This is a genomic window from Microcoleus sp. BROC3 (genome assembly GCF_036702515.1).
Classification (GTDB): Bacteria; Cyanobacteriota; Cyanobacteriia; order Cyanobacteriales; family Microcoleaceae; genus Microcoleus.
The window spans coordinates 1-57,671 of record NZ_JAUBTQ010000036.1 but is presented as its reverse complement, the minus strand read 5'-3'; the positions used below and the strand labels follow the sequence as shown (position 1 = coordinate 57,671).

45 protein-coding genes and 2 pseudogenes (1 of these 47 running past the window's edge) are annotated in these 57,671 nt (G+C 44.8%); 22 read left to right on the top strand and 25 right to left on the bottom strand.

What is annotated here, in order from left to right:
- Positions 1-929, top strand: the final stretch of a protein-coding gene (locus QUB30_RS21990; RefSeq protein WP_333337429.1) for a Z1 domain-containing protein. It extends 1,129 nt beyond the left edge of the window; the window shows 929 of its 2,058 coding nt (coding positions 1,130-2,058); the start codon falls outside the window, past its left edge; it ends in the stop codon at positions 927-929.
- Here QUB30_RS21990 and QUB30_RS21985 read toward each other — a convergent pair.
- Positions 926-2,566 carry a hypothetical protein gene (locus QUB30_RS21985; RefSeq protein ID WP_333337425.1) on the bottom strand — a complete coding sequence of 547 codons (1,641 nt, stop codon included), beginning with the start codon at positions 2,564-2,566 and terminating at the stop codon, positions 926-928. The genes QUB30_RS21990 and QUB30_RS21985 overlap by 4 nt on opposite strands.
- Before the next feature lie 189 nt (positions 2,567-2,755).
- Between QUB30_RS21985 and QUB30_RS21980 the strand changes: the two genes are divergently transcribed.
- Positions 2,756-2,980: a hypothetical protein gene (locus tag QUB30_RS21980; RefSeq protein ID WP_333078121.1), complete on the top strand. Its 225-nt coding sequence runs from the start codon at positions 2,756-2,758 to the stop codon at positions 2,978-2,980.
- A 147-nt stretch (positions 2,981-3,127) separates the two neighbouring features.
- Here QUB30_RS21980 and QUB30_RS21975 read toward each other — a convergent pair whose 3' ends face one another.
- On the bottom strand, positions 3,128-3,751 hold the full coding sequence (locus QUB30_RS21975; RefSeq protein ID WP_333337423.1) for a siphovirus Gp157 family protein: 624 nt from the start codon (positions 3,749-3,751) through the stop codon (positions 3,128-3,130).
- A gap of 2 nt (positions 3,752-3,753) precedes the next feature.
- Positions 3,754-3,927 carry a hypothetical protein gene (locus QUB30_RS21970; RefSeq protein WP_333337422.1) on the bottom strand — a complete coding sequence of 58 codons (174 nt, stop codon included), beginning with the start codon at positions 3,925-3,927 and terminating at the stop codon, positions 3,754-3,756.
- A 65-nt stretch (positions 3,928-3,992) separates the two neighbouring features.
- On the opposite strand from QUB30_RS21970, the gene QUB30_RS21965 reads away from it, so the two are divergent.
- Both QUB30_RS21965 and QUB30_RS21960 read left to right on the top strand, forming a co-directional pair.
- Positions 3,993-5,066 (top strand): hypothetical protein, encoded by a 1,074-nt coding sequence (locus QUB30_RS21965; protein ID WP_333337420.1) that lies wholly within the window; start codon positions 3,993-3,995, stop codon positions 5,064-5,066.
- A gap of 74 nt (positions 5,067-5,140) precedes the next feature.
- A complete protein-coding gene (locus tag QUB30_RS21960) occupies positions 5,141-5,515 on the top strand; it encodes a hypothetical protein (protein WP_333337418.1) in 375 nt (124 codons plus the stop codon).
- Here QUB30_RS21960 and iscB read toward each other — a convergent pair.
- A complete protein-coding gene (iscB, locus tag QUB30_RS21955) occupies positions 5,512-6,786 on the bottom strand; it encodes an RNA-guided endonuclease IscB (protein ID WP_333337416.1) in 1,275 nt (424 codons plus the stop codon). The two genes, QUB30_RS21960 and iscB, sit on opposite strands and share 4 nt — an antisense overlap.
- Positions 6,787-7,059: 273 nt before the next feature.
- Here iscB and QUB30_RS21950 point away from each other — a divergent pair, with 273 nt between their 5' ends.
- Both QUB30_RS21950 and QUB30_RS21945 read left to right on the top strand, forming a co-directional pair.
- A complete protein-coding gene (locus QUB30_RS21950) occupies positions 7,060-7,569 on the top strand; it encodes a Fic family protein (protein WP_333337466.1) in 510 nt (169 codons plus the stop codon).
- On the top strand, positions 7,541-7,789 hold the full coding sequence (locus tag QUB30_RS21945; protein ID WP_333337414.1) for a hypothetical protein: 249 nt from the start codon (positions 7,541-7,543) through the stop codon (positions 7,787-7,789). The genes QUB30_RS21950 and QUB30_RS21945 overlap by 29 nt, the downstream gene beginning before the upstream one ends.
- Positions 7,790-8,377: 588 nt before the next feature.
- On the opposite strand, the gene QUB30_RS21940 is transcribed toward QUB30_RS21945, so the two are convergent.
- Complete coding sequence (locus tag QUB30_RS21940; RefSeq protein ID WP_333337412.1) at positions 8,378-8,707, bottom strand: hypothetical protein; 330 nt, start codon at positions 8,705-8,707, stop codon at positions 8,378-8,380.
- Positions 8,708-9,141: 434 nt separating this feature from the next.
- Here QUB30_RS21940 and QUB30_RS21935 point away from each other — a divergent pair, with 434 nt between their 5' ends.
- From QUB30_RS21935 to QUB30_RS21900, 8 genes and pseudogenes are all read left to right on the top strand, one after another.
- The gene (locus QUB30_RS21935) at positions 9,142-9,396 is read left to right on the top strand and encodes a hypothetical protein (RefSeq protein WP_333085313.1); all 255 of its coding nucleotides are present in this window, start codon (positions 9,142-9,144) and stop codon (positions 9,394-9,396) included.
- 57 nt (positions 9,397-9,453) lie between these two features.
- Positions 9,454-9,609 carry a hypothetical protein gene (locus QUB30_RS21930; protein ID WP_333337410.1) on the top strand — a complete coding sequence of 52 codons (156 nt, stop codon included), beginning with the start codon at positions 9,454-9,456 and terminating at the stop codon, positions 9,607-9,609.
- 552 nt (positions 9,610-10,161) lie between these two features.
- The gene (locus QUB30_RS21925; protein ID WP_333085311.1) at positions 10,162-10,443 is read left to right on the top strand and encodes a hypothetical protein; all 282 of its coding nucleotides are present in this window, start codon (positions 10,162-10,164) and stop codon (positions 10,441-10,443) included.
- The gene (locus tag QUB30_RS21920) at positions 10,440-11,432 is read left to right on the top strand and encodes a tyrosine-type recombinase/integrase (protein WP_333337408.1); all 993 of its coding nucleotides are present in this window, start codon (positions 10,440-10,442) and stop codon (positions 11,430-11,432) included. Before QUB30_RS21925 ends, QUB30_RS21920 begins: the two co-directional genes overlap by 4 nt.
- Positions 11,433-11,435: 3 nt before the next feature.
- Positions 11,436-11,612 (top strand): annotated as a pseudogene (locus tag QUB30_RS21915) (AAA-like domain-containing protein); the annotation flags it as partial.
- A 260-nt stretch (positions 11,613-11,872) separates the two neighbouring features.
- Positions 11,873-12,313 carry a hypothetical protein gene (locus tag QUB30_RS21910; protein ID WP_333337406.1) on the top strand — a complete coding sequence of 147 codons (441 nt, stop codon included), beginning with the start codon at positions 11,873-11,875 and terminating at the stop codon, positions 12,311-12,313.
- A gap of 190 nt (positions 12,314-12,503) precedes the next feature.
- On the top strand, positions 12,504-13,475 hold the full coding sequence (locus tag QUB30_RS21905) for a cupin-like domain-containing protein (protein ID WP_333337404.1): 972 nt from the start codon (positions 12,504-12,506) through the stop codon (positions 13,473-13,475).
- Between the two features lie 45 nt (positions 13,476-13,520).
- A pseudogene (locus tag QUB30_RS21900) lies at positions 13,521-13,625 on the top strand (DUF4277 domain-containing protein); the annotation flags it as partial.
- A 70-nt stretch (positions 13,626-13,695) separates the two neighbouring features.
- Here QUB30_RS21900 and QUB30_RS21895 read toward each other — a convergent pair.
- The 5 genes from QUB30_RS21895 to QUB30_RS21875 form a co-directional block, all read right to left on the bottom strand.
- Positions 13,696-14,064: a condensation domain-containing protein gene (locus QUB30_RS21895; RefSeq protein WP_333337402.1), complete on the bottom strand. Its 369-nt coding sequence runs from the start codon at positions 14,062-14,064 to the stop codon at positions 13,696-13,698.
- Between the two features lie 102 nt (positions 14,065-14,166).
- Complete coding sequence (locus tag QUB30_RS21890) at positions 14,167-15,903, bottom strand: choline/carnitine O-acyltransferase (RefSeq protein WP_333337400.1); 1,737 nt, start codon at positions 15,901-15,903, stop codon at positions 14,167-14,169.
- 148 nt (positions 15,904-16,051) lie between these two features.
- Positions 16,052-22,015, bottom strand: coding sequence for an amino acid adenylation domain-containing protein (locus tag QUB30_RS21885; RefSeq protein WP_333337399.1), 5,964 nt, complete (start codon positions 22,013-22,015; stop codon positions 16,052-16,054).
- Between the two features lie 42 nt (positions 22,016-22,057).
- Positions 22,058-34,021, bottom strand: a complete 11,964-nt coding sequence (locus QUB30_RS21880) for a non-ribosomal peptide synthetase/type I polyketide synthase (RefSeq protein WP_333337397.1) — start codon at positions 34,019-34,021, stop codon at positions 22,058-22,060.
- 114 nt (positions 34,022-34,135) lie between these two features.
- Positions 34,136-34,405 carry an AMP-binding protein gene (locus QUB30_RS21875; protein ID WP_333337395.1) on the bottom strand — a complete coding sequence of 90 codons (270 nt, stop codon included), beginning with the start codon at positions 34,403-34,405 and terminating at the stop codon, positions 34,136-34,138.
- A 207-nt stretch (positions 34,406-34,612) separates the two neighbouring features.
- Here QUB30_RS21875 and QUB30_RS21870 point away from each other — a divergent pair, with 207 nt between their 5' ends.
- The 3 genes from QUB30_RS21870 to QUB30_RS21860 all read left to right on the top strand — a co-directional run bounded on the left by QUB30_RS21870 (position 34,613) and on the right by QUB30_RS21860 (position 36,274).
- Positions 34,613-34,777: a hypothetical protein gene (locus QUB30_RS21870; RefSeq protein WP_333337393.1), complete on the top strand. Its 165-nt coding sequence runs from the start codon at positions 34,613-34,615 to the stop codon at positions 34,775-34,777.
- A gap of 526 nt (positions 34,778-35,303) precedes the next feature.
- Positions 35,304-35,480, top strand: a complete 177-nt coding sequence (locus tag QUB30_RS21865; protein WP_333337391.1) for a hypothetical protein — start codon at positions 35,304-35,306, stop codon at positions 35,478-35,480.
- Between the two features lie 539 nt (positions 35,481-36,019).
- A complete protein-coding gene (locus QUB30_RS21860; protein WP_333337389.1) occupies positions 36,020-36,274 on the top strand; it encodes a hypothetical protein in 255 nt (84 codons plus the stop codon).
- 615 nt (positions 36,275-36,889) lie between these two features.
- Here the strand turns inward: QUB30_RS21860 and QUB30_RS21855 are convergent.
- From QUB30_RS21855 to QUB30_RS21835, 5 genes are all read right to left on the bottom strand, one after another.
- Positions 36,890-37,750, bottom strand: a complete 861-nt coding sequence (locus tag QUB30_RS21855; protein WP_333337387.1) for a hypothetical protein — start codon at positions 37,748-37,750, stop codon at positions 36,890-36,892.
- Between the two features lie 12 nt (positions 37,751-37,762).
- The gene (locus QUB30_RS21850; RefSeq protein WP_333337385.1) at positions 37,763-38,482 is read right to left on the bottom strand and encodes a relaxase/mobilization nuclease domain-containing protein; all 720 of its coding nucleotides are present in this window, start codon (positions 38,480-38,482) and stop codon (positions 37,763-37,765) included.
- 65 nt (positions 38,483-38,547) lie between these two features.
- Positions 38,548-38,979 carry a plasmid mobilization protein gene (locus QUB30_RS21845; protein ID WP_333337383.1) on the bottom strand — a complete coding sequence of 144 codons (432 nt, stop codon included), beginning with the start codon at positions 38,977-38,979 and terminating at the stop codon, positions 38,548-38,550.
- Between the two features lie 380 nt (positions 38,980-39,359).
- Positions 39,360-39,569, bottom strand: coding sequence for a hypothetical protein (locus tag QUB30_RS21840; RefSeq protein WP_333337381.1), 210 nt, complete (start codon positions 39,567-39,569; stop codon positions 39,360-39,362).
- A gap of 563 nt (positions 39,570-40,132) precedes the next feature.
- A complete protein-coding gene (locus QUB30_RS21835; protein ID WP_333337379.1) occupies positions 40,133-40,687 on the bottom strand; it encodes a hypothetical protein in 555 nt (184 codons plus the stop codon).
- A gap of 519 nt (positions 40,688-41,206) precedes the next feature.
- On the opposite strand from QUB30_RS21835, the gene QUB30_RS21830 reads away from it, so the two are divergent.
- The 3 genes from QUB30_RS21830 (at position 41,207) to QUB30_RS21820 (ending at position 44,958) form a co-directional block, all read left to right on the top strand.
- Positions 41,207-42,310, top strand: a complete 1,104-nt coding sequence (locus QUB30_RS21830) for a leucine-rich repeat domain-containing protein (RefSeq protein WP_333337377.1) — start codon at positions 41,207-41,209, stop codon at positions 42,308-42,310.
- 164 nt (positions 42,311-42,474) lie between these two features.
- Entirely contained in the window at positions 42,475-43,527 is a 1,053-nt protein-coding gene (locus tag QUB30_RS21825) for a leucine-rich repeat domain-containing protein (protein ID WP_333337375.1), read from the top strand.
- A 459-nt stretch (positions 43,528-43,986) separates the two neighbouring features.
- Positions 43,987-44,958, top strand: a complete 972-nt coding sequence (locus QUB30_RS21820) for a leucine-rich repeat domain-containing protein (RefSeq protein ID WP_333337373.1) — start codon at positions 43,987-43,989, stop codon at positions 44,956-44,958.
- 281 nt (positions 44,959-45,239) lie between these two features.
- Here the strand turns inward: QUB30_RS21820 and QUB30_RS21815 are convergent, their stop codons facing one another.
- Positions 45,240-45,425 carry a hypothetical protein gene (locus QUB30_RS21815; RefSeq protein ID WP_333337371.1) on the bottom strand — a complete coding sequence of 62 codons (186 nt, stop codon included), beginning with the start codon at positions 45,423-45,425 and terminating at the stop codon, positions 45,240-45,242.
- A complete protein-coding gene (locus QUB30_RS21810) occupies positions 45,422-46,588 on the bottom strand; it encodes an IS4 family transposase (RefSeq protein ID WP_333337369.1) in 1,167 nt (388 codons plus the stop codon). The genes QUB30_RS21815 and QUB30_RS21810 overlap by 4 nt, the downstream gene beginning before the upstream one ends.
- A gap of 234 nt (positions 46,589-46,822) precedes the next feature.
- Between QUB30_RS21810 and QUB30_RS21805 the strand changes: the two genes are divergently transcribed.
- Positions 46,823-47,698 (top strand): ADP-ribosylation family protein, encoded by an 876-nt coding sequence (locus QUB30_RS21805; protein WP_333337366.1) that lies wholly within the window; start codon positions 46,823-46,825, stop codon positions 47,696-47,698.
- A gap of 290 nt (positions 47,699-47,988) precedes the next feature.
- Here the strand turns inward: QUB30_RS21805 and QUB30_RS21800 are convergent, their stop codons facing one another.
- Positions 47,989-48,345 carry a DUF2511 domain-containing protein gene (locus tag QUB30_RS21800; RefSeq protein WP_333337364.1) on the bottom strand — a complete coding sequence of 119 codons (357 nt, stop codon included), beginning with the start codon at positions 48,343-48,345 and terminating at the stop codon, positions 47,989-47,991.
- Positions 48,346-48,420: 75 nt separating this feature from the next.
- Here QUB30_RS21800 and QUB30_RS21795 point away from each other — a divergent pair, with 75 nt between their 5' ends.
- Positions 48,421-48,672, top strand: a complete 252-nt coding sequence (locus QUB30_RS21795) for a hypothetical protein (protein WP_333337362.1) — start codon at positions 48,421-48,423, stop codon at positions 48,670-48,672.
- 805 nt (positions 48,673-49,477) lie between these two features.
- Here the strand turns inward: QUB30_RS21795 and QUB30_RS33945 are convergent.
- The 7 genes from QUB30_RS33945 to QUB30_RS21765 form a co-directional block, all read right to left on the bottom strand.
- Entirely contained in the window at positions 49,478-49,651 is a 174-nt protein-coding gene (locus QUB30_RS33945; protein ID WP_445300530.1) for a transposase, read from the bottom strand.
- A gap of 47 nt (positions 49,652-49,698) precedes the next feature.
- Complete coding sequence (locus tag QUB30_RS33940) at positions 49,699-49,881, bottom strand: transposase (RefSeq protein ID WP_445300529.1); 183 nt, start codon at positions 49,879-49,881, stop codon at positions 49,699-49,701.
- A 776-nt stretch (positions 49,882-50,657) separates the two neighbouring features.
- The gene (locus QUB30_RS21785; RefSeq protein WP_333337358.1) at positions 50,658-51,116 is read right to left on the bottom strand and encodes a cation-translocating P-type ATPase C-terminal domain-containing protein; all 459 of its coding nucleotides are present in this window, start codon (positions 51,114-51,116) and stop codon (positions 50,658-50,660) included.
- Between the two features lie 7 nt (positions 51,117-51,123).
- Positions 51,124-51,309 (bottom strand): hypothetical protein, encoded by a 186-nt coding sequence (locus tag QUB30_RS21780; protein ID WP_333337356.1) that lies wholly within the window; start codon positions 51,307-51,309, stop codon positions 51,124-51,126.
- A 41-nt stretch (positions 51,310-51,350) separates the two neighbouring features.
- Positions 51,351-55,724 (bottom strand): nSTAND1 domain-containing NTPase, encoded by a 4,374-nt coding sequence (locus tag QUB30_RS21775; RefSeq protein WP_333337355.1) that lies wholly within the window; start codon positions 55,722-55,724, stop codon positions 51,351-51,353.
- Positions 55,725-55,978: 254 nt separating this feature from the next.
- Complete coding sequence (locus QUB30_RS21770; RefSeq protein WP_333337464.1) at positions 55,979-56,860, bottom strand: zinc-binding dehydrogenase; 882 nt, start codon at positions 56,858-56,860, stop codon at positions 55,979-55,981.
- Between the two features lie 9 nt (positions 56,861-56,869).
- The gene (locus tag QUB30_RS21765) at positions 56,870-57,406 is read right to left on the bottom strand and encodes a transposase (RefSeq protein WP_333337353.1); all 537 of its coding nucleotides are present in this window, start codon (positions 57,404-57,406) and stop codon (positions 56,870-56,872) included.
- Positions 57,407-57,671: the final 265 nt, after the last annotated feature.

Sequence of the window (57,671 nt, the reverse complement as noted above, 5' to 3'; positions counted from 1 at the left end):
TTATCGAAATCAATGCAAACACTGGTCAAGGAATCAGTACACATCCATCACGCAAGCATACTCTTTATATTGGAGGTACAAAAATAGGACGGGGCGTTACTGTTAAGAATCTTCTTGTAACTTACTATGGGAGGGACGCTAATCAACCTCAAATGGATACAGTTTTGCAACACGCTCGAATGTATGGATATCGCCAAAATGAAATCCCTGCTATTCGTATTTACTTGCCACAACATTTAGCCAAAAGATTTTTTTATATTCATACGAGTGATAACTTAGTGCGCGAACAATGCCAAAGTACACACCAAGCTATTGAGTCAATACCGTTACCCAGTGGAGGTCTGAGACCTACTCGCCGGAATGTCTTAAATGAGAACACAGTTACTCTAGTTACTTATCAGGGCGGGCGGCTGTATTTCCCATTACTGCCAATTTCACATCCTGAGCAATTAGGTAATCAAACTCAAATATTAGATGATTACTTATCTGAGGCTAAGTACCCTCAATCTCAATATCCTTATCAAGTTACAATTGATGAAATCCTAGAAATTCTTAGTTATCAATTTGCAACACCTAACTCAGACGGAGCATGGAAAGATGAATTAATTCGACAATCTGTGTCTGCCTTGAGAGATTTAGCCAAAAAATATGAAAAAAAATATGAAAACACGGGAACATTAGTTATTGCCAACCGAAGTTCAAATTTAAAAAAAGCATCTAGTAGGAACTATGCTGAACTTGGTAGTGTTCTCCCAGGCGGTGTAGCAAATCCGCCTTATGGTGTTTCTCGCAACCATCCTGCTTTGCTGATGTTTCGGCTAAGAGGTGAGATCGATCCGTCTGGAGGGGGATGGCATGGCGTACCTTTCTGGGTTCCTGCAGTCAGATTTCCAGATGGCAATTATGCGTTTTCAGTAAATAACAGTTAAATTTCACTTAAGTTTTTAGAACTGCCATAAATCGCTACGGCAATTTGCCGCAATTTGGTATACTTGCGATCGCCATCACTATCGGTAGCTTTATTGTAGTCAACTTTCTCTCGCTTCTCAACAGCATCGTACTCATTCTCTTGATTAGCGTGCCTGGTTTCAGAGGCGATATTCGGCATTCGGGAAGCAGGCGTAATCACTAATTGATCGCCATCAAAATCGCATTGGTGATGCTGCATGGCTTGGTCAGAGCGAATGAAAACGCACCCTTTGTATTGCGTTAATGCGCGATGGCTTTTGTGGTCTACTGTGTAGCGGCGGATGTTATCTTTACTGACAATTGGGTATCGGGTAACGATGACTTCTGTGCCGTGTCGCAAGTGGGGGGCAACAATTGTACCGGGTTGGAGGCTTTCACAAGGTTGAGCCATTGCTGAACCGTGATGAATTGCTCCCTTAATTGCTAAGTCTTTCCACTTTTTAGCCAGTTGTTCTTGCATGAAATCGACGACTTTGGGAAAGTCGAGGAGTTGACCGAGTTTGTCGTTCCTCAAAATTGAAATTAGCCGGGATTCGTTGCGCTGGGCTTTTTCATCTGTTTCGTCTTCTAATCCGCTGCTGTCTTCGTGAAGGCTAGATTGAAAAGCAGCTTTTTTGTCGTGTTGCTCTACTAAGTATTTGGCAAGTTGCAGCCGGTTGTTTTGCAAGTCAGCTAGCTTTTGGGCTTCAACTTTAGTCGGTGTGGCGATGTCAGCCCCAATAGCTGCTTCGGAATACCAAATCGAAAATTGCCAGGAATTTTCGTATTCAGTTACTTTGGCGTTGCCTCGATTTCCTAGTATAGCTTTAGGAAATTCGTAGTCGCCACAGGGGATAAGTTCAGCTAATTGCTCTTTAGCAACTCCTTTGATAGAGGAGCGATCCATAATGATATCATAACCCAAGTCTGAAGTTAAATTAGCATCAGGCAACAGCGTTCCTTTGGCAAGAAAGCTAATTTCTGGAGTGTGGCAGTCTTCTTGTCCCCATTCCTGCATCCAGGCAAATCTGAATTGAAAAGGTCGGTTGTAATTCCCTCCTAATTGTTGGGCTAGTGCCGGTGAAATTTTACCGTGACAGTCTCCGGTTTGCCACTTATGAGCTTTCGCTTTTTCACTTTGGTCATCGCTTTGAGCATCAACAATTTTGACTCGCAACGTTTCGCCGTCAAGGGAGCTATCTAACAATTTGGCTCCTTGGTTGCAACTGCTAACTAGCAGTGAGCCGTAGCGACAGGCGTGGTCGGGTTGAGTTTTGAATACGCTCAACAGTTTGGTTGAGAGTTCAATGTCTGCAAAGTAAACATTTTTGCCTGAGCTGAAAGCAACTCTTCTGGTAATACCATCTCCGAAATCGATGTTTTTGAGAGGGTCGAAGTTGCTATCATTTGGGTCGGGTTTAACGATGCTTAGGGATGCTAATTCTTCAGGTTCAAAAAGCAGTTCAAGCAGGGAGTTACGCAGCACTTCTGATTCAGCTTGGTACCGCCCCTTTGCTCTACCGTCAGTCAAGGACATATCAAAGACTGGGATTTTTAGTCCTTCCCCAGCTACCCATTCTGTGGAGCGAGGTTCTGGGGTAAGTTTTCTTCTGCTCATTGATTAGCTCCTGAATCCTAGTTTTTACATTTTTAGGACTTACGCACAGTAATAGTCCAGATTTTGACAATGTTGTTCCTTCACAAATTCCTGCTACTGAGTGATATTCACCCCCTCCAATTGGAGGGGTTTAGAAGAAAGAAGTAGCGTGTTACAATCAGAATGACAATCCCAATGTGGAGAAAAAAAGTGAAAGTAGTTCGCACAACTACGGCTATGGAAAGCCAACGGGATTATTTCTCTGATAGCGATAGCGATGCACTTGCTCGCGTTGCTATCAGAGAAGGTGAAAACAGTCAGCAGTTTGGAGGTTTGAGTTTTGATGCTGACGGGGTTATTAAAGATAGAGTGTCAAAATTGTTCAACGTCACCGAAGAACAAGTGGAGAACCCTCAATACTGGATTGATTTGTAAGATATCCCGACCCCAATTAAGTTGCGCTCTTACAAAACAAGTGTTTTCTACTCTAATTCGGAAATTTTTAATTCGGAGGTGTCTAATTCGGAGAGCTTTAACAATTCAGGTGTCAGACCAAGGTATTCCTGACACCTAAAAAGATGGCTAACGCCGTTTTTTGGACTGCGTTTTATCCGAAGAACGACTCTCAAGCGTCTGGTTGGCTTGAAGAGAGTGTAAATTGTTACCGGGAAGCAAGCTGTAAACCACTTTGCGCTTGCGGAAAACCTTAGTACCATCTACAGGCATTCCCTTTTTCCAAGCGTCTGCAATCGCCTTTTTGTCGGCAGAAATTACGATTTTTGTTTCGACTCGGCGATAGGGTTCTGGCAGTTGAGATGGGTCAATCAAAACTTCACAGGTAGGCGGATTTTCCTTGACAGCAATGCGGCGGTGTTTGCCAATAATTTCGGAAGTTAACACGCCGCACTCGTTGAAGTAGAGAACGGTTTGATCTAACCGCTCTCTCCACCCCTGGAGTTTGTGGAGAGCTCTTGAATGCAGCTCTATCAAATACTGCATTCGCGCTGTAATTGCTGCAATTTCGGCATCAATTTGGTCAGCTAAGTCGGCATGGGCATCAACAGCGAGTTCCTGGGTTTCTTGGGTTTGCCAAAGGGATTGCAGCAGTTGATCAATTTCTTCTGAGCTTTCTGCTGACTCTAGTTGATGCCAAAGTTGAGCCGCAGTTATTGAACTTTGAGCAAGTGTTGCTGTGGCTAAATTCATGCTTAGTATCCTCCGTTGATGCAGGTGTGATAATAATCGCGGCGTTCTTCGAGTTGAGTAAGCGCAGCCATTGTTGCCTCGTCGGATTTAAGAGAGATTTGTTTGTCCTTTTGAATTTTGCTACCTGATTGAGAATGAGTTAAATTTTGTGAGTTTGATTGGGTAATTTTTGGCATACAATTCAAAAAACTTTCTTAAAAATAGCGCGACCGCGCTCTTAAAAAAAGGAGTATTTGAAAATATGAATTATCCTATAGTTTTTTACCCAAAACTGGTAAGGCAGTTCTGCCATCAATATCCTTTGCCAGAGGCAAGTTCTAGTTGTGCCACCTCATCCCAACTTCAAGAAACTCAACAATTCGAGCAACCTGTTGTTTTGCTGACTCCGCCTCAACCACCTGTGGTGTTACCTGTCAAGTTGCTGTGGTTAATTTGGGTGTTTTGGCTCTATGGTGCGATCGCACTTGGGCTGTTAGCTATTTCCTGGGGTTGGCTGTGGTGGGAAGTGCTGTTGGTAGTAGCTGCTTATTCCTGTTTAATTGCGGCTGCTTATAGTTATGTGTTTGGTTGCCGTCAAAAACTGCTATCCAGGTATAAACAGCAAGTTCTTGAGTACAACCAACAAAATATATTATCCCATCAACATTTATACTCGAATAAACAGCAAGAGTTTTCTAGTTTTAAGGTGGAAAAAGAAGGGTTGCAGACAGGTTTAAAAAGCGCCAAACTTGAGTGGGATTCCAGAAATCGATCGCTCAAGGATTTGATGTCACTTCGGGTTAGTCCTAATGGCACATCTCAAGCTCGGCAAGGAGTGAGTGAACAACTCTTTTTGCAATATTTGCAGCAATATTTCGAGGAAGTTGTCCAAGCAGCAGAGTTTAAAATTCCGTCATCTCAGAGGAGCTATTCAGCAGATTTTACTGTAATTCACACTCCATCTGGACTCGGAATTGATGTCGAGATTGATGAACCTTATGCTGGCAAATCTAAGAAGCCCACTCACTGCTGCGATGCTGACAGCGATATGCGCCGCAATCAATTATTCTTAGAGTGGAATTGGATTGTGGTTAGGTTTACTGAAAAGCAGGTGGTTCAGGCTCCTTTGAGCTGTTGCAAGTTCTTGGCGATTGCGATCGCCTTTGTAACGGGCGATCGCTCTTATTTAAAGCAACTGGAAACTGAACCCGATTTGCTGAGCGTCAAACCTTGGACAACTAGAGAGGCAAGGGCTATGGCTAAAAGCAACTATCGCCTTACTTATTTATCTGAATTTGGCGTCGGTTCTGCTTGCAATCGGGTTTCAAAGTTTTGATGCGAGCGCACGCAATATCCGAGTTATTGACTGCAATAAATGTTTATGATTAATACAAAGGAGATAAAATAGATATGCTGTCATTTGAATCGGGGTTCATTGAAACTCAACAGCTCAACCAAAGACTTCTGCAAACAATTCGTTTGTTTGGAGAGTACAAGGGAAAGCAGGAGTTATTCAAGCAACAAGCCCCGCAAGTTTTAAGCACTTTGCGCCAAGCTGCGGTTATTCAGAGCAGCGAATCTTCTAACCGCATTGAAGGCATTACTGTGCCACTAGAACGGATTAAGAAATTAGTAACAGAAAAAACAACGCCGCGCGATCGTTCAGAACAAGAAATTGCGGGTTATCGGGACGTGCTAACTACAATTCACCAGAAAACGAGCGAGAAGCCCCTGGCTTTAGACATGGGGAGGAAAGCGGCTGCGACTTCAGTCGCCTTGAATTAAAATCCATAGGAATAGCCATCTTTTTTGTGAATAGATTTGCAATATTTATGACTAATTCCTGCTACTCTTCCCGTCGTTGTGGCGATGTCGAACGAACCGGATGCGCGGCAAAGAATTCGTCCCACATAGGTGCCGACCTTCTTGCCTGCTGTGACGGTAGCGCTGACAATATCGCCAGTTTGAAAACCGAAATGGGTTTGCTTTCTCGACTTGTGACGAATTGGGAAGCCAAACTTATCTGTGCCGCACATTTGTCGAGTACCGTGTCCTGCTGCCTTAATTAGCAGCGGTTGAGAAGTCAGCACTTTTAATTCTTCGACTTTGCCTACACAAGCAGCATCTAACCAGTGAGTTTTAGCTAAATTTAATCGAGTGCGGTTGAACTTTGTTAGACCACCACTGCCTGTAGAAACAAGCAAGCCATTCATACGAAGTCGGTTAAATAACGCCCAGCGAGTTGAATTGACTGCCGCTGCGTCTTTTAAAGACCGTTTTGCTTGAGATAGAATTCGCTTCAAAATTTCTGGCTTTTTGGAGAGGAATTGCTCAATATCTTGAGTTCCCTTCCGAGTATTACAATTTTCGCAAGCAAGGCAAAGATTAGAAATACGATTAGATCCGCCTTTGGCTTTGGGATGAATGTGTTCGACTTGTAGCGGTGTATCCGTAACTCCACAATACGCGCACTTCCTATCCCATTTATTCAACAAGTATTCGCGGATTTCGTAACCACATAAAACGCCTTGCTGGTACTCCAGTCCACTAATTTCTGGATTTTCTAGTCGTTGTAAGTCGAATCGCACAAGTTCTTGAGCAATAGAACTAATGGGAGCCACTTTCATTAATCTAGTTACCCATGTCAGGATTGTTTCGACACGATGTTGCAAGCTTGGAGCCAGCCATCCTTTAGGGCAAGTTCTATTTAGAAATCTAGCCTTTCGATAACGAGTATGGCGATTTCTCCTGCCTCTACGCAGTGAACGGCGAGACTCCAAACAGGCTTTAATTGATTGACCTCGGTGAGTTAGTTCTGCACCAAAGATTACGTTTTCTCCTTCGACTAATGCAATGCCCGTGGTTTTGGAGCCAGGATCTATTTTAAGAGTGATGGGTTGTTGGGATACCGTTACCTCTACTTTGAGAATTAGCGTGAATGGATACCTTTTGAAAACAGCAGCTTTGCCAGTGGTTAGCAATTTACGAGCCATTCCTGGGCGGATTGGATTGAGCGGTCGTTTTTGGGTATCAAGTACAAAAACGAAATTAGACATAAAGTCCTCCATTGCTGGGTAAAGTTCGCTTCGAGAATGTTTTATGAGCTTGTTGTGTCAAAAGCACTGGTTTAACCCCGTTAAGCCTGTTTAACTTTTGGCGATAGAGCGGAAAACTAGCGTCGCATTCTCCGGTATCATGACTCAAAAAACGGAGGTCTAATCCTGTCTCTGGTAAGGTTCGAGCTTTCTTCTTGAACCGCTCGGAACGAGCCGGACTTCCCAAAAGCCCCCGCTTTTAAGCGTGGGGTTCCTTACACCAATTATAACCACATTCCTTTTAGTACAGGGGTTATTTTACAACTGCACCGCGACCTTTACCAATTTGCTGTTAATACAGGCGGGCGCTGGAAAACAGTGGATAATGAAATTAGCGCTACTTATCCTGATGGGACTAAGGTGGTGAGGTTTCGGCCTACTCCCGCTTATGTTACTCCCGCGGCAATGGAACGCCTGCAAGAACGGTTTAATCGTCTCTGGGAATCGGGCGAGATAGAACCTTTATTGTTGATTCCAACTTATATTTTAGATTTCTTGTGCATTCATCCATTTTTAGATGGAAACGGGCGGATGGCAAGGTTGCTCACTTTGCTGCTATACAAAGCCGGTTATGAGGTGGGGCGATTTATTAGTTTGGAACGGATTGTGGAGAGAACTAAGGAAAGCTATTATGATACGCTTTACCAATCTTCTCAAGGATGGCATGAAGAGCAGCACAACCTATTACCAGGCGTGGGAGTATTTCTTGGGAGTCATGCTGCTATCAGCTTATCGGGAGCTTGAACAGCGGGTGGGATATGTTACATCCGCAAAAGGAACTAAAACGGCGATCGTATTGGATGCAATTAACAATTTGCCTCAAGAATTCTCGATTAGGGAATTGCAGGAACGGTGTCCAACAGTGGGAATTGATTTGATTTGCCGTCTATTGCGCCGGGAAAGGGATACTGGGCGTTTGGAATGTTGGGGACGAGGGGTTGAGGCACATTGGCGAAAGCAATAGATACAGGAATTAGGCACAAGCAACTGGAGGTTGACTTGAAGTACAAAACCTAACACCCAGTTCTAACTATTTATGCAAGCTAATGAAAGCGGTGTAGACCGGGAAATTAGCTTCTTGGTAATGGAAAAAAGGTAATCGGTCAATCGGTCAATCGGTCAATTGTATCTGACAATGTTTGAAAACTCTTATATTTCCTCCTATTGGAATTGCATTTCCTACAAAAAAGCTGATTTGTCCTTTCAATTTTTGCACAGAGGGCAAAAACGTTTGTGGTTTTTTTGCCTTTTGATTCTCCTCTCAAAACTTTTGTCTGCAACCCAGCATTCTGCCAAGACAAAGTTTATTCCGCGTTCTCGGGCAGCGGCGCAAAATTTAGCACCTCTGCCTTTTTTATGTTTCCAAAGCCTTTCGTCCAAATATGAGTGTCCAGCCGACGTAGTGTTGCGCCGGACGACTCGAACATATCGGCTTGCTCTTAGTGCAGGAGATACACATATCCTGCCATGAAAGTTTGCCATTTTTGAATGTGGTTTTAATGTTTGCTATTGGCTGCCGGAGAAACAAACTTGTCTCTCCGGCATAATTGAATTACCAGTCGATTTTTAGCTCGCAGTTTTGATTGCTGCTACCATTGCTGCTACCATTGTTGGTGTCGTTGTTGCTACGGTTGCTGCTTTCGAGAGGGAATTGGAAGTTTAAGGCCAGCAGCTCTTGCTCGATAATTGACTTTCTGTCTAGGACTTTTTTGTCTCTCAAAAGTCGCAGAGCGTGGATTATTTTGTCGATTTTTTGATAGCTTGTTTGTTGAAAATTCAGTACAAGAGTTGTTTCCCTACCCATGATGTAGAGTTGGTTTTCTGTTTGGTGGACGCAGGTTAAATTATTGAAGTAATAGATGTTGGTCTGTGATAGTTCCATTTTTTATCTCCGATACTTTATTTTTTGGCGCGACAGCGCTCATTTTTTTTGTACTAATTTTTAGAAAAAAACGTATAAATAATTTATTTTTTTTAAGGTCGGCTCACAAAAAAAATGAGCAAGCGCCGTCTCAATTTACTTAGCAAACCAGTAAAATTATTTGATAAATTTATTCACAAAAGTGTAATAGTTAGTGGCAGCACTATCAGTAATTTAGGTCGAAATTTAAAAATTTGTTAATGAGCGTTTTTATTAAACACAATACTTGCTTTTTTAGGGAAGTCTAAGTCATTTAATTTAATGTTTTGGACGCGCTGTTTATAAGATGGGTTATTTTGTTGAATATCAAATAGCCAGTTACTAATTTTTAGTGCTGCTTTAGTGATGGTCTACGGTGGTTTTGTTTGTGTCACATATTTGGAGTATTTTGATCCATGAGTAGCAAAAATCAGGTGATTGTTTCGGGATTGTTAGGTTTAGGATTGATAGGTTTGGCGGGTGCAACTGCCTTGCCCTTCAACGACCGAATCGAGTTCAAAATTGGCAACAAAATCGAATCTCGCCCAGCTTGGTTAGTTCCCGCAAAAGCTGAATTCAAAGGGATTGAGCGCGGTGCAAGGTGGCATCAAAATCTTGCTGGCTCTGTTGGCAATTGGTGGCATGGTAACAGTGATGCTTATCGCTCGTAAAGAGGGGAAGAGCCAATCAGATAGCGAATCAAAGAGTATAAGAATAAGTCTTACGAGTTGGATTTTGCTGCTGCTGAATCTGCCTATTTAATGGCACAAACTCAGCAGCGGTACAAGAAGCTTAAAGAGGCGGGCGAGGTGGCGTTTGAGGGTGAAATCCAAACAGCTTATCTCGAATCTTTGGCTATCGATAGGAGCAACAACCCGCTTTGACGGGAACGGCGACGCTCGACACCACAACCAACCCCAGCGACAAAGTAGAGCAACAGGCAAACACCAAGGGCTATCGAACCAGAACAGGTAGATGGGTCCCTCATGCCTATCCTCACCAACTACCCCAGCGTGCTAATCTATGGCGCTCCCGGCAGTGGAAAAACTACCTTTGCCGAGCAAGAAGTCAAGCGCCGATTGGAGTGTGGGTATCAAGTTATCGTTTGTGACCCGCACGCGGCGTTTGGAGCGTAGCAGGGATGTGAGGTTGTCGGTGGCGGGATGAACTACGACGCGATCGTTCGCTCGAATGGTTTGCGTCAGAAGTTCGTCGCCGATACAAAATTATTGAGTCGCAACCTAACCCCAGCTTTCAACCTATGACTCTGGTATGTGACGAGTTCACAAACTGGGCGGGCCGATGCAGCGCGGCGGGTGAATTTTTTCAAAGCGCTCTGTCCAACATCAGGAAAGCCAAAATGTTCGGATTAATCCTGTCCCATACTAGGACAATGGCGGGTCTAGCAAATGCGGCGGGTATGGCAAAGCTGAGGCATGAAGCTCTGTGAGAAGTCGAGCTACTGGGTCAGCAATGCCCAAAAACGGGCGATGCCGTGCCGGGCGTGCTCAGCGGTGGTCAAGCTGCCGGGTCTGCCGCTAAACAAGAGATTTATCTTGCAGGTTCCAAGGCTATCCGACCCGAACAGCCACCAACCAACCCCAGCGGATAGTGCTTATTTAGACCCCATCGCCCGACTTCAAAATAGTGTTCCTCGCGCTCCGGCTTCCAGTTCCGACGAGCCATCGGGAACGTCACTTTTCAAAGGCATAAAATGAATAAACCAGAACTGTCGATAGCCCGCCTGGAAGCTTCCCTCGATGCCAAAATTTCGAGACATTTCGACACTTTAGACACTGACCCTGACGTGCTCAAACAACTTTTAGCTGACAAACGCTCTGAAAATACACGACGCGCCTATGAGAGGGATGTCAATGATTTTTTAAAAACTATGACGGGAAAGTCCGCCTGTCCTGATAACGTTTTGGAGTTTTTGCATCTTGAGGAACGTCAAGCGGTGTCGGTGGTGTTGAAGTACAAAGCTAAGCTGATCGACAAGGGACTCAAGGAAGCGACTGTTAATCGGCGGCTGGCGGCTGTTAAATCGTTGGTGGAAATGGGTCGCAAGCTCGGCGTGTGTCATTACAGTTTGGAGGATATCAAGGGGGAGAAAATTGTCGGCTACCGAGATACGACGGGCGTTGATACTAAGACTTTTGAGCGGATTTTGCAGCAGTGCGATCTGGCAACGAAAGCTGGGAAGCGGGACTATGCTTTGTTGCGCCTGCTGTGGGGTAATGCTTTGAGACGAAATGAGATCAGTCAGTTGAGTGTTTGTGACTTTGACGCGGCCGGTAAGAGTTTGCGAATTCTTGGTAAGGGACGCGGTACGCAAGCTGAGATGATCGATTTGGGTTCTGCGACTGTTCAGGCGATCGCCGATTGGTTAGAAGCAAGGGGAAGTTGCGCGCCCGATAGTCCGCTTTTTATAGCACTTGACTCCGCCCACAGCGGACACAGACTTAGTGGCGACGGTATCTGCAAGATGGTTGTCCGCCACAGCGAAAAAGCTGGTATTAAAAAGCAGATGTCGCCTCATCGCATCAGGCACAGCGCTATCACAGCGGCACTGGACGCAACAGACGGGGATGTGCGGAAAGTTCAGAAACTCAGCAGGCACAGGAATTTAAACACGCTCATGATATATGACGATAACCGGGGACGCGACCAGCAAGACGTTACCGAAATGCTTGACTCTATGTTTTGAATGTTTTTACGAGCTTGCTATAACAAACGTGCTGACAGCCCAGAGTACCAGCGTCTTACTTTCGTCCTGCTGGGAGTTGCTACTCCCTCTCAATTAATTCAAGACAAAAACCGTACACCCTTTAATATCGGTCAGGCGATTCAACTGAATGGCTTTCAATTGCATGAAGCCCAACCTTTACCATTGGTGACAAATTAAGACTTAATTGCATTTGTCAATCAGTAATATTACTCAAAAAAACTGCTTTTTTAGGAGTGGAAAATTCACGATTTGAGAGGGAGTAGGTATAAATATCACCCTCGGCACGATCGCACGATCGCCCAAATCTCAGTTTTATGCCCAAAATCCGAGTAAATGTTGAGCATAATTGCTGATTGACAAATGCTTTCTTAGCTTAACTTGTTACCAATGAACCTTTACTGCAAGGATTAGCCTCACAAGTGAGCCACCCTCAAAGTGTACTCAAAGAAGTGATAAACTGGACAGGTGGTCAGCCTTTTCTGACCCAAAAGCTCTGTAAACTCATCCGCAATTCTTCATCTCCTATTCCCACCAACGGTGAAGCTGAGTGGGTTGAGAAGTTGGTGCGAAAGCGGGTAATAGAGAATTGGGAATCCCAAGATGAGCCAGAGCATTTGAGGACTATTCGCGATTATCTTCTAAAGGAGAAATGGTATGCTGCTGAGTTATTAAGACTCTATCGACAAATTTTGCATCAAGGGGATGTTGTCGCCGTTGAGAGTCCAGAACAAAGGGAATTGCTTATGTCCGGGTTAGTGGTTAAGTGGGAGGGTTCTCTCCGAGTCAGTAACCGTGTTTATGAATTGGTCTTCGACGAGTGTTGGGTGAAGAAGATGTTGGTTTGTTTGTCAAAAATGTGATAAAGGAGTTATGCCGAATTCAGATTTTTGAACCCACATTCCGCACCCACACTTAGATGCCAGTTCATTTTGACAACTGCCATACAGCCTTAACTTGTTACCAATGACCACTGGCATCTGTGATGTCGGTTTTATAGGCTTTTCGGGTCGTCAGTGAGGTTTAACGCTAACACATAATATGAACACAAGAATGGAAACTAACTCAAGAAAAAACTTTGAATTGGGATTGGACAACATAGTAAATCCAATACAACGTGTAGACATATCAACCTTAACACCAGGAACATTTTTTGAACAATTCCAAAAAATCGGTACCCCAGTTATCATTACTGGATTACTTAAACAACTCGACTGGAATCTAGACTATCTCAGTGAAAAATTAGGTAATCAGAAGTTTCTATTAAATTTTTACGGACAAGAAAGATACAAACAGGACAAACGCCAATGGACAAACATAGGTAGTGGAGTTGAAACGCAAAGTATGCTCTTCACTGAATATGCAGATATGTTGCGTAATCATCAAGCTCATGAAAAAGATGTTTACTTGGCAAGATGTTCTCTCCAAAACACGACCCTAGCTAATACGGATTGTCTAACAAATATTGGAGAGCAGCTTGGTTTAAATAAACCCGTTAGCGATCTCAACATTTGGGTTGGACCAGGAGGTCATGTAGAATGTTTGCATTATGATACGAACGATGGAACACTCATGCAACTTCATGGGTCTAAAAAAGTCGTACTTTTTCCACCTTCTCAAACAAACAATCTTTATCCATTTCCATTTTATATCCATTTGCGATCTGGTATGAAGTTGCGTTCTTGGTTTAGTCAGGTATATCCAGAGCGCCCAGATTTTAAGGCTTTTCCTAAATTAAACCAGGCACTTCAGCATAAATGTGAATTGATACTGAATCCGGGTGAAATTCTTTATATTCCGGCAGGATGGTGGCATGAAGTCACGGCATTGGGGGATGAGATGGTGTGTTCAGTCAATCGATTTTGGAGCATATCTCCTATATCACGAATTTTATTTTCTTGGAGCATATGGCGTGTAAACTTGGGACTTCTATGTGCTTTACCCCATACTTTATTAAGTTTGGTGAGCGCACTATTTAGTAGAGAAAGAAAGCAAAAAATCGCCAAGATTTTAAAAATGTTCTAACCCACATTCCGCAGGTACGATCGCAAAATCCGGTATTTTAAAAGGATGGGAAATTTTAGAGCATCAGATATCAGAGTACAGGATATTGACCACTGTGGAATTATTGCAGGGATCTGCGATGAGATGGAATTAGTCGAACAGATCGATCGACCCCACATTCCGCACCCTGAACTGTCACACTAGGAATTTTCGGAGTTTGGCGAAATTGAACTGGCGATCGCTAGTCCAATTTCCCACTTGTGTGTATAAAAAGTGACCATTTTGGTTCACAAAATTCCGCAAAAACCGATTGTGACAGTGGAGGGTGCGGAAAGTGGGTTTCAGGTGAAGCTAGCTGCCAGAAAGAAGATGCGTCTAGTGAGCCAATAATCTCTTTCTCCAAAACGACAAATTCCTTGTATACGTTGGCAGCCGAGACTACTGTTATTTCTTCTCCTTTCTTGAGAGCCGAATAGATTTCGTACAGTTCGTTGAGAAATTTAAGATTGCCCCAACCATCTGTAACTGCATGATAAATTGACATCAAGAATTCAAATTTATTCTCGGCTTTCTGAAAAATCCTGAGTAGAGCATATCCAGATAAATGCACAGGGAGTAGCTCACGAAATATTATAGAGCTTTTGTTGGATTATACTGTTCCTACCCGGACACGGCTTCAGCCGACAACTATGGGTTCACTGGCATTTTGCTATTATATTAACAATTTTCCTATTTCTGAAAGACACTGCTTGAGAATATCGATGAATTTTTCTGGCTGTAGATGTTTACTCGTTAGAGTAAAGGCAATGTTGTTGCGATCAATTACATAGCCGATTCCATAGTCGCGACATGGAGTGGAGCAGAGTATCTCTACACCCATTTTATTACTTAGAGTAGAAGCGGAGAAGCTTGGGTCTAAGATAACCTTTTCAAAGGTTTTATCTTGAAAAATATCGGGAACACCGCTACCTTTATGGCGAGCTAAGCTATAGAGTGCATAAAGGTGCATGACCACTCCCTGCCCTTTTTTAGCGTCAAACACTCGCGAGAAACGAGCGTTAACAGCATGTTTTAGGGTCTCATATCGCACTTCGTCTGAAGCTCCCTCAGTAAAAGCTTGAATTAGTTCTACAGATTCGGGTGTAACTACCAATGGATAGTCGCACCGACCGTACCGGAAGCCTCTAGTGTGTGCAGCTTGGCAAGCGCCAGCAGGAATCTTATTATGCAGGCGAGCGTAAGCAATCTGTAGCGACAGGAGAAACACAGCATCAGCACTTAAACCATGTTGCTGCTGGATAAAGTCTGACCCGAATTCGTTGAAAATTCCTATCCCCATCTGAATTTGTTCGCTCAGACGCTCTGAATCTGTTAATGCCTGCTCTACTTCTTCTAGGAGTATTTGGTCTAACTTCCACCACAGTCGCTGTGGGGGTTCGAGTTCGACTGAACTGGACGATGTTAAAGATTTTTCAACGGGTTCAAGCTCCCGGTTGACCTCGTTTATCAACCGCGCTACCGGATAGCCATCGACATTACTGTGTTCAATTGCTACAGCGAACTGACCCTCAGAGTTGAAAACGAGCCGGATAGGTTTATCGAACCAGCGGTTTCGCCCACCATCTCCTGTGAAGGCAGTTCTTGCTAGGGTTTCCAAATCCGGAGGTGTTATTTCGTCTAAACAGACAACAAACAGGGCGCTATCCAATAGTTCTAGAGAGTGAGCGTTCTGGGCATCTAGGTTCGTGAGGTAGGAGCGAACTGTTGCCCACCGAGCTCTGTTGAGAGCTGTCAGCACTCCCACAGGAGGTTCGCCTTTATGAGTATTTTCCAGAATCCAATCAATTTGCTGTGCTAGAGCTTCTACAGTTGGCAACTTATCCCCTGGGAGCAAGTTTAAGGCGTAAAACGTATCCCGTCGGATGACCACAATATGCTCAGAATTTTTCGCCCTTTGAAAGCTGTCGCAACTGATTCCAGGAATTCGCGCAGTGCCAAACAAATTGTCATACTGAGCCATACAAAGGGGAGGTTTGGCTCCTCGAAAGACGTCCCGATCTGGCTCTAGTTCCCGATATTTGATTTTCAGGTGGAATTGGAGGGTATTAAAAATTATGATGGCGACAATGCGGGTGAACGAATATTTCGAGGTTGTCAAGACGGGCGACGCCACCGCTGCAGTTCTTCTATTTAGTTGTGAGAACCGCTCTTCTAAATATATTTCCTCGTTAAATTGTTGTAAATAGTTAGCATTAGTTGAGCGGTCAATCATCTCCAATTGCTTCTGTAGTTCGACTCCGCTCCCTTGTTGAAATTCCCTTACGGCTGCTAAAGTTTGCTCTAATTGTGTTTCACTCAACAGTGGTGTCACCATCTCGATATAACGATCGCAGGTGTCTGAGAGTTTTGGCAACGGCAGTTTGGGAAGATACTCTTGGAATTGATACATCTACTTACATTTATAGTTAGTGACTGAGTGAGCTTGATTGACTTATTGGCTAGGGACTCGCACAACAGTTGTTTGGCAATAGCTTGCCTGTCTGGACTAAGCAGTATACCCGTAAAAACAGAAATAACAGGTTTTTTATTTTCTCCCTCTACATAACTGTACGACTCATATTAAACATTTCAATGTAATTCTGAATCATTGAACGAATCTCTTGGCCGCTGAAATACATTTTATCATATTCCACACTTAGGTTTACATTTCCTGATGATGGCTCCATTGACACGGCATAATTTAAAGGAAAGTTGAACTTGTCATGGAATTTTCTAGCCTTCACCTTCAAGCCAGTGTCAGCCTTGATATTTTTGGCATTATGGAAATTCACGAAATTAAACGTAGCGAAAAATAACTCGGGTTTTTGTTGACCTGCCAAAATTTCCAGAAGTGGATACCTAACATAGGACTCGATATCAATTAGAGATTGCTGGACATTTTTAATTTGTACGCCTTTATCTTCTTGAGTTGGTTGACAAAACGGAACAATATTCCAGAACAAGCCCAAAGCTCCAAACGGGTCAGATAATCTTTCTGTCCTACCATTTGAGACAACTCCTACACAAACCCTGTTTGATTTCATCACAGTACCAATGAGGTCAAGGTAGGTACTCAAGAAAAGTGCTTTTGGTGAAACTCTCAATTTTCGACACAACTCACGTAAATCAGCAATGATTTCCTCTTCAAACTTGTATTTTTCAGTAACAGCTTCCACTTGCTCCACTGAAGTGGTTAATGGTTTCAAGGGTTTATATGTATGGTCTTTCAGGTGAAGCTTCCAGAAATCCGCTGCATCTTGTGAGCTAAGAATCTCTTTCTCCAAAGCGACAAATTCTTTGTATACGTTGGCAGCCGGGACTACTGTTATTTCTTCTCCTTTCTTGAGAGTTGAATAGATTTCGTACAGTTCGTTGAGAAATTTTAGATTGCCCCAACCATCAGTAATTGCATGATGAATTGACATTAAGAATTCAAATTTATTCTCGGCTTTCTGAAAAATCCTGAAACGAAAAAGTGGTTCATTGGGATTTTCAATGTCAAACAAGTTATGCCTGTCTTGCTTCATCACTGCATCAATATAATTTGACTGCTCTTCCGATTTGATGTGGCTGATGTCTTGTTCATTGATGAAAAATCTCAGTTTCTTTTTGACCACCTGAACCGTTGGTTTACCGTTAGAAGTGATAAATACGGTTCTCAAAGCCGAATGTTTTTGCACGAGAATTAAGAGAGCCTTCTTAAAAGCATTCAAATCGAGGCTTTCATCGTATATATCGTAGGAAAGCTGACAATGGTAAACCCCCATTTTTTGAGGGTCATTCACGTAATGATGCAGCATAAATTCTTGCATTTTGGCAATCGGATATGCCGATTCTGTATCGTCAGGAAGTAACTCAGAGATTCCTGGAGAAAGTTCTAATAAATGTAGGGGAAGAGGAACGTTATTGTCCTGACGCCGGTCATTGTTTATTGGTTGATGAACTTCGCGATGAATCGTCTGATTTTCAAATACATCAAGTGTATAGTTCCTTGCATCAGCAGATAAACAATGAGCGATTAACGTTCGCAACCTTGCTGCAAAATCTCGGGCTAGACTTTCTATTGTCCCCGAGGAGTGAAAGTTTTCGCTGTACGTCCATTCCAGTTGTAACTGGTTCTCTACTACGAGTCCGTTAATCTCTAGCAGATGACTGCGGTGTCCTAGCTGGCTGTGTTCAGAACCAACTGATTCCGGGGCTAATTTAATGAAAGAATCGGATTGCATTCCCCAATTGAATTGCCCCAGGTAGTTGAAACTTACTTCAGCTTGTGGTAATGAAGAGAGTTGAGACGTAATTTCAGCATCCCCGCTCAAATAGCGCAGCAAACCGCAGCCGATGCCTCGGTTGGGTACGGCACGAAGTTGTTCTTTGATAGACTCGATCGCATCTGGTAAATTTTCTGTTGCTTTTAGTTCTAAAAGCACTGGGAAGATAGTGGTAAACCAACCGACTGTGCGGGATAAGTCTACATCGGGTAAGATTTCTTCTCGTCCGTGACCTTCTAAGTCAATTATTACTGATTCTGACCCGCTCCAAGTCGCTAAGACCTGCACTAAAGCTGTTAGCAATATGTCGTTGATTTGGGTACGGTAGGCTTTATGAATTTCTTGAAGTAGGGCGCGAGTTTCGTCAGAGGTAAGGGATACTTTTACACTACGGGCTGAGGCTTTTGTGTTAGCTCCCCCCCTAGAGTCTACTGGAAGATGAGTGATTTTTGAGGTGGAAATGTTTGACCAATACGTTAATTCTTTTTTAGCGGCTGGCGAGAAGGCGTATTCGGTGAGTTTTTCTGCCCAGTGTTTGAAAGAGGTGGTTTTTGGAGGAAGTTGAATGGCTTTACCTGATTCGAGTTGTTGGTAAGCTGTTTGTAAATCTTCAAGTAAAATTCGCCAGGAAACTCCATCGACAGCTAAGTGGTGGATGACTAGCAACAAGCGAGAAGGTTTTTGAGTTCCTAGATGGAAAAGTGCAACTCGCAGGAGTGGGCCAGAGTTGAGGTTTAAGGTGGCTTGCAGTTGGGAAGATGTAGATTCAATTGTTTGGGAGAGTGCTTCTTCTTGTAATGTGGATAAATCTATGAGGGAAAAAGGTACAGTCTCATCGGGTAGGGCGTTAAATTGCTGCCAACAAGCTTCTGATTGATTAAAGCGCAAGCGTAGGGCGTCGTGATGGACTATTAATTGTTGCAAAGCTTGCTGTAGCAGGTCGGGGTTGAGAGTTGGTGGAACTTCTAGTAGAAAGGCTTGGTTGAAGTGGTGAGGATTGGGGAGATTTTGTGCTTTGAACCAGTGCTGGATGGGTGTGAGTGGTAATGGCCCTGCTACTAAACCTTGTTCGGCTTTGCTAGTTTCTGTTGTTGTTGCAACGGCGGCTAAGTCGGCAATTGTTTGATGTTGGAAGATTTGTTTGACAGTAAGGTGAAGACCTGCACTATTCGCTTTAGAAATAATCTGAATGCTGAGAATAGAATCTCCGCCTACTTCAAAGAAGTTGTCGTGGATGCTAATAAACTCTCGATGGAAAACCTCGCGCCAGATTTGGGCTAGTGTTTCTTCAGATATTGTGCGAGGTGCTACCCGATCTACTTGTAATTCCTGACGTGCTGTATCGGGTGTTGGTAGTGCTTTTCGGTCTACTTTGCCGTTGGGGGTTAGTGGCAGGGCATCCAAGTGAACGAACGCTCCTGGTATCATGTAATCGGGTAGTTTCTCTTTGAGAAAAACGCGCAGGTCGCTGCTAGCGATCACCGAGTCGTGGTTAGGGACAATGTAAGCTACCAGATATTTGCGGTCTGGAACATCTTCTCGCGCCATAACCACAGTTTCTCGCACGCCAGGGTACTGCGCGATCGCTGCCTCAATTTCGCCTAATTCGATGCGGAAGCCGCGAATCTTGACCTGGTTGTCAAGGCGACCTAGAAACTCAATGTTGCCGTCCGGGAGGTAACGAGCCTTATCGCCAGTTTTATACAGGCGTGACCCAGGTTCATTGCTATATGGGTTGGGAATGAATTTGTCTAGAGTTAACTCTGGCTGGTTAAGGTATCCACGGGCAACACCAGCACCGCCAATATGCACTTCTCCTGGAACACCGATAGGTACTGATTGGAGATGGCGGTCTAAAATATAGATTGACGTGTTGGCTATGGGACGACCAATTGGTACTATTTGTTGATTCAGCCCACGTTTGCAAGTCCAATATGCGGCATCAATGCAAGTTTCTGTAGGACCATAAAGATTATGCAATTCTGCATTGAGATGGGCTTTGAAGCGTTCTTGCAATTCGACAGTTAAAGGTTCTCCACCACAAAATACATTTTTCAGAGATTGGCGGATGCCAATTTGATCATTTTCCAAAAGCATTCGCAACAAGGTAGGCACAAGTTGTAAAGTCGTAATTTTTTGCTCGACTATTGTTTGAATCAGATAATCGCTGTCTCGATGTCCTCCCGGTCGAGTCATGACCAATTGCGCTCCAACTAACAAGGGTGCGTAAAATTCCCAAACTGAAGCATCAAAGCTAAAGGGAGTTTTTTGCAGCACTTTATCTGTTTCGCTTAAAGGGAAGTCTGTTTGCATCCAGAGCATATGATTACAAATTGCTCGGTGCGGTATCATCACTCCTTTTGGTTTGCCTGTAGAGCCAGATGTATAAATTACATAAGCCAAGTTATTAGCAGTGGCACCACTAACAGGAGCGACTGTACTCTCAGCGCCAATTGACTGCCAGTCTGAGTCTAAACAAATCACTTGTGCCCAGTGAGACGGTAATTCCTCAACTAACCGCTCTTGGGTTAATAACACCGAGGGTTGAGCATCTTCTATCATCAACGACAGGCGCTCGAAGGGATACGCTGGGTCAAGCGGCACGTAAGCCCCACCCGCTTTGAGGATGCCAAGCAATCCCACCATCATCTCTAGGGAGCGCTCTACACAAATCCCCACTAAAACTTCTGGTTCCACACCGAGAGTTTTCAAGTAATGTGCTATTCTGTTCGCCCGTTGGTTAAGCTCTCGGTAGGTCAATTGTTCCTCTTCAAAGACTACCGCAATAGCATCGGGCGATCGCTCCACCTGTTCCTCAAACAACTGATGGATACACTTATCTTGAAGGTACTCTTGTTTGGTGTTGTTCCACTCTACTAATAACTGATGACTCTCTGCTGGTGTGAGCAGCGGTAAATCCTTCAATTTCTGCGACTCAGTAGCGACCATTCCCTCTAACAAAGTCAGTAAATGACCCCCCATCCTGGCAATCGTGTCCGCATCGAAGCGCTCATAATCGTAGCTAATTTGTATCGACAATTCCCGCTCGATCGTCACTGCCAATGTCAAGGGATAATTTGTGCGTTCAATGGCTTGCAGATTATCAATTTGTAAGCCGTCAGGAGGCGACAATAAAGAATCACCTAGCGGGTAGTTCTCAAACACTACAATACTTTCAAACAAAGAGCTTCCCCCAGGTACTTCACTTGTGCGCTGAATCTCAGAGAGTGCACTGTATGAATACTGGTCCCGCTCCACCTGCTGCTGTTGCAACTGCATCAGCCAAGGCAACAGTTCGCTTTCACTCTCCACTTGCACCCGTACTGGTAAGGTATTAATGAACAGCCCCACCATAGATTCCACACCGGATAAAGCGGGAGGACGACCGCTGACTGTTACCCCAAATACCACGTCTTGTTCACCACTGTATCGCGACAGTAGCAGCGCCCACGCTCCCTGTACAAAAGTGGAAACAGTTATACGATGTTTCTGTGCTAATGATTTGAGGGTAGCGGTTGTTGTTGCCGATAACTGTAGGTGATGCTCAAGGTATGTCTTTTTTTGTTGGGAATTAGGCGCAATAGTTCGGTCTACTACTAGGGGAGTGGGGGCAGTAAAACCAGAAAGGGCATCTTGCCAATAAGCGATTGCAATACTCTTATCTTGCTGCTGCAACCAAGCAATATAGTCAGAGTAAGGACGGGTAGCAGATAAATGTAAATCAAATCCTTTTTTGCTGGCTTCGTAAAATGCCAAAACTTCTTTAAAGATAATGGGTGTACACCAGCCATCCATCAGCAGGTGATGAAAACTCCAAACAAATTTGTAAGTCTCAGACGTTAGCTTAATTAAGGCACATCGCATCAGCGGTGCTTTGTCAAATTCAAAGCTTTTATTTGTATCGGCTTGCAAGAAGACTTCTAGCTGATGTTCCTGTTCGATGGGAGATAGCTCACGCCAGTCTAAGTTAGTCCAAGGCAAATTTACCGATTTACGCACCACTTGAAGTGGCTTTTTGCGGTTCTTCCAAACAACAGAGGTACGCAAAACCGGATGCCGCTCTACCACTTGACGCCAAGCCAGCTCAAAAGCTGAAATATCTAGATTCCCGTGTACAGTAAAGCTAAACTGCTCGAAGTAAACCCCGGATTCTGGTTCGTAAAGGCTATGGAAGAGCATCCCCTCTTGCATTGGAGAAAGGGGGTAGATGGATTCAATATTTTTGCTTTTGTTTGGTTGGTCAGCGAATACCATTGCTTTAATTTCAAGAAACTTTGCTGTGGTGGATTAATTAACTCAATCGATTTCACTGAGCAGCTCATCAAGCTCTTGTTGACCCAAGTCAGCCAACGGAAAATCTGTTGGCGTATATCCTCCTGAATCAGGAGACTGACAGTGGGCAATCAGCGCTTTCAGCGCCGAGTTATACTCGGTAGCCAGACGTTCGATAGTTGAGCGTCGATGAATGTTCTCGCTGTAAATCCAAATCATTTGCAGCTTGCCTTCGACCACTTGCCCGATCGCATCTAGTAGATGGCTACGATGAGCTAAAGGACTATAAACCCGTCCTGGGTTTTCTTGTGCAAACCCAAGGGATATAGGTTCTGCCCGAACTTGGTCGAATTGTCCCAGGTAGTTGAAACATAAGGAAGGTGTGGTGAGTCCACACAGTTGCTTGCCAATATCTGCATTTTGATTCAGATATCGCAGGATACCATAACCAATACCCCGATTAGGAATACGCCGCAGTTGCTCTTTAATCGACTTGAGGGCAACTCCAGGGGAGTCGGCTTCCCCAAGTTGCAATAAAACAGGGAATATAGTGGTAAACCACCCGACAGTACGCGATAGGTCTACATCATCAAACAGTTCTTCCCGTCCGTGACCTTCTAGTGCAATCAACAGATTATCAGAACCTGTCCACCGTGCAAAAGTCTGTACCAATGCAGTCAGCAGCACATCATTAATTTGAGTATTATAAACTGACGGCACTTCCTGCAACAAAGTCCGAGTTTCTTCTGCACTAAGAAAAACTGATATTTCGGCAGTGCTGCCTTCTGTATTGGCTTCAATTCCGTCGGGAAAGTCTACGGGAAGAGGGGTAGTATCGGTTGAAGACTGAGCTTGCCAGTAGTCAAGCTCTAGCTCTAGGACAGGCTCTAGCCCATAATCTCGCTGTTTGATAGCCCAATCTTTGAAGGAAGTGGTTTTGGGCGGCAGTTGAATGGCTTCTTGCCGCGACAATTGTTTGTAAGCCGTAGCGATATCTTCTAACAAAATTCGCCACGAAACTCCGTCCACCACTAGGTGATGAATAATTAATAGCAACCGACTGGGGCGATCGCTACCCAAATTAAAAAGTACCACACGTAGCAGTGATCCAGATGCGAGGTTCAACGTCGTTTGCAATTCCGCTGCTCTTTGCTCTACAGCAGCTTTGTGTTCTTCCACCTCAAGCGTTGACAAATCCATAACCTGAAAAGGGGCTGGCTCGCAGATGTCAGTATTCCTCTGCTGCCATCCCGATTCATCTAGCACAAACCGCATCCGCAAGACATCGTGATGTACCATTAACTCTTTGAGAGCAATCGACAATAACTCTGGTTTTAAGTCTGGTGGCACTACAAGCAGCATTGATTGGTTGAAGTGGTGAGGTTCGCTCCAATTTTGGTCGAAGAACCAATGCTGAATTGGGGTGAGAGGAACAACTCCGGTAACTAAACCTTGTTCAACTTTTATGGATGAAGTCGTACTTGCTACCGCCGCTAAAGAGGCAATAGTTTGGTTTTGAAAGAGTTGTTTGGTGGTGATTTGTAGACCCGCTTGATTGGCACGGGCGATGATTTGAAGGCTAATAATGGAATCGCCACCTAATTCAAAGAAGTTGTCGTGAACGCCGACAATTTCTAGTCCTAAGACATCCTTCCAAACGCCTGCTAGAATCTCTTCATTTGAAGTACGAGGGAAAACCAAGCTATCTGAATCATTGCTCAAAGAAGGTGCTGGCAGGGCGCGGCGGTCTACCTTCCCATTAGGGGTAAGCGGCAGCGCATCTAAAATTACAAAAATTCCCGGCACCATGTAGTCGGGTAGCTTCTGTTTGAGGAAGTCCCGCAATTGATTCTTGATTTCAGATTGTGAGCGAGCGACCACATAAGCGACTAAGCGCTTGTTACCCCGATTATCTTCAGCATCGATAACTACAGCTTCTCTCACCTCTGGGTGTGCGGTGAGTACGGTTTCGATTTCCCCTAATTCGATGCGGAAGCCGCGAATCTTCACCTGATTGTCAAGGCGTCCCTTGAACTCAATGTTGCCGTCCGGTAAGTAGCGTGTCTTGTCGCCAGTTTTGTAGAGGCGTAACCCCGGCTCATTGCTAAACGGGTTGGGAATGAATTTAGACTCGGTTAAATCCGGACGGTTTAGGTAGCCTCGGGCGACGCCAGCACCACCGATGTACAGTTCACCCAACACGCCAATAGGGACAGGTTGGAAAAATGGATCTAGGATATAAAGTTGGGTATTTGCGATCGGGCGACCAATTGGAATCCCACCAGATAGCTGAGTTTGAGCGTCAACCTCATAAACACAGCATCCAACAACGGTTTCAGTTGGTCCGTACTCGTTTATTAGTTTGGTTGAAGGTGCTGATTCTCGCCAAAATGAAACGCTCTTTCCTGATAAGGCTTCGCCGCCAATAATAAATGCTTTTGTTTGATTGTCGGCTGACCAATTAGGTATTAAGAAGCTGAGTAAATCTAAATGAGCTGGGGTAATTTTGACAAGGCTGAACTGACTTTGAGAACACAAAATAGCGCCCAAAGCTTCTATTTCTTGCTTTTCTGGGAGGAGGACTACTTTTTTTCCTACTAATAAGGGAGAGAATAAGCTGGTAATAGTTGCATCAAAGCCAATCGAAGAGTGGACAGGAGATCCAGATCCATCTGCTACTGCATACGCTTCTGTACACCAGGTCAGATAATTGACGAGTCCTTGGTGGATGATGAGTGTCCCCTTCGGCTGACCAGTAGACCCAGAGGTGTAGATGATATAAGCCAAGTTCTCGGGCCCAACGGAGCTGACCGGATTTTCCTCACCAGAGTGAGAAATTATTCCCCAGTCTGTATCTAAACAGACTACACGCGCTTTATTCTCAGGTAGCCTTAGCATCAACTTTGATTGAGTCAACATTACTGGCACAGAGGAATCTGACAGCATGAAGGACAAGCGCTCTTGGGGGAGTTGCGGGTCTAAGGGTACATAAGCCCCACCTGCCTTGAGGATGCCAAGCAATCCCACCATCATCTCTAGGGAGCGCTCTACACAAATCCCCACTAAAACTTCTGGTTCCACACCGAGAGTTTTCAAGTAATGTGCTATTCTGTTCGCCCGTTGGTTAAGCTCTCGGTAGGTCAATTGTTCCTCTTCAAAGACTACCGCAATAGCATCGGGCGATCGCTCCACCTGTTCCTCAAATAACTGGTGGATACACTTATCAGAGGGATAATCTTTTGTGGTGTTGTTCCATTCCACTAGCAACTGGTATCGCTCTGCTTCAGAGAGCAGGGGCAAAGAGGAAATTTTCTGTTGAGGATTAGTTACGATTCCCTCCAGTAACGTCTGGAAATGTCGGGCCATGCGAGCGATCGTGGCAGCATCAAACAAGTCAGTATTGTATTCCCATGTCCCGATTAGTCCAGAGGGAGTGTTCTCTAAAGATAAAGTTAAATCAAACTTCGCCGTGGTTGTTTCTAAGCCTAATGGACTTACGGTTAGGCCATCCATCTGTGTCTGGGGCATCGGCACATCAAGCACCAACATCACCTGCACCAGTGGTGTGTAGCTTAAGTCACGTTCTAGCTTTAATTCCTCTACTAGCTTCTCAAACGGTAGGTCTTGATGGGCATAAGCCAAAAGCGTTACGTCCCGGACTCTAGAGAGTAAATCCTCAAAACTCGGATTGCCGGACAAACAAGTGCGTAGCACTAAGGTATTGACAAAAAATCCAATCAATGAATCAATTTCGGAGCGTGAGCGGTTAGCGTGCGGCGTGCCTACGCAGATATCCGTCTGTCCTGTATAACGGTAAAGTAATGTTTGAAATGCTGCCAACAGCGTCATGAACAGGGTGACACCTTCGCGCTGACTTAAACTCACTAGCGCTCTTGATAGCTCTTTTGAGAGTGCAAATCTTTGATGCGCTCCCCGGAAGCTTTGAATTGAAGGTCGCACTCGATCCGTTGGCAGTTCCAATAAAGCTGGCGCACCCTCAAGTTGTTGGTTGCAATAAGCTAGTTGAGACGAAAGTACCTCTTTGGTTAACCACTGCCGCTGCCAAACCGCAAAGTCTTTGTACTGAATCGATAGCTCTGGTAGCTCTGGGGATAAATCATTGCAGAAGGCTGAGTAAATAGTTGCCAACTCTCGTAAAATTATGCCCCATGACCAACCATCGAATACAATGTGGTGTATTGTTAGCAGCAATACGTGTTCTATCTCTGTGAGTTTAAGCAAAGTAACTCGGATTAAAGGAACACTTGCGAGGTCAAAGGGTCGCTGAGCTTCTGCCGTTGCGAATCGTTGGACAGAGATTTCTCTTTCACTCTCAGGTAGATATTGGAAATCTACTAATGGCACGCTCAAGGTCAAGCTTTCAGCAATTACCTGAACGGGCTGTCCATCAACTGTTGCGAAGTAGGTACGTAAAGCTTCGTGATGTTGGATAATCCTGTTGAGGCTTTTCTCTAACGCGGCGACGTTCAGGAAACCATGAAGCCTTAGAGCTTGTAGTTCGTTGTAGAAGGGGTTAGTTGGCTCTAACTGGCTCAAGAACCATAGTCGTTCCTGGGCAAAAGATAGAGGCAAGTTCTCAGTTCGTGAAACTCTTACAAGGGGGAAGTCAGTATTATTTAAGGTGGATGAAAGAGTAGAGAAGGGCCTAGCCTTGACAGCCTTGGGAGAGTCTGTCAAATTTTTTGAGGTTTCCTGTACTCGCTTCCCATCCTGTGGCAAGTCGGAGGGTGGTTCGGGCAAAAAACCTCCCGATCGCATTTCTTCTATACTCTCTTTAACAGCCAATATTATCCTCTCAATATCTTCGTCGGTATGCGCCGTGGAGAGGAAACAGCTACGCCCTTCCCAGATGTAAATACCCTTGGACAGCAGGTGATAAAACAGTAAATCTAAATTTCCTGAAAAGGCAAAGCGAAACTGCGAACCAAAATGGACAATTCGGATAGGTACATCCTCTTGTTCAAAGTAAGCGTTCAGTGTTTGGGCTAACTGGGACGTGCGTTGATTTAAGTGCTGTTGAAGTGCAGGGCCTTGCTTTTTGAGATGCTTAAATACAGCACGTCCCGCAGCCATCCCTAGATGGTTCTTGTTAAAGGTTCCTGCGAAAAATGTCTTTTCCGCCTGAGGATACGAGGCATCTCCATAGTTCCACAAACCGCCGTCAATTCCATCGATATAGTTTGCCTTACCAGCTACAACCCCAATCGGCATCCCACCACCGACAATCTTGCCATAGGTGACAATATCCGCTTCAATACCAAACCACGCTTGTGCCCCAGCAGGGTGAACGCGGAAACCCGTGATAATCTCATCAAAAATCAGCGCCGTTCCTGTTGCTTGTGTTAATTGCCTCAACTGCTGTAAAAACTCTTTGGGTTGTAAATCAAGTCGGCGACTTTGCACAGGCTCAACCAGCACGGCAGCCAATTCGTGAGCATGGGCTTGCAAAATATTAATAGATTCGGGATTTCCATAATCCAGCACTAGAACATCTTTAACTGCGTGCGGAGATATTCCTGAAGCACTCGGCACGGCACTGAGCTCACCGTCCGCCCTTGTGGCTAAAATTCCGTCGAAATGACCATGATAAGAACTGGCAAATAGAGCAATCTTGGTACGACCTGTCGCCGTGCGTGCCAGACGCAGTGCCGTCATAACCGCTTCTGTACCTGTACTGCAAAAGGTTACCCGTTCCATGCCCGTCAGTTCACAGATTAACTGAGCCACCTCTTCCACCAGATTCGACTGCGGACCGATTTGTATGCCAAGCTTTATCTGCTCTTCTAGGGCTTCAGTAATAAACGGTGCAGCATGACCGAAAAGCAGTACCCCAAATCCCATCGTAATGTCCACATACTCGTTACCGTCCACATCCCAAAATCTTGAGCCTTGCGCTCGCTCTCCTACGATGGGATAGAGCATCTCCTTGGTGGAAAGGCGAAACCCTGCCACAGCTCTGCTGTCGCCCATAATTGGGCGACAAGCTTGCGCTTGTTGCTTTGATTTTTGCGTCCGCTTGGTATAACGGTCGATGAGGGCTTCCAAGTGACGCATCTGCTGTGGGGAAAGTCCGCTTGTTTGAAGCTGTTCATCTGCCCGAGGTGTATGCGCTTTGGAAACAGTTTGTTCTGGAGCAATTTCGGCTGTAGAAAATGTTTCTGAAAACTGGTGTTGTTTTGGTGTCTGGGGAGCCTGAAATGTAGGCGCTGTTGTTTGGGTAGTGACAAAAGATTGCCCGTTAGGCGATGAAAACACTTGCTGCGGGGGCATCGTGTTGCCGCGCAAAATTTCCAACTGCTGAGACATAACTTGGAGCTGCTGTGCCATGATTCGTTCCAGCAGAGTTTCAGACCGTCGTACTCCGTCTTTTGCCACTTCCGTTTCCAGTCTTGCAGACATCGTTGGTTCGGCAAACGCCGATCGATCTAGCTGTTGCGGTTGCACAGCAGGCTTTGGTTCGGTTAGTGGGGAATCTGCCCCGTCAAATTCTGGGGATAGATTCTGGTCTATGTAGGTGGCTATGGCATCAAGGGTTGACAGCTCTTCAAACAACTGGCGAATGGTAATTTTTATTCCATAGGTGTTTTCAATATTTCGCACGCTCTCCATTAAAAGGATTGAATCTGCTCCCATTTCTAGCCAAGGAACATGAGCCTTTACTTCGGACGGAGAGACTAGAAATACTTTGGCGATAATAGAACGCAATTGGGAAAGGATTTTAGTCCGCCGCATCGTTTGGAGAGTTATATTATTTTGGAGTTCGGAGATTTTACCGGATTTTTTTGTATCTCTAGGAGAGTTTTCTTTTTCAATCCAATACCGCTGCCGCTGAAACGGATATGTCGGCAGTGTCACCTTTCGGCGCCCATAGTCTCGATCAAAGCCTGACCAATCCACTTGCACGCCTTCCACATAAAGCTGAGCTAAGCTTTGGAGTATTTGCTGCCAATCTTCCTGTCCTGGACGCAAACTAGGCAGCCATCGACCTACTCCTTCAGGTAAGCACTTACGTCCCATTCCGAGCAAAATCGGCTTTGGTCCACATTCCACAAAAACTTCATAACCCGCACGATACAGCGCCTCCATGCCTGCTGCAAACTGCACTGGTTGACGGACGTGCCGACACCAATATTCAGGAGTAGCCACCTGTGCCGACGCTAGTTCCCCTGTGACATTAGAAATTAAATTGATTTGCGGAAGAGAATAATTTACCTCACTGGCTACTCGGGCAAACTCCTCCAGCATTGGCTCGATTAAGGGGGAATGAAACGCATGGGACACCTGCAAAGGTGTAGTATTGATTCCCATTGCTTCAAGCTGTGCAACTACCAAGCGGATTGTCGAGCGCTTTCCAGATATGACCACACTGTCAGGACCGTTAAGAGCGGCGATCGCCACTTCTTGTAAATAGGGTTGAATGACTGGGGCTACCTGAAGTTCGGAGGCGTTGGCGGCGACCATTTCCCCATCAGAGGGCAAAGCCTGCATCAGTCGTCCCCGTGCAGCCATCAACTTCAGACCATCTTCTAAACTGAAGACACCTGCAACAGTTGCAGCGACATATTCCCCAACGCTGTGACCCATAACCGCTGTCGGTTTAATGCCCCAGGACTGCCATAATTCTGCCAAGGCATACTCTAGAGCAAATAAGGCGGGTTGGGTGTAGGCTGTTTCATTTATGGGTGAGGTTTTTCCGGGTTCTGGATAGAGAACCGAGAGCAAAGGTTCGTCCAGATAGGGACGCACAATAGAGTCGCAGCGGTCAAGGGTTTGACGGAAGGTAGGCGAAAGTTCATACAGTTGGCGTCCCATACCGATGTACTGCGACCCTTGACCAGTGAAGAGAAATGCTATTAGAGGAGATTTAGTGCTGTTAACTCGTCCGCTGACCAGTTTGAAAGTCTCTTTACTTGTAGCGAAAGCTGTCAATTCATCGCGCAATTGTAGGTTAGATTCGGCTACAACAGCAAGGCGGTACTCAAAATGCGATCGCCCTACATTAGCGGTAAAGCAAACATCCGCTAAAGATGACTCTGGATGAGTGGCAAAGAAATCTTCATAACGTTGTGCCAGTTCCAACAGAGCTTTCTCACTTTTTGCCGAGAGGGTCAACAGGTGACGATTTCGTTCAAATCTCGCCTGTACTCTTGCCCGCACTGGAGCTTCCTCCAGCACGACGTGAGCGTTAGTACCGCTGAAGCCAAACGAACTCACCCCAGCTAAACGACGACCCGATTGAGAACGCTTCCATTCGATGCCAACAGTTGGAATCACCGCAGGAATTCCATCGAGAGTCATGTGTGGATTCAATTGTTTAAAATGCAAGTGCGGCGGGATGTACTTGTTTTGCATTGACAAAACCACTTTAATCAACCCAGCAATACCACTTGCTGCTTCCGCGTGACCAATATTTGTCTTCACCGAGCCAATTACTAGGGGATTATCTTCATCCCGCTGTTGCCCGTATACTGCCTCTATGGCCTTCACCTCAATCGGGTCTCCCAGAGATGTCCCAGTGCCGTGGGCTTCCACATAAGACACCTCCTTAGGTGACACCTTCGCCATAGATAATGCCTTTTGGATAACGGCTTCCTGAGAGCGTTCATTAGGTGCAGTCAGACCACTACTGGTGCCGTCCTGATTAATCGCCGTTCCCCGTACCACAGCTAAAATGTTGTCATTATCAGCAAGTGCCTTTTTAAGACGTTTGAGGACAACAACACCACAGCCTTCAGAGCGAACGTACCCATTAGCCTCAGCATCAAAAGTCTTACATTGCCCGTCTGGTGAAAGCATTCCCGCTTGGGAAAACGCGATACTCAACTCGGGTGATAATAAGAGGTTCACGCCTGATGCCACAGCTAGGTCACATTCGCCCCTAAGCAAACTATGACTTGCTAAATGAACAGCCACTAATGATGACGAGCAAGCGGTATCAACAGCAAGCGCAGGTCCGGTGAAGCCAAAAAAGTAGGACAATCGTCCTGCTGCTATTGAAGCTGAGTTTCCCGTGCCCAAATAGGCATTAAAGTCATCTGGGGAGTTGGATTTGACTTGGAGGAGTTCATAGTCGTGAGAAAAGATGCCGACAAAAACTCCTGTTTGACTTCCCGATAAGGATTCAGGGTTGATTCCGGCATTTTCTAATGAGTTCCATGTTTCTTCGAGCAGAATTCGCTGCTGCGGATCGATAAAAGCCGCTTCACGAGGAGAAATTCGGAAAAACGGAGCATCAAATTGGTCTACTTGCTCCAAAAATCCCCCATACTTGCTCGATATTTTCCCCGGTTGTTTTGGGTCAGGAGCGTAATAATGATTGATATCCCAGCGGTATGAAGGAACTTCCACAATGGCATTGATGCCATGACGTAGCACTGACCAATATTGAGCGGGGCTGTTGACACCACCGGGGAATCGGCACGACATGCCAATAATGGCAATTAAATCTTCTGAGTTGTCTATATCTTCCGATAAATCAGAATCATACCCGCCTTCGCTTTTCTGCTCATCTAGGTTAAGCAATGGTGTGCGAACATCCTCGCCTTCAGTACCCTTAAAATAACGAGCGATCGCATCATAAGTCCCATACTGAAAGAAGAAAGTGGGTTCCAGTTCCACTCCCAAGCGCTGGCTCATGAGCGCTCTCAGTTCCAACAGCTCTAGGGAATCTAACCCCATCTCCATCAGAGGTCTAGAGCGAGCAAAAGCAACGCTCCGGCGAGAGCCTAACACCAAACGGATACATTCTTCAATAACGTCATCTAAGGTTTCGTTTTCCTTGAGTCCGATTTTCTGAAGCTTTGGCACGGACTTTATTTTGAAAGCCTTGTCAGAATTGAATTGAAGGCGATTGTGAATGTCATATTCTATTTCAACTCCATTGCCCAGATTATCCACATCTTCTGGGCGGTAGTTAGGAATTATTCCCTTAATTGTGGCTCCAGCCTCAGAGTGGAAGCGCAAAATTGGATCGAGAAGCTGCCCTAGTTCATTGCGCTGATGAATGTATTCTTCTATTGGAATATGGGCGTGTGACACATAGTTTTTGCAACGAGTTACGCCCACCACACGCTCAATGCCACCTTTTAGTGTACACAACTGAAGCATAAATTCCCGGAGTTGGTCGCCTAAACCCATTACCTGCATTTCCGGGAGGATATTCACGGCAAGAAGTTGGACGACAGGCCCTTGGGGGACGTACAGCGACGGCACTTCCCCATAAGTCACGTTTTTCAGGATATCCGCACTGGAAATCCTTTGAGAATACATAACTCCCACTACTTGACCGTCCATTTCCAAGACACAATGCCCGTTTGGAAAGCGCTCGATTCGCTGCCGGATTTCATCAGATCCTGCCCGTAAATGTTCTGGCCAGCACTTGGCTTCCAAGTTAACTAAGGCATCCAAGTCGGATAAATGCGGGTGGCGAATGTTGTAAGGTTTCTTTTCAAAAAAGTTTAGAGTAATGCGGGTGAAAGGAAATATCTTTGGATATCGCGATGTAAACTCGAAGTTCGGAAACAGCCCGACTTCTGCTGCTGCCATTAGAAAAACGTCTGCTTCTACGAGATGCTGGCTTGAAAAGGCTTGAATTGCATCGAAATGCAAATTCTCGCTTTTGTCTAAAAACCTGTTTACCACATCGGGTTCTAGACAATGAACTTCCAAAATAATCAGACCCTGCTTGGTGACCACTTTCGACCATCGTTCCAGGTGTTCTACCAAACTCTGCACCATTATATGGGGAGGAATGAAATCTCCGGAAGGAGCTACATAAACTCCTTGGTATGGTAAGTGAGAGCGAACCTGCACCTGCTCTAAATTCTGAGGAGGAATAAAGGGGCGGTCATGATCCAGAAAGGAGCGAATGTGAAGGATGTTCTCTGAGTCGTGAATGCCATGACTCTTCAAAGAAGCTATCATTTGCTCCGGGTCACCAATATCTCCCTTCAAAACCAAATGGGGAATATCGGCTAGTGTGCGTGCCGTCGCCGTTATTGATGCTTCGTTATAATCTACGCCGATCGCGCACAGGGGATACCGAGCGAGTAATTTACCTCTGGCGGACTTTGACCGGATGGTTTCGTACACTCGCTTTAAAAGTGTTCCATCCCCACATCCCATATCAACAACGTATTTCGGCTGCTCTTCTAGGGGTAATTGATTAAAAATAGATAGGATGATATCCTCTACATCAGCAAAATATTTTTCGTGTTGAAATCCGCTAGCTACCACGTTTAAAGTGCGATCGACGTGGCTTTCGTGACCTAAAGTATCTCTGGAAAACACAGCCTGACAATCGCCAAATAGCACATCACTCATGCGAGATAACATGGGAGTGTAGGAAGCTGTGGTTCCGGTAATTAAAGCCCGCCCTACTATAAATCGACCTACATCGGTGAGACAAAAACGGTCTTCTTGTCTTAACGCCCAACCTTTACTTGTAAACAGTTCGTACAACTCCTCGCGCACAGGGGCACTCAATTGTGAGAACAAGGGTTTATGTTTGTCTTCTACAAGTAGGTTGTGCTTGTGGAGCGCAAGTAAAATAGGGATGACTAAAATCCCATCTAAGAAGTCTTCCCAAATCGGGTCGTCAACATTCCAGCGTTGGATTGAACGAGAAATCCAATTTTTGAGAAGACCCGACGGCTGTTCTCCCATCAAGTAGGACTCAAAAGGCAAGTGGTATAAGTCGAGGATTTCTTCTGGTATTTTTTTGTAAAGCTGAGACTCATCTGTGAGAGAATACTGTCCGACTTCATTTCGTTCAAGCCAATTGAGCGATCGTATCATCCTCAAAGCGACTTGGAGGTGACCGCCGTTTGCTCCCAAGGACTCAACAATTTGCTCTCTTGTCAGCGAACCTTGATGCTGTAAAAGTTCAAATAGTCCCTTTTTTCTACAAGCCAGAATTACAGGAACAGCTACAAACCCGTGTAGGTAACGATTGATTACATCTAACATAATTTTTTCTATTGGTCTTTACGAAACCGACGCAAAGGTTAGCAGCACTTTAATTTGAGTGTCTTCCAGCATGAGGCTCAATCGCTCAGTTGGGTAAGCTGGGTCAAGCGATATCTAGGCTCCTCCCACCTTAAGAAGGCCCAACAGTCCCACCACCATTTCTAGGGAGCGCTCCATGTAGATGCCTACCAACACCTCTTTCCGGATGCCCAATGCCTGTAGGTGGTGCGCTAGGACGTTGGCGCGAGTGTTCAACTGGCGGTAGGTGAGGCGATCGTGTTCAAACACCACTGCTACTGCATCAGGCTTTTGCTCTACAACAGCTTCAACTAGCTTATGAATACAGGTTTGCGGATATTCGATTTTTTCGCTAGTGTGCTTCATCGGTAGTTGATGGCGTTTTACTTGGGTTAACAGCGACAATTCGTCGAGCCGTCTCGCGCAGGAGTTGCAACTAGACTTGAGAGTGCTTTCTGACTTGGAGGAGCTTTAACCCAAAAATTTTACTATTTTTCTGAAATCAATACGTGTAATTATTTTTTCTACTTTTCTTACTTTTTGTTAAGTTTCTTTTCCCGAAAAAGTCAAGGATTGGAAGAAGTAGAAGTAGCTGACGAGTCACCGGATGTGGAAAAAGGGGTAAAACTAGGGTTCGTGTCACCTGGGGCTTGCGTAGCTGGAGAAACCTTGACTGTCAGTGGAAAGATAATATTGCCGTTTTTTGAGAGTGTTATCTACATTACAGTTGAGGACTGACGCTGAGGAAAGAAACTTTCATTCAGATGACTAAAATCCTGGGTTCGCTCGAAGGAGTCAATACTAAGCACTTCAAAAACTGGTTTAGAAGCTGCTACTGTACTTGATAAACCAGGAATCGGCTGTAAGTGCTTGTATCATTAACCAAACATATCAATAAACGGGAATGCAATCGCCCTCCATTGGTGACAAGTTAAGACTTAATTGCATTTGTCAATCAGTAATATTACTCAAAAAAACTGCTTTTTTAGGAGTGGAAAATTTACGATTTGAGAGGGAGTAGGTATAAATATCATGGGAGGCATGATTCTTCGATCGCCCAAATCTCAGTTTTATGCCCAAAATCCCAGTAAATGTTGAGCATAATTGCTGATTGACAAATGCTTTGTTAGCTTAACTTGTTACCAATGATCGCCCTCTCCTAACTTGCCGACTTCTGAACCGCCGCATTAAGAAATACCCCAAATCAATGCAGTAACGCAGTATTTGCGGCAAACTTTTTGGTATCGGGTCGAGTTTACCAAGCATGAAGATAGAACGGCACGGCCAAGCCAAAATACTCACGCAACAGGAAATCGAGCTTTTGTTCAACAAAGGTTTGCAAACCGCTCGCGATCGCACGTTCTTCGGGGTTTGTCTCTACACGGCTTGTCGTATTGCCGAAGCTTGTTCCCTGATGGTCAAGGATAGCTACTATTACTAGACTAGCCGACAGCATTGCGCTTTCAAAGAATTGTCTCGACCTTAAAAGGTGCAACTCGTGACTCGGCTACCGTTACTCGAATATCCGAATAAGCCTGCAAGCCGCTTTGACGCAAGCTCCCCATTAACTGTATCAATCCGAGCACCTTGACCAAACCAATGCAGAAAAGTCGCTCTGACTGGTTCAAAATTTTTAGCGAGAAATAACGAGGAAAAAAGAGGAAAAAACAGCCCATTTATTACTCATTACACCTACAATTTCCTACTTTTAGCCTCATTTTAAGTATAAATGCTTATCACTTTTTGTAAATAATTGTTGTTTTTGGCGTGATTTTCTGTACTCCGACACCTCTTGAATCCTCCTCAATCCTCGTAATAAGTACGGTAGTCGCATAGCAAGCCATGTCAAATAGACGTAAGAGGGGGGGTAAAAATGAGCAATTTATGGTTTTTATGGTTTTTGCAAGACTGCTATGAGAATAGCTGCAATTTGGAGTTAGCTCACGCTCACTCTGGGCAGCTAAGAGGAGAAAGTTTGACTTGCTCGCTGTTTGGATTTTGACGCCCGCTGTACGCTTGCTCTTTGAGTCGATATTGAAGCCAAGAGCGAGCCAGTTGGTGTACAGGAAAGCCTTGGTTACGATGGAGCATCGCCGGGCACGACGCAAGCCTGTTGGTGCAGTTGGGTATTGGCTGGTAACGCCCAACGCGATCGCGCCTTGCCCTCGTGTTTTTAATCTCGCAGCCAGTAAAGATGTTGATGCTCGCTGTGACGAGCGTTCGTCCTACAGCTAGCCAAAGCTGGGACTTAACTCGCCATGAGAGCCGATCGCTTTTGCTCGTAGGTCGGGTTGATGCCAGCAAATCCAACATCGACCATAGCTTTATCAGTCACAAAGATAGCCAGGAGTTGAAAGTTGGATATTGGCAGTTTAGATTTCAACAGAGCACAAGCGTGAGCAAGTAGGGTAAGAGCATCTCAATCAGGCTTGACACAAGCACTCTTTGAATCTGCATCATATAGTCATCATTCATCGCCGCTCGGTTCTTTCTTTGTCGCAAACTACGTCGGAGAGCCGTTTCTTGATTGATGACATTAAGTGCCATTCGTCTTAGAAAAGCCAAATTTTGAGGACTGTTGAACGACCGAATCCGGGATTTATATTCATTAAAAGTCACATATAAACTCCAATGCACTTGGTTTTCAAGGCCTCAATGTTGACGAATAGCACGACCATTCCGCTTTAGCATCCACTGGTAAAGAACTTAGGTAAAACTGCACAGGAGTGAGTGGTTTTGTTCCACAGATGACGAACTCTTAAGGGCGATCGCAATAGTACACCTTACGCCACAGATAGTCTAAAAATTCCTCAGTTGCGTAAGTCCTATCAATTTTTAAAGCTGTAAAAGCTAATCCAGTTCGATGTCTTGGATGGGCTGTTTATAAGGTTGGTTATTTGGTTGAATATTTTGCTCTTCTTGTTCAATTAATTGTATCCAGATATCATTCCAACTTGACGGTGGATTGACAAGTTCTGCATCCGGTAGCAACGATCGCGCATTTCGAGCAAGCATATAATCTTCTGCAATCGCTATAATAACGCTATCGAGTTCTTGTAAGAATTCTATAGGCAGTTGTGAAGCTCGTTCAATTCCTAGGTAAAGTGTCGCTGGTGCTGTTGTAGAGTTTTCCTGCTCAATAAGCAAAATTGAAAGAGCTTCGATTGGGTTAGAAGCAATCACAGCTCGCTCAATTTCTCCAGTAGTGGCTACCCAAAAAGCAGCTTCAGATGACAGGGGATGGGTTGTAGTAAAGTTGCCTCTTTCATCGAGAACAAAAGCGAACCTGGCTTCTCCCTCAAGCGTCCGTCCTGTAAAGACAGCCTTTTCTGAGCCGGCATACAACCAAGAATGAGAGTGCAATAAATTAAGCAATTCTAAAGGTAAACTGTACTCGACCGCGAGATGCGAGCGCACTTTTTGCCACTGATTTTCATTCCTTTCAGGCAGGATTGACAGTTGTAACTCTAACTCATTTGCTGTTGCAGGAGTTCCAGGTGCGCCTGCTACTAACTCGAATTGTGACGACTCTAACTCATTTGCTGTTGCAGGAATTGCAGGTGCGGTTGTTTCTAGCTCGAAGTGTGACAACTCTAACTCATTTTCCTCTGCCTCACTGGGGGCGATAGCTAAGTGTTGTGGCTGCATTAAAGCCTCAATTAGGGCGTTATCTCGCCCTTTGTCATAGCTAACGCCTCGATGCTTCTGCAATCCAGAAAAAGTCTAGGCTTTACCCAACTGAGTGCCACTTAAAGCGACTCCATCTAAATTGTAAGAAATGCCTTGACTGAAGCCGATTCCAGTTAGTGTGACTTGCACCTCTACGGCTTGTTGCTGCAACCGTTCAACGAATTCTGGCATACTTGGGTTGTCTTGGGTAACTTCATCAATTAGGTCTTGCAATTGCACCCTGACGCTCTTGTTTCCCTTGCTTTTTAATTGCCTGTGTTCTCCTGTAGTCTGAGCCCGCTTGTCTGTTTCCCAACTGGGTGTAACAGTTTCCAGGTTGTAGTTCCGTTCGAGTTGGCGAATAATTTCTTGGCTTTTGTAATAGTCCCAGCTATCGTCAACAACACCTCCATCTAGGCAAATGCGACTGGCGACGATGTGAATGTGGTCGTGTTCTGTATCGCTGTGCTTGACAACTGCGTACTGGTTGTTATCAAATTCCATCGCTTTCATGTAGTTGGCTGCGATCGCCAGCCAGCGCTGGTCATTTTCTTCAGAATCTTCTAGTTTTTCGGTGCTATCGACAGATAAAGTGGCGTGAAAAACTGCTACTTTCAGGTTAGGTCTTAGTTGTCGGGCGATGGCAAATTCAGCAGCCAGTTCTTCAGGAGTCTGTCCGCACATAGTACCGCCAATTAGAGCGGCGTCTTTTTTGCCCAGCACGTAGTTCAGACAGCCCCGAAAGCCTGTACCTTTAATTTGTTTGCCAATCATAACCGAAAAGCCGTCAGTTGCACAGAATCGATTGCTCAGGCGGTAAAGCCTAGGCTTGTTAATAGTTAGCGTACTGTAGATTTGGCGAGGTTTGCAACTATTGCTTTAATTGTAGCTTGGTTCTCTCGAATGAGTTTCTGTACGCTTTCTAAGAGTCCTGTATTGACAACAACTGGTTCTCCCAATGCCACAGCACTATTGCAAGCTTTAGCAATCTGATTGAGGTTGTTTCCGGCAATTCTCAATTGGGCATCAATCTTGCATAACACTTGATAGGCTTTTAAGTCAAATGCAGCTAGAGGGCGCGGCATGGTTCTCCTCAAAGCTGCACGGCGCATGAAGTCGCTCATGCTCAAATTGACTAGCGAGGCTCTTGCTTTAATTTGATTGTAGTCAGAGTCAGACAATCTTATTTCCAGCCGACTTGAAAGTCTCTGATTTGGCTGGTTTGACTGATTTGGCTGACTTTGAGGCAAATTTTTGAGCTTCATAGCCATGATAATAGTTGAGTTTATCTCATTTTATAAATCTCTAACTACTTTCAACTTCACCCCAAAAGAGCAAAATAGGGGCGTAAAGTGACCCCCGCCATCTGAGGATAACTGGTTGCGATCGTCGCTACTCAATAACTGACAATCTATCCATTTGCTTAAAGTGTTTGCTCGACAGGTGAGGGCGTTGTCAGCTCTTTTCTCCCTCTCATTTATTATAGCTGTATAATATTCAGCTTAATTTGTATTACAAATAGCTACATTTGTCATTAAAGCTTAAGAAAGTCTTAAGCCCGACGTTGCGGCTAGAAGTCCGCATTTATGAGGTGCATTCTTTTTATTTAAAAGTAATAAATAAAGCTTTGTACGGACAAAACCATTGCTTGCTACCGATTGAGAACAGCAATAACCAGCCTCAACAAGCAAAGGCACGAACAGCACAAAAAAGCAGTAATTTGACCGAAAAAGTCAGGCATTTGCAGGATATTTACAGGCATTTGCAGGTAAAGTGCAGCCCCTGCAAATACCTGCAAACGCCTGACTTTATACTGCAAACGCCTGACTTTATACTGCAAATGTCTGACTTTAGTGCACACAAAAATTAGCTAATTTTTAGCGTTTTTAACAAAAACTGGATTGATTTAATAGTCAAGTTACGGTATGGGAAGTTGAATTAAAAATCAAATTTCAGAAGTGCGAAAAAATTGGCAGCGTAGCAGCCGTTATGTCAGCCTTGACAGTCGCATAAATTGCTGTTGTCGGGCCCGCGCTTTGCAATCGGCTAAACTGTTGGTATGAAGGCAGGTTAAGAGCAGACCCTAATACGGTGTCTTAAGGGCGAGAGAGTCTGTGATCGTGGCAACGCCGGTCAAGTAATGAGTCTATCCTGATGTAACTCCAGTGGATTCAGGCTCTAGACGGGAAAATACTGTTTTGGTGGTACGGTTGGACGATCGGAATGGTTGCAGCGGTCGGAGCGGTCGCACGGTCTAGCAGAAAAGCGTCACACCTGCGAGTCCAAACCTGTCTGCTTTTTAAAAAGCAGAATGCACAGAAGCGATAGAAAACCCGCTACAACTACATTGCAGCGGGTTATTTACAGTGATGTATTTATGTCAATGTCCTTTACAAGCCTATCTATGGCAAAGAGTCATTCTAATTACTTGACAATACACTGAACAAAGTAGTTGTAACCTGCCATGCTCTTACATTCTGTATTATTGACTAATGCAAACATATTGTTACCGCCACCACCTACATTGTTAATCTGGTAAGTTGTGGGACCGCTTCTAATCTGTAGCAATTTCCCTTCGTAGGTCATGTTTTGAACACTCATCATTTGTGAACCTAGCCGATAATTATATCCTTTGGCTGATTCACCATTTGGCGTTAAAGCGAACATATTTTGACCACCACCTCCAGTACCTTTAATTTTTAAAAGCACTGGTTTATTACCACCCTCTAAAACACCGGCCACAAAAAGGACATTGTGTTCTGGAACCCACATCATGCTTCCAAAAGACTGGAATTTTTGTTCCCCTAACCACTTTCCTGTAGATGGTTGTGTTTTTGTGAGTACAGTGCCTGTGCTATTGATTGAGAGATTCACCTCTCCAATTTTCAAGCTCGAATTGGTAGATTGACTATCTGCATAAACAGGGATTGCTGAAAAACCAATTACTGCCAAACCAAGAATAGCTGCTTTCTTAGACATAAAATCTTTTGACCAAAAATAACGTGAACCCTTACTAATTGAATTGAATTTAACCTTATCCTCTTAAGTCTGTTTTTCGGGTTGGATAAAGTCAGACATAAGTCAGAGAAAAGGTAGATGTACTCCACAAACAAACTTGTAACTGAATGGTTGAGCGCGAACCATCCTACACTCGCTCAAGTTTACTCACCCTCGGCTGTTGCTAGAATTACTTCTATTTTACTTCCATCTTGCAAGTTGTTACTAATTGTTTTGTAACAATTGAGGGAAATTTTGGTGATATTAGTGTGCCACTTTTATCTAAGTGGCATATAGGTATTTTTAACTTAAAAATAAAATGTGTATTTTTATCTCAAATTCATATCTCTATAAATATATAGCGATTCAAGTTTTTCTATCAACAAATAAATCTATCCTGATCTAATTCCAATGGGTTCAGACTCTAGGCTGGGAAATATCGCTTTCCAACAAGCTAAATTCTGGTCACAATGAAATAAATGTTACTGACAGGTAAACGATATGACTCCAGAGGAAGCCGTGCGACTATTTGAGCAGGTTGCTGATGAAAGTTTGACTATATTAAATTTATCGGGTTTGCAGTTGCAAGAAATACCATCGGAAATTGGCAACTGTACGCATCTGACACGGCTTAATCTCAGCAATACTCAGATTACCTCCATCCCAGAAGCGTTAGGTCAACTGTCCGGTCTAAGATGGCTTACCCTCCGTCAGAATCAGATAACCTCCATTCCAGAAGTGATCGGGCAACTGTCCAATCTGATATTGCTTGACCTCAGTGAAAATCAGATTACAGCCATCCCAAATACGATCGGGCAACTGTCGAATCAGAGAGAGCTTAACCTTGATAGGAATCAGATTACCTCTATCGCAGAGGCAATTGGGCAACTGTCAAATCTGACAGAGCTTTCCCTCGGGAGCAATCAGATTACAGCCATCCCAGATACGATCGAGCAATTGTCAAATCTGACAAGGCTTGGACTCAGTAATAATCAGATTACTTCCATCCCAGAGGCACTCGGGCAACTGTCGAATTTGGTAGGGCTTTCCCTCAGTTTCAATGAGATTACCTCTATCCCAAATACAATCGGGCAACTGTCAAATCTGACATGGCTTTACCTCTGGAGCAATCAGATTACGGTCATCCCAGACGGGATCGGGCAATTGTCGAATCTGACAGAGCTTGACCTTAAGGAAAATGAGATTACAGCCATCCCAGATACGATCGGGCAACTGTCGAATCTGACAGAGCTTAACCTTGCCTTCAATCAGATTACAGCCATCCCAGATACGATCGGGCAATTGTCGAATCTAACAGAGCTTTACCTTGGTGGCAATCAGATTATCTCTATCCCAGAGGCAATTGGGCAACTGTCAAATCTGACAGTGCTTTCCCTCAAGAGCAATCAGATTACAGCCATCCCAGAGGCACTCGGGCAACTGTCGAATTTGGAATCGCTTAACCTCAGTGAGAATCAGATTACAGCCATCCCAGAGGCACTCGGGCAACTGTCGAATTTGGAATCGCTTAACCTCAATGACAATCAGATTACCTCCATTCCAGAGACGCTCAAACAATTGCCGAGACTGAAAATATATGAATAGCTGAGGGAGCGGTAGCCGTTCCAGATCTAAATAGGAAAATTAGATTATTCGGATGAAACTGCAACGGTTACAAGCTTTAGGCTAGAAAATTTGGGTATCCTCGCCTAGAAAAGGGTTTTGGAGTGAGTGGGAAAATATATAAAAATCCACACAGGTTATTTCCTATGATTTCATTAATCCTTGGCTTTATGTTGGCGGTATCGAGTCAGTCGGAAAATAGTGGAAATGAACCTTCCTCATGGGTCGTGCAGAAACAACGGGGCGATAGTGGACGGACATTTGCTGATTGGTGTCGCGAAAAGGTTTCTTTGAGTCCTGAAACTAAACATACTGTTGAGGTGTTGTTGGAGAAAGCGGGAACTACTGAGTGCGAGGCAGCCGATCGACAACTTTCGAGTCTCACGGAACTCACCCTTGACGGCCATCAAATCAGCGACATCAAACCGCTAGCATCCTTGACTAACTTGACTAAGCTCGGGCTCGAAGGAAATCAAATCAGCGACATCAAACCGCTAGCATCCTTGACTAACCTGACTACGCTCTACCTCTACAAAAATCAAATCAGCGACATCAAACTGCTAGCATCCTTGACTAACTTGACTTTTCTCTCCCTCTACAAAAATCAAATCAGCGACATCAAACCGCTAGCATCCTTGACTAACCTGACTATGCTCGACCTCGCAAGCAATCAAATCAGTGACATCAAACCGCTAGCATCCTTGGCTAACCTGACTGCGCTCTACCTCTACAAAAATCAAATCAGTGACATCAAACCGCTAGCATCCTTGGCTAACCTGACTTGGCTCTGGCTCAACAGCAATCAGATCGGGGACATCAAACCGCTAGCATCCGTGACTAACCTGACTGGGCTCGGACTCGAAAGCAATCAAATCAGCGACATCAAACCGCTAGCATCCTTGACTAACCTGACTGCGCTCTGGCTCAACAGCAATCAGATCGGGGACATCAAACCGCTAGCATCCTTGACTAACCTGACTGGGCTCTGGCTCGCAAGCAATCAAATCAGCGACATTAAACCGCTAGCATCCTTGACTAACCTGACTTGGCTCTACCTCGACATTAATCAAATCAGCGACATCAAACCCTTAGAATCCTTAAGTAAACTGACTGAACTCTACTTGAGCAGAAATCCGAGCACTCCCAAAACTTGCCCACTCAAGCCAGAGTCTATCTGTAAGTGGAAACCCCGAAATTAAATGCTTAAACTTTGCAGTTAGGGAAATTAGAGGCACAAGATCATGACACTTATAGGTGCACAGAAAGACATGAAGTTACCAAAGTTGATCGCACTTACTTGTTGTGGCCTCCTAGTATTATCAAGAAATGGAGTGTCTGCCAAGACCGCAGAACGTGATCGGAAAAAAGTAGACGAACCTTTGCTGAGTTAAAGTGTCTTACTCCTGTCTTACAAACTGTCTAACTCTCATGCCCCGATATTCTAACTTCTGTCTCAAAGCTAGATTGTTGGGGCTGATTTGGTTGCCAAGATGCTTGACGCACCATTGTCTGAAAATGGTGTCCCACTTCTAAAAGCTAGAGAGTGAAATAAAAACCAGAGATATTTTGAACTTCGTGAAAATAAATACTACGGAGAGACAAGGGATATGACGCTAGAGGAAGCAGTGCGGCGAATTGACCAAACAGCCGAAGAAAAATTGACAGAGCTGGATTTGTCGGGGCTGGGTTTAGAGGAATTGCCGCAGCAGATTGGCAAATGCACACATCTTGAGATATTAGTATTGGGGAAGTGGGATGAGAAGAAAATAAAAAGGGTGGGAAATCAGCTAACTAAGTTTCCTGACGATGTTCTTCAATTAACCAACTTAAAAATACTTAACCTTATTGATAATCAGATTACCTCTATCCCAGAGGCGCTCGGGCGACTGTCGAATCTAACAGAGCTTAACCTTAGTTACAATGAGATTACCTCCATCCCAGAGTCGCTCGGCAAAATGTCCAATCTGACATTGCTTAACTTCTTTGGCAATCAGATTACCTCCATCCCAGAGTCCTTCGGTCAACTGTCAAATCTGATAAGCCTTGACCTCAGTAACAATGAGATTACCTCGATTCCGAAGGAGCTTGGGCAACTCTCCAATCTGACAAGCCTTGACATCAGTAGCAATAAGATTACCTCGATTCCGAAGGAGCTGGGGCAACTCTCCAATCTGTCAGAGCTTTGGCTTGGCCTCAATGAGATTACCTCGATTCCGAAGGAGCTGGGACAACTCTCCACTCTGTCAGAGCTTTGGCTCTGTCACAGTAAAATTACCTCGATTCCAGAGGAGCTGGGGCAACTCTCCAATCTGGAACGCCTTTACCTCTGGGACAATGAGATTACCTCGATTCCGAAGGAGCTTGGGCAACTCTCCAATCTGACAGTCCTTGAGCTCGGTCATAATAAAATTACTTCGATTCCAGAGGAGCTGGGGCAACTCTCTAATCTGGAAGCGCTTAGCCTCTGGGACAATCAGATTACCTCCATCCCAGAAGCGCTAGGGCAATTGTCGAATTTGATATCGCTTAACCTTATGAACAATAAAATTACCTTTGTCCCAGAGGCGATCAAGCAACTACCAAAGCTGACAATAATTAATATATATATGAATAACCTGACGGAGCTTTAACAGTTTTCAGCTCTAAATGGGGAAATTGTAGTATCCCCGCCTATCCGTTTATAGAAATGGTGGCTTCCTTATTCGCTATCGATTTACCGGGGAATCAACCAGGGGCGATCGGGCTACCTGCCAAGCCGATCGCTCCTGGTTTCTCCGTGGTCAGCAAGGAAAATCCAAGACCGGCAGACCTAGGCAAACTTTCAGAAATATACGTTTTTATGAGTTTTTATACGTTTTTATGAGAGCGCCCCTCACCTTTTAGCTGCTTAAACTCTTCAAATTGCGTCTCGTCAACTATCGCCATAATATCGACCGATGCAAGAAAGGCCCGCGTCGATTGCCGCCGCAAAATCCTCCTCAATAGCTGAAGATACGATGCCAGATTGGTAGCCACTCGCCTGTTTAATTCTATGAGCTCCGTCGTGGGCGATCGGTCTGTAAAGACTTTTACCTGACGGGGTGACAACAAGAGTCAAAATCCTGATAAAATCAAGGACATAGCCCTCACACCCCTCTGAAAAAAGGGCAGCTTGTTACGTCTAATTCTCATTAATTCAGCAACTATTTCTTGGCAAAACTCCATTCCAACCACCCAAGATTGACCGTATAATCCAATCCAAAAACTGCTATGACGGCGATGCGAACGCTTGCATTCAGTCAAGCGTCCCGTATATTTTTGAATTCCCATTTGCTTGAATTTTTGCCCTTGGATAACAGCACAACTGTAAGCAATAGCAATGACTAAGATTAAGTTTTTTAACCGCTCATTGTTAGCGTGACTCTTCTCTAAATTGTAACCACCTGTCTTACAGTCCTTGAACATAGCTTCAATACCGCTGCGACATTTAAAAGCAGCAATGGCTGGCTTCAATCCCCCTAAATTAGTGAGCAGATACCAACCTTCATCATCAACTTTTCCTCGATATTTACGTCGCCAATAACCGGCTACATCAAAAGAACCAAACCCTTTTTGTTTGGTCACTTTAACTCCGGTTAGATAAAAGCTACTTCCTGGCAGTAATCCTACCTCAGATAAGTGGACATAATCGGCTTCTTCTGATTGGATATAACGCTCCTGTTTAATTTTAAGAACAAACTTTACTTGCTGCTCACACAGCCAAGACGCCAGCTTGACGCTCCCAAATTCTCGGTCGCCTAAGATAATTATTTCATAATCTTTAAGCAGTTCTTTTACCGGGCTAATTAGAGCTTGCTGCTCCGCGATATTACTGCTACCCCTTTTGTTTAAGAGCTGCCAGTATAAAGGGATACCTCGCTTGTCCCAAATCAGACTAATTACAAAAACGTTTTTGTCGCGCCACTGTGTGCGATCGATAGCTACCTTTAACGATTTATGATTTTTAAATTTTTCCTTCAATATTTCTTGAACGATAGGGAACCACAGGCGTTCTATTTGGAGGCAATCCAATTTAAAAAATCTTTGTAAGCTGCGCCTGCGGCTTTCAAATTGAATCGGATAAGGCATTAAAGAAGCTAGCAATTCCAGGCTGACTTGTTTATGGCAAGCAAGCAGATATACCAAAATCTTTAGAGTCAGATATTCGGTGGCTTTTAGTTGTTGTTGTAGGTGGATTTGGTAAAATGAAGGAAACATATTTAACAGATGGGGCTTTTTCACAATCACGACCCCATCTTTTTTACCACAAAACGTCCCAAAGCTCCACAGGGAAAGCTTTCGACGGGGTTGTCACCCCGTCAGGACTTTTACTTTTCCTGCCACTGATAATATCGGCATAACTTCAGGTATCTTGGTGATTATCAATCCGGAACACAATAGTAGCAACGATACTATCTACGTCGGAATAATTCAGACCGTCTTTAGTTTTTGAGCTGCTCATTAGTCATTAGTCATATGGAACAACGCAAAAAAGCACTACAAGAACGCTACAGTATAGCTTTTCCAGAGGACTTTTTTCAATTCTGGGAATTCGCTTGTCACTTAAACCCTGAGAATCCTCTGGAGGCGTTGATTGAGCCTCTTGATATCAACTTAGTTGGTCCCTTCGAGTTTCTTGGTGGAAGGTTCGACGGCAAGGAGCCTAAATTGAGCTTCGATCTGCATTGGCGTTACTATCGAGATCCACCGGAATTCTTCACTGTTTTGCAAGGTCACGTAGATGGGCTGCACTGGGGCTATTATTTTGATGATCCCAATTCTCTTCCCAGTTGTGTTAGTCATTACTACCAAAACGATGCTTATGCTCTCTCCCAAGATGGAACTACTCTATTTGATGCAGTACAGAACGCTTTGGAGATGGTACATGAAGATATATTGCAAGACACCCAATATGGTCTAGAAGATTCCGATGATGCAAGAGAACGAATCAGTAAATTGAATCAACTTAGCGAAGAATTACAGCAATACAGTAACAAATATGATTTGACAACAACAGAGCAAGAGCGAATAATAACTGCCGAAACCTGGGATGAAATGGGAATTGTAATTCCTGAGGAGCTCTATCGCCCACTTTCAGGGCATCTCAAAAGTGAAAAACTTAATGAGGCTAAGGAGGCTTTGAATGCAGGGTTTCCTGGTACCGCGCTCAAATTTGGTAAAGATTTGTGGGCACTAAACACTGAGGAATGGAATCACCATGCTTTTGAGTTACTGGATGCTGCTTATGCAGCTTTAGACAGAAAACTCTTACAGCAAATACTCCGTAACCATTGGAAATACCGAGATCCTGTTCTTGCTTATATAGATATTCTTGATGACTGGTATCTTTAGTTGAGCTTCTGAATAAAAGACTAGGGGAGGCTGGCAGAAATAATACAGCAGTTATTAGCGGGTGAGCGAGGTAGCTGGGAAGCGGGATAGAAAACTGCTTTTGAGGCGTTGCACATATAGCAATCCTAAATGATTTGAAAAAATATACGCGAGCAAGATGCTTACACTGCAAGAATTCTGGTTTCGATCGATTTTGCGACTGATTTAGGACTGCTATATTTCGATTTGAGCGCGCCGAGCGATTGCTAGCGGGCGCTTATTTAATCCAATAGTTTTGGTAGGCAATTTGGCTAGTAGGGACATACCTGGAATCCTGCCTCAATTAATACATCAAGATTTTTTTTAGCTCGGGGATTGGTGGGGTCAGGCTTGTGGATGGGATCAATCGGAAGAAGAATTTTTTCTGAGCGCATCGGCGAACCCTTGAGCAAATATTCTTTGCTATCTGGTGCAATAAAATAAATAACTTCTACGCTCTCTGCATGAAAGTCACCAGTAAACATACAATCCAATTTCCCACGCGGCACTGTTAAGGGCCAATCGTCACCCAATTGCTCTTGGGAAATTGAAATTGGCTGACCCGGTTCCCCTAGACAACCTACAATCAGCAGCAACCCACACACTACAACGTACTTTTTCCAGTTCATTAGACTTGCTCCCAGTTCCTCTTATTTTTCTTAAGTCTGGCATGAGGTAGTTTGGATGAGTTGGGATACACGTTCATGGGTAACAGCGTCGCCGGGGACGCTAGTAACGATATTGCTACGCTCGATCAACTCAAAAGTAGACTGGCAAAGCTGGGTCAGAGACAAAGAGCGGGACAGCTAGCCATAAGCCGATCGAACTCTGCAAATTCTGTCGAGTCCACAACTGCCACAACTTCGGATGTGACTTTTCCGGCGTCGATCACCTCCACAAAACCGCCACAACAGCAGGAGCAATGTGAGCGATCGGCACAGCCGAAGAGCGGGTAAAAATCAAGCTACTTGACACCTAGGATTCCCCATTCATAAGGGTGCATTGTTTTTGTTTCTGCGTGTAAAAGTCAGGTTTGTACGGACAAAACCATTGCTTGCTACTACTCAAGAACAGCCATAACCTGCCTCAACAGGCAAATGTACGCTCGACCCAAAAAAGCAGTAATTTGGCATAAAATTGCAGGCATTTGCAGGATATTTACAGGCATTTGCAGGTAAAGTGCAGCCCCTGCAAATGCCTGTAATCTCACTGATTTTATACTGCAAACGCCTGACTTTATACTGCAAATCCCTGATTTTAACGCTCCACAACATTAGCTATTTTTTAGCGTTTTTAACAACAAGTAGATTGACTTAATAGTCAAGTTACTGTATCTAAATTGAATAAAAAGTCAAAATTAAGAGTATGAGAAAATTGGCAACACAGTAGCCGTTATCTAAATTAAATAAAAAATCAAATTTAAGGAGTATGAGAAAATTGGTAACACAGTAGCCGTTATACCAGCCTTGACACTCGCGTAAATTGCTGTTGTCGGACTCGCGCTTTGCAATCGGCTAAACTGTTGTTGTCTGATAAAGCTTAACAGTTGGCTAAAGATTTATTCCCTGACTTGGTTTACAGCAGTCGCTCGACTCCTAGCTATTAACGTGAGTTCGGGTTAAGCCGGAAGCAACAGATTGTGGTTGAGCGCAATCGACGGCTTCTTTGGCTGATGGCAATAGGCAATCAACCCACCGAAAATGTTGACAAAGCAATTGACCGGAGAACGATGACGCGAATGCTCGATTTAAGAGATGTTCTTTAACTGATCAATAATGGTTTCGATATCGGGCGCGCAAGCGCGAGCATCAACCGGTCATTGAGGGGCATCAAGCGCTGTTTCATGTTGCGTTTGAGCTTGGTGATTAGTTGAATGCCTGCGGTTTTGAACAATTGTTTTGCCAATTTTTGCGACTCGGTAGCCCTTGCCTGCAAACACCTTGCCAAACAACTGCTGCAATAATGAAGGAACCGGAGTGCGGTCATCGGTGTTCCCCGAAGTCAATATGATATTGAGCAACTCGGCGGGCGTCATTGACCACCAGATGCAGCTTGAAGCCAAAGAACCAATCAACCGAGGTTTTGCCACGGGCGGTTTTATCCGCAAACACTTTGTGTTGAGGGATGCGGCGGTTGTGACAGACTTTGATACAGGTAGAATCCATAAAACTGATGCCGCTACACTTGCCCAAACACGAGCGCAAGTAGGCGCACATTGGCACTAACGTTCCAGGAACCCATTCGATGAAGCGGTGATAGCTCACCCCTGGTGGAAACGCATCCGCCCACTCAGTCTGCACCTTCTGTTGATAATAGGTTTTGAAGTTGCGGTAACACGATTGGTGGAATGCAATCAGAATCGTCATGATTTTGCTCTTTCGTCAAGCTGCCAGGTCGATTCCGAAGCTTGAGTCCACAGCCTAAAAGTTGCTGCTGCCATTGCGCTTCAAAGCCTTGGCAAAAATCATCGACGGAGCAAAAGAGTTGTTCTATACTAAGCATGAGGGCAAACTGGGCGAGATTTTAGCATTTTCAGCCTATCGGGTTTGCCCTTTTCACGGCCCAAATCCTTATCCCGAACTCAGGTTATTGAGAATAAACCGTGAGGTTATTAGACAGCTATCTGTGAGGGACTGTTTTATGATAGAAAAGAATGGTTGCGTCAAAATAACAAGACCACAACCCTAAGTGCTACCACAATTCTCTCAAACAATCCTGCAAAAATACCTGAGCAATTGACAGTGAATTACTCTAAAAATACGGGTATGGCTACTACAGAATTATCGAGAAGTAAGGATAGAAAGATTAGCTGCTAACCTGCCGTTACCAATACAAGAAAATAGCCGTCGTCGTCATATACAAAGATTTTTAACCTCAAATGCCTTATTGAAATTTAGTCGGATTTAACTGTAGCATATTTGGGGTTAAAGTTAAGATGCGTTTACCCTGCCTGAACAATTTTCTTTCGTATTTCATCAGCGATTAGTATCAATGGTGGGCAGAGGAGCAGCATTAACCATTGCCAGGGAGATAGGGGTGCGGTCGCAAAGACTTTTTGTAAAGGTGGGAAATAGATAATAGATAGAATCAGTCCCCACTCAACCGCAATGCCTAACCAGATCAAACGGTTGCTAAAAAAGCCCAATCTAAAAATTGAGGTGCGCTCACTTCGGCAGGCGAAAACGTTTCCAACCTGACAAGCCACGATCGCCGCCAGCGTCATAGTTGTTGCTTGATGATAAATTGCCATCTCAGTAGCAGTCCCCGATCGGGCAAGAATCGCCGAAGTCATCCCCTGCAACTCGGTAATCCCGTAACCATTTGACCGCCAAACCAGCAGGAAACCTATCATTCCTACCACACCTTCGAGCAACCCTAGAAACAAAAAGGCACGCAGCATTAAAGACTTATTCCGAAAGATGTCCCCTTTCTTCGCCCGTAACGACCCTGGCTTTACCATCTACTAAGCCCATTTGCTGGCTAATCGCTTCTGCGGTGAGTCCATAATCTACTGTTACCATCGTCACCTGGATACCTGCTTGATGGCATTGGGCGATCGCGTCCGCAACTTCTGCTCTCGGGGGGTCAATCATTGCCACCAACCCAACGAAGATCAGATTTTGCTCCTAAGCATCTATGAACGGGAAGTTCCCATATCATTGCACAAGTGACGATCTTCCTTTGTGACATTAGGGTTGGTGTTCAGATAATCATGCACCCGATCGCACCCGCGCTTCAATAAAATAGCTCGATCCAATAGCTCTAAGTTCCACAGAAGCACGGTCTTGTCATCACTAGCTGAGGCGACGCTTTTACCATCAGGACTAAAGCTAACGCTATTGACTGCATCGCTATGCCCTTTAAGCGTTCCGAGTTCTTGTCCGTCTTTGCTCCAAATTTTGATAGTCTTGTCAGCACTGCCTGAAGCCAGAGTTTGGCTGTCGGGACTCCAAGCTACGCTATTAACCGACTTACTATGGCTTTGGCGCGTCTTAAGTAGTTTGCCGTCTTTGCTCCAAATTTTGATAGTCTTGTCAGCACTGGCTGAAGCGATGGTTTGACCGTTAGGACTCCAGGCTACGCTAGTGACCGCCTCCATATGCCCTTGGAGTGTCCTAAGGTGTGTACCATCCACACTTCTAAGTGCGATCGCGCCATCAGCAAGTGCCACAGCTATAGTCTGACCATCCGGATGCCAAGCTACGCTCATAATTACGCTGCGCTCTCGGAGTGTCTTAATTCTGAAGTATTTACCGTTTGCTATCTTCCAGAGTTTCAGAGTCATGTCACCCTCCCCACCAGCCGAAACTAGGGTCTGACCGTCAGGACTCCAAGCGACGCTATTGACAGCACTGTTATGTCCCCTGATCTTCTCCAGCTCTTTACCATCAACGCCCCAAAGTCTAATGGTGCCATCGATAAGAGCCGCAGCGATTGTCTGACCGTCAGGACTCCAGGCAACGCTTTTGACCCCACCATCGTACCCTTTGAGCGTTCTGGGTTCAAGGCTTGCTTTACTCCAAAGTTTGATGTCCTTATCCGCACTCCCCGAAGCGATTATTTTCCCATCAAAACTCAAAGCGACACTCTTAACCCCATCGCTATGTCCTATGAGTGTCAGGAGTCCTTGACTGTCTTTACTCCAGAGCCTGATAGTATTGTCACCGCTAGCCGAAGCAAGGGTCTGACCGTCGGGACTCCAAGCGACACTTCCAGTTGCAGTGGTATGTCCTTGAAACGTTCCTAGTTCCTGACCGTCCGCCATTCTCCAGAGTTTAATCGTCTTGTCATCACTAGCTGAAGCGATTATCTCCCCTTTGGGACTCCAAGTGACGCTCCGAATCACATCGCCGTGTCCTCGAAACGTTCTAAATGGTTTGCCGTCCGCTATCCTCCAGAGTTTAATGGTCTTGTCACCACTAGCCGAAGCTAAGGTTTTCCCATTAGGACTCCACGCCACACTATTAACCCACTCAATATCTTTTTGGAGCGTCTTAAGTAATTTGCCATCTTTGTGCCAAAGTTTGATCGTTTTATCATTGCTAGCCGAAGCTAAAGTTTTACTATCTTTGTTCCAAGCAACGCTATTGACCTCAGCACTATGTCCTTTGAGCGTCCTGAGTAGTTTGCCATCTTTGCTCCAAAGTTTGATCGTTTTATCGCCACTAGCCGAAGCTAAAGTTTTACCATCGGGATTCCATGCAACGCTATTGACCACAGCAGTATGCCCCTTGAGCGTCCTGAGTGGTTTGCCGTCAATGCTCCAGAGTTTAATAGTTCTATCATCACTAGCCGAAGCTAAAGTTTTACCATCGGGACTCCAAGCTACACTTTTAACCTCACCGTCATGCCCTTTGAGCGTCCTGAGTTCTTGACCCTCTTTGTTCCAAAGCTTGATAGTGCCATCACCACACGCTGAAGCAATTGTCTTACCGTCATGACTCCAATCCACGCTATAGACCCAGCCCTGATGTCCTTCCAATCGGTTGAGTTCTCTTACCCAATAAACTACCTGCTGTAGCGCAGTTACAGCCCTAGTCTTAGTGTCGTCTGCAACCCCAATTAGCCCTTTGAGTTGTTTCTCAGCTTTTAAACCATCTATCAACGCCTCCATCTGTTGGTCTGAGACAAAGAGTGCTTCGGACGATGCAGCTAAACTTCTAATCTCAGCTTGTTGCGTCTGATTCCACTGATAACCTGCAAATCCCAACACAACGGCAAACCCTGTCGCTACTGCTCCAATTGTTCGGCGACGGTTGTTACGCTGACGTTCAATACTGCGTCGCACAAACTCAGCCTCTACCTGGTTGAACCAGTTGTCAGTTGAATCAAGTACCTGCTTCAAAAAATTGAGGCGGGGGTTCGTCTCCCAAAGAAAGTTTGCTTGTTGCTGTCTGTGCCAAAATTGCTTCCACCAATCACGCGGGGCACTCCAGTGAAATGTTGTCGGTTGATTGCTGTTCCACTCCAGAGCAGCAGGTGTTAGCCGCCGTTGTAAAATTAAATCTTCCTGTTCCTGTTGTTTCCAAACCAGCAGTTTTTGCCATCCCCGTACTAAGGCATCATGGGCCGGCTCAACATAGGGGTTTCCCTCACTATCTTGACCTTTGACTAGCAAGCGGGCGTCGGTAAATTGCCGAATCACTTCCTGCACCCGCTCATTTTTGGTTTGAGGATACTCCAGTTCAGACAAGAGTACCCTTCTACGAGCCAATTCACCGACATCGACTGCCACCATTCGCAGCATCACCTGCTTAATGGTGAGCGTATAAGCTTCATCGCGCTTTGTTAACTCCTCGTATTCAAAGTCGGCTCTTTGGGTGAGGCTGCGCGTGACGCCACCCAATTCTTCGTAATCTGTTTGAGTAATCGATCGCTCACTCCTTATCCCCTCCCTAACACTTTTAATGTACTTGAGGTAAAGTTCTCTCAGGGTAAACGACAGCAGAGGCAGCGCCCCTGGCATTTGCATAACTTCATCAATTAACTGGTCTACCAGAGTTGGTGGCTCAAAATACATGACCTTGGCGGCGGCAGGTTCCACAATCGCTTCCCGCAATTGCTCTCGCGTCATTGCAGGCACGACAAACCGCGCTGATGTCCAATACGGCTTTAAGGCAGTATCGCTCAACTGCGGTTCAAAGTCATTTCGCAGCGTCAGCACCAGGCGTAACTGCTCTGGAAAAGCCGAAGCAGCCTCTGCCAAACCGCTCAGGAACTGCTCTCGCTCAGTATCATTGCGGCTAATGGTAACTAATTCTTCACACTGATCAATCACTAGCAGCAGTTTGGAGTTGGGGTTAAGCTGACTCCAATTCGCCAATCTTGCTAGCAGATTTTTTACTCCAGGTTCAGGAGTTTCTTGATCAACAACTGGCAAGTTTTCCTGAACCAAGGTATTGTTCAAAGCCCTGAAAGGTGACTCTTCAGGGCGGAAGGGAGCTAAGATGCGCCATCCTTGTTGAGTCTTCAACTGAGGAATCAATCCTGCTTTCACCAAGCTCGATTTACCTGTTCCTGAAGCGCCCAGTACCACCGTTAACCCATGCGTCGTAACAAATTCTTGCAGCTTTTCGGTCAAGGCAGTTCTACCGAAGAACTTGTCGCTATCCGCTGCTTCAAACGACTCTAACCCCTTGTACGGGTTAGTTTTTTCATCTAATGTGGGGGCTGCTTGTAATTGATTGCGGTCAAAACAGGGAACGGGAAAAATGTACTCCCCTTTGTCATGCCGTTTGAGTTGACTGAGTTCGGGGGTTTGTTTGGTGGTTATCTTGTCACGTAGATAGAGGTAGAGTTCAGTCGCCGTAATCACCCCATCGCTGGTAAAATCTGCCTCTCCGTTGAGCGCCTGAAAAAGAAGCTCTGCAAATGGAGAATGACCTTGATTATCGCCCCGTTGTCCGAAACGGTAGAGCGAGTCTGTTGCTTTCTCGTCATGGGCGGCTGAGGTAATCACTTGTTGAGCGGAACCAGCAATGAAGCGATCGTAGCGTTCCCGGTAGACTTTTTGCGATCGCACCACCTCTCTTTCTTGTCCTGCCCAGCGGAATGTACCAGCAAAGCAACAATCAAGGATAATCAACAAATGACGACACGGTAGTTTAATTAGAGCATCGTGCAGTCGCTGCATTTTTAACCAAGTGTCCTCATCCCGTCGCCCATCTTGGGGTACGAGAAAGCCTACTGGTCCATCGGCATTGTCTAGTCCATCTTGAGCGAAACCATGTCCGGCAAAGTAGAACAAGAATCGGTCATCTGGTTCAAGGTGGATTTTATTGCCGTCGGGGAAAGGAAATGTTTGTTCCTCAAAGGCTGCCAACAGACTGCTGAGTTTGTCCTTAGTTGCATCTTCATCTAACAGCCGTAGAACTTGGTATTGATAGTTCTTCTCCAAAATGAGGGCAAGGTGGTCCGCGTCATTGACTGCGGTTTTCAGTTCCGGAATGTCATTGACGTACTGATTAATACCAATAACCACCGCAACAGAGCGTTTAAACTCAGGCATAGATATAGATGGGATGAAGCGGACTCCAAAAAGCTTTTATCTCTACAGACGGCTCAAAGCGCTTGGAAAAGAAGCACATCACCAAGGACTGGAAAGCCACGCCGGATACTGGGCACCATTCATTTTAATTGGTATACAGTCGCCACAATCGTTAGAACATTTTTCTGTTGCCTGTTCCCCGTTCCCTGTTCCCTTTAAAGCAAAATATAATGTCCTAACCGATATGTCCGTTGCTATAACTGGCGAATGACCCCCTATAGCACTACTACACCTTTGATATAGTCGGGTTCTAGGCGATCGCTAGTAAAAGCTTGAGGCACAGCTTCCAGGGACTGGTAACGATGGGTAATCCACGAAGTTACCTCGATCTGCTTAGCTGCCAGCAAGCCAAGTACTCTATCGTAGGTACATGGGCGTCCGTCGCTGCGGAACCCTCCTGATGCGCCAAGGGCAGTAACCAGCGTTGGTTCCATGAATTGTAAGTTATTCAGTACGCTCAAATCTACACCTGCATGACCCAACCCGTAGAGTAGAACTGTAGCCTGTCTGCGGATTAAGACAGAAATATCTCTGAAGACGGAACCAGCACCGCAAGCATCAATTAAAAACTCTACTCGCCGTCCATTAGTCTTTTCCTGCACAACTTCGGCTAGATCGACTACTTGGGGGTCAATTACCTCTGCACCAAAGCAAGAGGCTAATTCCCGCTTTCGCTGATTCGGTTCGCTGACTAGAATCAAACCATCATAGTTTAGGACTTTGTACAGATATTGAATGAATAATAGCCCCGCTGGACCACCACCAAAAATCAGAATTGACCGCACGCGTTTATCGATATCTTCAGCATTAATTACATAACGGGTGCGGGAGCGTGTCACCCTATCTAAGGCGTGGCTGATACAACCAAGGGGTTCTGTGAGAACAGCGGCGATAGTTTCCAAGTCAGAATTAATGGGTATGACATTTACAGCAGGAACCGCTATATATTCCGCGAGTCCTCCCGGTAAACCAGTGATGCCATGTTCGGAGTAAAACTGACATTGATGGGAGTCGCTACTGGCACAGTATTCGCACTTCGGTTGTCGCCGTCGGCTAACACAGTTCAACACCTGATCGATAACGACGCGATCGCCTATATAGCAATCCTAAATGATTTTCTCTGTGTAAGTATATTGACGTATTTTAGGGAAATCAAATTTATGTTCCTTAGTAAAAAACTCAAACAAAAATTTGACAATCTTAAAAGACCTACATAAATACCAATACTTTCTTAAAAAGTTTTTAGCTTGTAACCAAATATCTTCAACGGGATTCTGTTGGGGCGAATTGGGAGCAAATAAAATACAAGTAATTGACCAATATGACGGTTCTTTATCACTATTTACTGATGATAAAAAATCTCTAAATTCTCCATGTTTATGATAACTAGCTCCCTCCACAATCAAGATTATTTTCCGTTTTTTATATTTGTTTTGTAAGTGTTTTATGAATTTAACTGTTGATTTTCCATCTCCAGATGGATAACTTTGAACGTGGAATTGTTTACTTTCATAATTCAGGGCCCCAAAATAAGTTTGTCTATCTTTTTTATTGGTAATAGGAACTTCAATTCTCCGCTCCGATTGACCCCAAATGTAGCCTGTCAGATCGCCATGAAGTAGATGACATTCATCTAAAAACAATTCTATTATTTCGCCAGATTCTATGCCAGCCTTGTTTTTCGATAAAATATCGTTAATTTGTTCCCGCTTTTTTTTTACCAGTTATTCATCGGATTTGGGATTGACTTTTTGATTTTTTTCCAACTAATATTCGCCCGAGCGAAAAGTTCATGCAGGACTCTGTTTTGATTTATATATCACACCAAACTGGGAGCATGTCACTTTTGCAGTGAGTAATTATACTTATGAAGTTTTTCCCTGATTTCCAATTAACCCGTTCAAGTAA

Excerpts from the sequence above, each read along its gene's own strand:
- QUB30_RS21970 (WP_333337422.1), bottom strand. The coding sequence starts at position 3,927 with ATGCCAAAAATTACCCAATCAAACTCACAAAATTTAACTCATTCTCAA.
- QUB30_RS21940 (WP_333337412.1), bottom strand. The coding sequence starts at position 8,707 with ATGGAACTATCACAGACCAACATCTATTACTTCAATAATTTAACCTGC.
- QUB30_RS21835 (WP_333337379.1), bottom strand. The coding sequence starts at position 40,687 with ATGTCTAAGAAAGCAGCTATTCTTGGTTTGGCAGTAATTGGTTTTTCA.
- QUB30_RS21890 (WP_333337400.1), bottom strand. The coding sequence starts at position 15,903 with ATGTATCAATTCCAAGAGTATCTTCCCAAACTGCCGTTGCCAAAACTC.
- QUB30_RS21945 (WP_333337414.1), top strand. The coding sequence starts at position 7,541 with ATGCTGCTATCAGCTTATCGGGAGCTTGAACAGCGGGTGGGATATGTT.
- QUB30_RS21850 (WP_333337385.1), bottom strand. The coding sequence starts at position 38,482 with ATGATTGGCAAACAAATTAAAGGTACAGGCTTTCGGGGCTGTCTGAAC.
- QUB30_RS21925 (WP_333085311.1), top strand. The coding sequence starts at position 10,162 with ATGAAGCTCTGTGAGAAGTCGAGCTACTGGGTCAGCAATGCCCAAAAA.
- QUB30_RS21775 (WP_333337355.1), bottom strand. The coding sequence starts at position 55,724 with ATGCCTGAGTTTAAACGCTCTGTTGCGGTGGTTATTGGTATTAATCAG.
- QUB30_RS21920 (WP_333337408.1), top strand. The coding sequence starts at position 10,440 with ATGAATAAACCAGAACTGTCGATAGCCCGCCTGGAAGCTTCCCTCGAT.
- QUB30_RS21805 (WP_333337366.1), top strand. The coding sequence starts at position 46,823 with ATGGAACAACGCAAAAAAGCACTACAAGAACGCTACAGTATAGCTTTT.
- QUB30_RS21785 (WP_333337358.1), bottom strand. The coding sequence starts at position 51,116 with ATGCTGCGTGCCTTTTTGTTTCTAGGGTTGCTCGAAGGTGTGGTAGGA.
- QUB30_RS21880 (WP_333337397.1), bottom strand. The coding sequence starts at position 34,021 with ATGTTAGATGTAATCAATCGTTACCTACACGGGTTTGTAGCTGTTCCT.
- QUB30_RS21960 (WP_333337418.1), top strand. The coding sequence starts at position 5,141 with ATGCTGTCATTTGAATCGGGGTTCATTGAAACTCAACAGCTCAACCAA.
- QUB30_RS21800 (WP_333337364.1), bottom strand. The coding sequence starts at position 48,345 with ATGAACTGGAAAAAGTACGTTGTAGTGTGTGGGTTGCTGCTGATTGTA.
- QUB30_RS21975 (WP_333337423.1), bottom strand. The coding sequence starts at position 3,751 with ATGAATTTAGCCACAGCAACACTTGCTCAAAGTTCAATAACTGCGGCT.
- iscB (WP_333337416.1), bottom strand. The coding sequence starts at position 6,786 with ATGTCTAATTTCGTTTTTGTACTTGATACCCAAAAACGACCGCTCAAT.
- QUB30_RS21965 (WP_333337420.1), top strand. The coding sequence starts at position 3,993 with ATGAATTATCCTATAGTTTTTTACCCAAAACTGGTAAGGCAGTTCTGC.
- QUB30_RS21905 (WP_333337404.1), top strand. The coding sequence starts at position 12,504 with ATGGAAACTAACTCAAGAAAAAACTTTGAATTGGGATTGGACAACATA.
- QUB30_RS21865 (WP_333337391.1), top strand. The coding sequence starts at position 35,304 with ATGAAGATAGAACGGCACGGCCAAGCCAAAATACTCACGCAACAGGAA.
- QUB30_RS21885 (WP_333337399.1), bottom strand. The coding sequence starts at position 22,015 with ATGGTATTCGCTGACCAACCAAACAAAAGCAAAAATATTGAATCCATC.
- QUB30_RS21795 (WP_333337362.1), top strand. The coding sequence starts at position 48,421 with ATGGGTAACAGCGTCGCCGGGGACGCTAGTAACGATATTGCTACGCTC.
- QUB30_RS21780 (WP_333337356.1), bottom strand. The coding sequence starts at position 51,309 with ATGATTGACCCCCCGAGAGCAGAAGTTGCGGACGCGATCGCCCAATGC.
- QUB30_RS33940 (WP_445300529.1), bottom strand. The coding sequence starts at position 49,881 with ATGGATTCTACCTGTATCAAAGTCTGTCACAACCGCCGCATCCCTCAA.
- QUB30_RS21845 (WP_333337383.1), bottom strand. The coding sequence starts at position 38,979 with ATGGCTATGAAGCTCAAAAATTTGCCTCAAAGTCAGCCAAATCAGTCA.
- QUB30_RS21875 (WP_333337395.1), bottom strand. The coding sequence starts at position 34,405 with ATGAAGCACACTAGCGAAAAAATCGAATATCCGCAAACCTGTATTCAT.
- QUB30_RS21825 (WP_333337375.1), top strand. The coding sequence starts at position 42,475 with ATGATTTCATTAATCCTTGGCTTTATGTTGGCGGTATCGAGTCAGTCG.
- QUB30_RS21830 (WP_333337377.1), top strand. The coding sequence starts at position 41,207 with ATGACTCCAGAGGAAGCCGTGCGACTATTTGAGCAGGTTGCTGATGAA.
- QUB30_RS21935 (WP_333085313.1), top strand. The coding sequence starts at position 9,142 with ATGAGTAGCAAAAATCAGGTGATTGTTTCGGGATTGTTAGGTTTAGGA.
- QUB30_RS21985 (WP_333337425.1), bottom strand. The coding sequence starts at position 2,566 with ATGAGCAGAAGAAAACTTACCCCAGAACCTCGCTCCACAGAATGGGTA.